Origin of the sequence: Pseudomonas sp. JY-Q (assembly GCF_001655295.1) — a bacterium.
GTDB lineage: Bacteria > Pseudomonadota > Gammaproteobacteria > Pseudomonadales > Pseudomonadaceae > Aquipseudomonas > Aquipseudomonas alloputida.
Genome location: NZ_CP011525.1, coordinates 2,159,886 through 2,217,556, shown reverse-complemented (window position 1 = coordinate 2,217,556; position 57,671 = coordinate 2,159,886). Strand labels below are relative to the sequence as shown.

46 protein-coding genes, 6 tRNA genes, 3 rRNA genes and 2 pseudogenes (2 of these 57 cut by a window edge) are annotated in these 57,671 nt (G+C 61.0%); 21 read left to right on the top strand and 36 right to left on the bottom strand.

Translation table 11 applies throughout. The annotated features are described in order from the left end of the window. The 3 genes from AA098_RS09935 to AA098_RS09925 form a co-directional block, all read left to right on the top strand. Positions 1-145, top strand: partial view of a TatD family hydrolase gene (locus AA098_RS09935; RefSeq protein ID WP_003250265.1) — the final stretch only. It extends 653 nt beyond the left edge of the window; the window shows 145 of its 798 coding nt (coding positions 654-798); the start codon falls outside the window, past its left edge; its stop codon occupies positions 143-145. A gap of 126 nt (positions 146-271) precedes the next feature. After that, entirely contained in the window at positions 272-1,750 is a 1,479-nt protein-coding gene (locus AA098_RS09930) for a methyl-accepting chemotaxis protein (protein ID WP_003250263.1), read from the top strand. 75 nt (positions 1,751-1,825) lie between these two features. Continuing rightward, positions 1,826-2,194, top strand: a complete 369-nt coding sequence (locus AA098_RS09925) for an Mpo1-like protein (RefSeq protein ID WP_003250260.1) — start codon at positions 1,826-1,828, stop codon at positions 2,192-2,194. Between the two features lie 41 nt (positions 2,195-2,235). Here the strand turns inward: AA098_RS09925 and AA098_RS09920 are convergent, their stop codons facing one another. From AA098_RS09920 to AA098_RS09910, 3 genes are all read right to left on the bottom strand, one after another. Next, positions 2,236-3,033: an acyl-CoA thioesterase II gene (locus tag AA098_RS09920; protein ID WP_054888655.1), complete on the bottom strand. Its 798-nt coding sequence runs from the start codon at positions 3,031-3,033 to the stop codon at positions 2,236-2,238. A 77-nt stretch (positions 3,034-3,110) separates the two neighbouring features. Next, positions 3,111-3,890 (bottom strand): CHAD domain-containing protein, encoded by a 780-nt coding sequence (locus AA098_RS09915; protein ID WP_003250256.1) that lies wholly within the window; start codon positions 3,888-3,890, stop codon positions 3,111-3,113. A gap of 14 nt (positions 3,891-3,904) precedes the next feature. Then, complete coding sequence (locus tag AA098_RS09910) at positions 3,905-4,183, bottom strand: lipoprotein (protein ID WP_003250254.1); 279 nt, start codon at positions 4,181-4,183, stop codon at positions 3,905-3,907. A 177-nt stretch (positions 4,184-4,360) separates the two neighbouring features. Here AA098_RS09910 and AA098_RS09905 point away from each other — a divergent pair, with 177 nt between their 5' ends. Then, positions 4,361-5,401: a patatin-like phospholipase family protein gene (locus AA098_RS09905; RefSeq protein WP_003250250.1), complete on the top strand. Its 1,041-nt coding sequence runs from the start codon at positions 4,361-4,363 to the stop codon at positions 5,399-5,401. 116 nt (positions 5,402-5,517) lie between these two features. Here the strand turns inward: AA098_RS09905 and AA098_RS09900 are convergent, their stop codons facing one another. The 11 genes from AA098_RS09900 to AA098_RS09850 form a co-directional block, all read right to left on the bottom strand. Further along, entirely contained in the window at positions 5,518-7,389 is a 1,872-nt protein-coding gene (locus AA098_RS09900) for a SurA N-terminal domain-containing protein (protein ID WP_003250248.1), read from the bottom strand. Positions 7,390-7,570: 181 nt separating this feature from the next. Further along, complete coding sequence (hupB, locus tag AA098_RS09895) at positions 7,571-7,843, bottom strand: nucleoid-associated protein HU-beta (protein WP_003250246.1); 273 nt, start codon at positions 7,841-7,843, stop codon at positions 7,571-7,573. 152 nt (positions 7,844-7,995) lie between these two features. Continuing rightward, positions 7,996-10,392, bottom strand: coding sequence for an endopeptidase La (gene lon / locus AA098_RS09890; protein ID WP_064614132.1), 2,397 nt, complete (start codon positions 10,390-10,392; stop codon positions 7,996-7,998). Between the two features lie 164 nt (positions 10,393-10,556). Beyond that, the gene (clpX, locus tag AA098_RS09885) at positions 10,557-11,840 is read right to left on the bottom strand and encodes an ATP-dependent Clp protease ATP-binding subunit ClpX (protein ID WP_003250242.1); all 1,284 of its coding nucleotides are present in this window, start codon (positions 11,838-11,840) and stop codon (positions 10,557-10,559) included. A gap of 108 nt (positions 11,841-11,948) precedes the next feature. After that, complete coding sequence (gene clpP, locus AA098_RS09880; protein WP_003250240.1) at positions 11,949-12,590, bottom strand: ATP-dependent Clp endopeptidase proteolytic subunit ClpP; 642 nt, start codon at positions 12,588-12,590, stop codon at positions 11,949-11,951. A gap of 91 nt (positions 12,591-12,681) precedes the next feature. Next, positions 12,682-13,995 (bottom strand): trigger factor, encoded by a 1,314-nt coding sequence (gene tig, locus AA098_RS09875; protein WP_003250238.1) that lies wholly within the window; start codon positions 13,993-13,995, stop codon positions 12,682-12,684. A gap of 248 nt (positions 13,996-14,243) precedes the next feature. Further along, entirely contained in the window at positions 14,244-14,543 is a 300-nt protein-coding gene (locus tag AA098_RS09870) for a DUF6388 family protein (protein WP_003250236.1), read from the bottom strand. A 188-nt stretch (positions 14,544-14,731) separates the two neighbouring features. Continuing rightward, positions 14,732-14,807 (bottom strand) — tRNA-His (locus tag AA098_RS09865). 36 nt (positions 14,808-14,843) lie between these two features. Further along, positions 14,844-14,928: transfer RNA gene (locus AA098_RS09860), tRNA-Leu, on the bottom strand. A gap of 52 nt (positions 14,929-14,980) precedes the next feature. Then, positions 14,981-15,056 (bottom strand) — tRNA-His (locus AA098_RS09855). Between the two features lie 41 nt (positions 15,057-15,097). After that, positions 15,098-15,174: transfer RNA gene (locus AA098_RS09850), tRNA-Arg, on the bottom strand. A gap of 269 nt (positions 15,175-15,443) precedes the next feature. On the opposite strand from AA098_RS09850, the gene folD reads away from it, so the two are divergent. Beyond that, positions 15,444-16,298 (top strand): bifunctional methylenetetrahydrofolate dehydrogenase/methenyltetrahydrofolate cyclohydrolase FolD, encoded by an 855-nt coding sequence (gene folD, locus AA098_RS09845; RefSeq protein ID WP_003250234.1) that lies wholly within the window; start codon positions 15,444-15,446, stop codon positions 16,296-16,298. Between the two features lie 144 nt (positions 16,299-16,442). Here folD and AA098_RS09840 read toward each other — a convergent pair whose 3' ends face one another. From AA098_RS09840 to AA098_RS09815, 6 genes are read right to left on the bottom strand one after another with little or no spacing between them, the layout of a single operon-like run. Then, positions 16,443-18,182, bottom strand: coding sequence for an ABC transporter substrate-binding protein (locus AA098_RS09840; protein ID WP_003250232.1), 1,740 nt, complete (start codon positions 18,180-18,182; stop codon positions 16,443-16,445). A gap of 39 nt (positions 18,183-18,221) precedes the next feature. Continuing rightward, complete coding sequence (locus AA098_RS09835; RefSeq protein WP_003250230.1) at positions 18,222-18,494, bottom strand: DUF2160 domain-containing protein; 273 nt, start codon at positions 18,492-18,494, stop codon at positions 18,222-18,224. A 12-nt stretch (positions 18,495-18,506) separates the two neighbouring features. Next, positions 18,507-19,307, bottom strand: a complete 801-nt coding sequence (locus AA098_RS09830) for a carbohydrate ABC transporter permease (RefSeq protein ID WP_003250228.1) — start codon at positions 19,305-19,307, stop codon at positions 18,507-18,509. 3 nt (positions 19,308-19,310) lie between these two features. Then, the gene (locus tag AA098_RS09825; protein WP_003250226.1) at positions 19,311-20,177 is read right to left on the bottom strand and encodes a carbohydrate ABC transporter permease; all 867 of its coding nucleotides are present in this window, start codon (positions 20,175-20,177) and stop codon (positions 19,311-19,313) included. Then, a complete protein-coding gene (locus AA098_RS09820) occupies positions 20,174-21,271 on the bottom strand; it encodes an ABC transporter ATP-binding protein (protein WP_003250224.1) in 1,098 nt (365 codons plus the stop codon). The genes AA098_RS09825 and AA098_RS09820 overlap by 4 nt, the downstream gene beginning before the upstream one ends. Continuing rightward, positions 21,271-22,365: an ABC transporter ATP-binding protein gene (locus AA098_RS09815; protein WP_003250223.1), complete on the bottom strand. Its 1,095-nt coding sequence runs from the start codon at positions 22,363-22,365 to the stop codon at positions 21,271-21,273. The genes AA098_RS09820 and AA098_RS09815 overlap by 1 nt, the downstream gene beginning before the upstream one ends. Before the next feature lie 223 nt (positions 22,366-22,588). Here AA098_RS09815 and AA098_RS09810 point away from each other — a divergent pair, with 223 nt between their 5' ends. Beyond that, positions 22,589-24,337 (top strand): sigma-54-dependent Fis family transcriptional regulator, encoded by a 1,749-nt coding sequence (locus AA098_RS09810; protein ID WP_004576801.1) that lies wholly within the window; start codon positions 22,589-22,591, stop codon positions 24,335-24,337. Between the two features lie 106 nt (positions 24,338-24,443). Here AA098_RS09810 and AA098_RS09805 read toward each other — a convergent pair whose 3' ends face one another. The 3 genes and pseudogenes from AA098_RS09805 to AA098_RS30165 form a co-directional block, all read right to left on the bottom strand. Further along, complete coding sequence (locus AA098_RS09805) at positions 24,444-26,132, bottom strand: bifunctional diguanylate cyclase/phosphodiesterase (protein ID WP_003250219.1); 1,689 nt, start codon at positions 26,130-26,132, stop codon at positions 24,444-24,446. A 13-nt stretch (positions 26,133-26,145) separates the two neighbouring features. Then, on the bottom strand, positions 26,146-27,222 hold the full coding sequence (locus AA098_RS09800) for a methyl-accepting chemotaxis protein (protein ID WP_370626957.1): 1,077 nt from the start codon (positions 27,220-27,222) through the stop codon (positions 26,146-26,148). 159 nt (positions 27,223-27,381) lie between these two features. Continuing rightward, positions 27,382-27,711, bottom strand: a pseudogene (locus AA098_RS30165) (PAS domain-containing protein); the annotation flags it as partial. Positions 27,712-27,977: 266 nt separating this feature from the next. On the opposite strand from AA098_RS30165, the gene AA098_RS09795 reads away from it, so the two are divergent. From AA098_RS09795 to AA098_RS09775, 5 genes are all read left to right on the top strand, one after another. After that, positions 27,978-28,292, top strand: coding sequence for a helix-turn-helix domain-containing protein (locus AA098_RS09795; RefSeq protein ID WP_003250216.1), 315 nt, complete (start codon positions 27,978-27,980; stop codon positions 28,290-28,292). 229 nt (positions 28,293-28,521) lie between these two features. After that, positions 28,522-29,832, top strand: a complete 1,311-nt coding sequence (locus AA098_RS09790) for a C4-dicarboxylate transporter DctA (protein WP_003250213.1) — start codon at positions 28,522-28,524, stop codon at positions 29,830-29,832. A gap of 43 nt (positions 29,833-29,875) precedes the next feature. After that, positions 29,876-30,574 carry a FadR/GntR family transcriptional regulator gene (locus AA098_RS09785; RefSeq protein WP_003250211.1) on the top strand — a complete coding sequence of 233 codons (699 nt, stop codon included), beginning with the start codon at positions 29,876-29,878 and terminating at the stop codon, positions 30,572-30,574. A 16-nt stretch (positions 30,575-30,590) separates the two neighbouring features. Then, positions 30,591-31,259: a GntR family transcriptional regulator gene (locus AA098_RS09780; RefSeq protein ID WP_003250210.1), complete on the top strand. Its 669-nt coding sequence runs from the start codon at positions 30,591-30,593 to the stop codon at positions 31,257-31,259. Positions 31,260-31,411: 152 nt separating this feature from the next. Continuing rightward, positions 31,412-32,464, top strand: coding sequence for a hypothetical protein (locus AA098_RS09775; protein ID WP_033726807.1), 1,053 nt, complete (start codon positions 31,412-31,414; stop codon positions 32,462-32,464). Between the two features lie 39 nt (positions 32,465-32,503). Here AA098_RS09775 and AA098_RS09770 read toward each other — a convergent pair whose 3' ends face one another. Then, positions 32,504-32,932: a PACE efflux transporter gene (locus tag AA098_RS09770; protein ID WP_003250207.1), complete on the bottom strand. Its 429-nt coding sequence runs from the start codon at positions 32,930-32,932 to the stop codon at positions 32,504-32,506. 101 nt (positions 32,933-33,033) lie between these two features. On the opposite strand from AA098_RS09770, the gene AA098_RS09765 reads away from it, so the two are divergent. From AA098_RS09765 to AA098_RS30155, 3 genes and pseudogenes are all read left to right on the top strand, one after another. Next, positions 33,034-33,912 (top strand): LysR family transcriptional regulator, encoded by an 879-nt coding sequence (locus tag AA098_RS09765; protein ID WP_003250205.1) that lies wholly within the window; start codon positions 33,034-33,036, stop codon positions 33,910-33,912. Between the two features lie 97 nt (positions 33,913-34,009). Continuing rightward, a pseudogene (mcpA, locus tag AA098_RS30160) lies at positions 34,010-35,086 on the top strand (methyl-accepting chemotaxis protein McpA); the annotation flags it as partial. A 114-nt stretch (positions 35,087-35,200) separates the two neighbouring features. Next, positions 35,201-35,941, top strand: a complete 741-nt coding sequence (locus AA098_RS30155; protein WP_370290711.1) for a methyl-accepting chemotaxis protein — start codon at positions 35,201-35,203, stop codon at positions 35,939-35,941. Between the two features lie 53 nt (positions 35,942-35,994). Here the strand turns inward: AA098_RS30155 and AA098_RS09755 are convergent, their stop codons facing one another. The 3 genes from AA098_RS09755 to AA098_RS09745 form a co-directional block, all read right to left on the bottom strand. Then, positions 35,995-37,059 carry a membrane protein gene (locus AA098_RS09755; RefSeq protein ID WP_014753855.1) on the bottom strand — a complete coding sequence of 355 codons (1,065 nt, stop codon included), beginning with the start codon at positions 37,057-37,059 and terminating at the stop codon, positions 35,995-35,997. Between the two features lie 112 nt (positions 37,060-37,171). Then, positions 37,172-37,549 (bottom strand): RidA family protein, encoded by a 378-nt coding sequence (locus tag AA098_RS09750; protein WP_003250199.1) that lies wholly within the window; start codon positions 37,547-37,549, stop codon positions 37,172-37,174. Between the two features lie 12 nt (positions 37,550-37,561). Next, positions 37,562-38,698 (bottom strand): FAD-binding oxidoreductase, encoded by a 1,137-nt coding sequence (locus AA098_RS09745; protein ID WP_003250196.1) that lies wholly within the window; start codon positions 38,696-38,698, stop codon positions 37,562-37,564. Between the two features lie 115 nt (positions 38,699-38,813). Between AA098_RS09745 and AA098_RS09740 the strand changes: the two genes are divergently transcribed. Together AA098_RS09740 and AA098_RS09735 are read left to right on the top strand one after the other, a co-directional pair. After that, a complete protein-coding gene (locus tag AA098_RS09740; protein ID WP_012053085.1) occupies positions 38,814-39,407 on the top strand; it encodes a helix-turn-helix domain-containing protein in 594 nt (197 codons plus the stop codon). Positions 39,408-39,532: 125 nt separating this feature from the next. Continuing rightward, positions 39,533-40,318 (top strand): sulfite exporter TauE/SafE family protein, encoded by a 786-nt coding sequence (locus AA098_RS09735; protein WP_003250191.1) that lies wholly within the window; start codon positions 39,533-39,535, stop codon positions 40,316-40,318. Positions 40,319-40,321: 3 nt separating this feature from the next. Here AA098_RS09735 and AA098_RS09730 read toward each other — a convergent pair whose 3' ends face one another. Further along, on the bottom strand, positions 40,322-40,861 hold the full coding sequence (locus tag AA098_RS09730) for a histidine phosphatase family protein (protein WP_003250189.1): 540 nt from the start codon (positions 40,859-40,861) through the stop codon (positions 40,322-40,324). Positions 40,862-40,987: 126 nt separating this feature from the next. Beyond that, a complete protein-coding gene (locus tag AA098_RS09725) occupies positions 40,988-43,222 on the bottom strand; it encodes a TonB-dependent siderophore receptor (protein WP_064614131.1) in 2,235 nt (744 codons plus the stop codon). Between the two features lie 431 nt (positions 43,223-43,653). Here AA098_RS09725 and AA098_RS09720 point away from each other — a divergent pair, with 431 nt between their 5' ends. Further along, positions 43,654-44,853, top strand: a complete 1,200-nt coding sequence (locus AA098_RS09720) for an MFS transporter (protein WP_003250183.1) — start codon at positions 43,654-43,656, stop codon at positions 44,851-44,853. 223 nt (positions 44,854-45,076) lie between these two features. Here the strand turns inward: AA098_RS09720 and AA098_RS09715 are convergent, their stop codons facing one another. The 6 genes from AA098_RS09715 to AA098_RS09690 form a co-directional block, all read right to left on the bottom strand. Continuing rightward, on the bottom strand, positions 45,077-46,885 hold the full coding sequence (locus AA098_RS09715; protein ID WP_064614130.1) for an ABC transporter ATP-binding protein/permease: 1,809 nt from the start codon (positions 46,883-46,885) through the stop codon (positions 45,077-45,079). Positions 46,886-47,267: 382 nt separating this feature from the next. After that, positions 47,268-47,383 (bottom strand): 5S ribosomal RNA (gene rrf / locus AA098_RS09710). Positions 47,384-47,513: 130 nt separating this feature from the next. Then, a 23S ribosomal RNA gene (locus AA098_RS09705) occupies positions 47,514-50,406 on the bottom strand. A 234-nt stretch (positions 50,407-50,640) separates the two neighbouring features. Then, positions 50,641-50,716: transfer RNA gene (locus AA098_RS09700), tRNA-Ala, on the bottom strand. A 6-nt stretch (positions 50,717-50,722) separates the two neighbouring features. Further along, positions 50,723-50,799 (bottom strand) — tRNA-Ile (locus tag AA098_RS09695). Between the two features lie 77 nt (positions 50,800-50,876). Further along, positions 50,877-52,413, bottom strand: a 16S ribosomal RNA gene (locus AA098_RS09690). The 16S, 23S and 5S rRNA genes sit together here with 2 tRNA genes alongside, the layout of an rRNA operon. A 474-nt stretch (positions 52,414-52,887) precedes the next feature. On the opposite strand from AA098_RS09690, the gene rhtA reads away from it, so the two are divergent. Further along, positions 52,888-53,775 (top strand): threonine/homoserine exporter RhtA, encoded by an 888-nt coding sequence (gene rhtA / locus AA098_RS09685; protein ID WP_003250156.1) that lies wholly within the window; start codon positions 52,888-52,890, stop codon positions 53,773-53,775. A 192-nt stretch (positions 53,776-53,967) separates the two neighbouring features. After that, positions 53,968-54,249, top strand: coding sequence for a hypothetical protein (locus AA098_RS09680; RefSeq protein WP_003250154.1), 282 nt, complete (start codon positions 53,968-53,970; stop codon positions 54,247-54,249). Between the two features lie 39 nt (positions 54,250-54,288). Here the strand turns inward: AA098_RS09680 and AA098_RS09675 are convergent, their stop codons facing one another. Then, the gene (locus AA098_RS09675; protein ID WP_003250152.1) at positions 54,289-56,097 is read right to left on the bottom strand and encodes an aminopeptidase P family protein; all 1,809 of its coding nucleotides are present in this window, start codon (positions 56,095-56,097) and stop codon (positions 54,289-54,291) included. Positions 56,098-56,317: 220 nt separating this feature from the next. On the opposite strand from AA098_RS09675, the gene AA098_RS09670 reads away from it, so the two are divergent. Together AA098_RS09670 and AA098_RS09665 are read left to right on the top strand one after the other, a co-directional pair. Beyond that, positions 56,318-57,436 carry a DUF3182 family protein gene (locus AA098_RS09670; RefSeq protein WP_064614129.1) on the top strand — a complete coding sequence of 373 codons (1,119 nt, stop codon included), beginning with the start codon at positions 56,318-56,320 and terminating at the stop codon, positions 57,434-57,436. After that, positions 57,420-57,671, top strand: the 5' portion of a protein-coding gene (locus tag AA098_RS09665; RefSeq protein WP_003250144.1) for a S9 family peptidase. It continues 519 nt past the right edge of the window; 252 of the gene's 771 nt are visible here — the first part of the coding sequence; its start codon is at positions 57,420-57,422; its stop codon lies beyond the right edge, outside the window. Before AA098_RS09670 ends, AA098_RS09665 begins: the two co-directional genes overlap by 17 nt.

Below are 57,671 nucleotides of genomic sequence, written 5' to 3'. Positions count from 1 at the left end.
GCGGCCCAAGCCCAAGAGCGGGCGCAACGAGCCGGCGTTCTTGCCGGAGGTACTGCGCGAGGTGGCCTCGCATCGCGGTGAATCAGCCGAGCACACGGCGGCGCATACCACGGCAACGGCGCGGGCTTTCTTCCAGCTCCCCTGAGTCTCGCGTGTTTCTGCGGGGCGGGTGAACACAGTTGATATGCATCAACACATGTCTAGGAGGATGAGGGCACAATGATGGCACCTTGCCAATATTGTTTCCGCTCAACTCAGAGAAGACCTGCCCATGGGTGCCTGGCTTAGCAATGTTTCCCTGAAGTACAAGTTCTGGGCCGTCAACGCAGTGGCCTTTGTCACCACCTTGCTGCTGGTGCTGTACGCCGTGCACCTGGAGCAACGCGCACGTGCCGAGGCGGCTCAGAGCCAGGCGGTCGCACAAGCCCAGTTGCTGGCCGCCTGGCCAGCCGGGCAAGCACTGCCACGCCCGGCCAACGTCATCAGTTGGTCAACCGGGCAAACGCCAACCTACGCCGGGGAGGCGCTCGATGCCCTGCGCAACGCCCAAGGCTGGGTAGCACTGCCGAGCGCCTGGGTCCTCGGCGAAAACCCACTGCGTGGCGCACAGGTGCTGCGCAGTGGCGACCAGCAGTTAGCTGTGCTGGCCCAGTCACCCAGCTTGCGCCAGGTCTTCTTCGATCGTTTCAGCAATTACGCGGTGTGTGTGCTGATCCTGATGCTGGCCATGCTCGGCGCCTCCCAACTGCTGATCCGCTTCCTGCTCAGCCAACTCAACACCCTCAAGGACGTGATGCTGCACGTGGAAAAAACCGGCGACCTGTCGGCCCGCGTACCGCTAGCCAGTGGCGACGAGGTCGGCCAGATGGCCGGGGCCTTCAACGCCATGCAGTCCACCTATCACCGCGTGGTCAGCACCGTCGCCCACAGCGCAGCACAGTTGGACTCGGGCGCTGCACGCCTGGCCGCCAGCATGAGCGACGTACGCCATGGCATGCTCGGCCAGCAGAGTGAAACCGACCAGGCCGCGACTGCCATCAACGAAATGTCGGCGACCGTGCACCACATTGCCCAGCACGCCGGTGCCACCCGCGATTTGTCACAAACCGCCGACACCTTGGCCGGCAGCGGTCAAGCGGTGGTCAGCCGAGTGCAGGATTCGATTTCCGGGCTTTCCAGCGGCGTGCAACAAACTGCCGAGATGATTCGACAGCTAGCCGAGGACAGCCAGAAGATCAACGGTGTAGTCAGTGTGATCCACAGTATTGCCGAACAGACCAACTTGCTGGCGCTTAACGCTGCCATCGAAGCCGCGCGCGCCGGTGACCTGGGCCGTGGCTTTGCCGTGGTGGCCGATGAAGTGCGCAACCTGGCCAAACGCGTACAAACCTCCACGGATGAGATCACCACCATGGTTTCGGCCCTGCAGTCGGGCACCCGCGATGCGGTGGAGTTCATGCAGGAGAGTTCGTACAAGGCCGACGACTGTGTGCGTCAGGCACAGGAAGCCGGTGAGGCGCTGGCTGAAATCACCGGTGCCGTGGCGCAGATGCGCGAAAGCAATACCCAGATCGCTGTAGCGGCCGAGCAGCAAAGCCAGGTAGCCGAAGAAATGAACCGCGCGGTGGTCAGCATCCGCGATGTCACCGAGCGGACCGTGCAGCAGACGGTCGGTTCAGCGACCACCAGCAGCGAACTGGCGACCCTGGCCGGCGAACTGAACAAGGCCATTGGCCAGCTCAAGCTATAGTCACCATAGCCAGCTTCGATTGGCCCCCGCGTGGGGGCCGCACTAAGCTTTGGGCATGACCGAGAGGAAATCCCCATGAGCAAACGCCTGCCCAATCTTCCCGCCTGGCAATGGCGCGGCTATCACCATAATCACCGCCACCCGGCCAACCTGGTGCTGCACCTCATTGCTGTGCCGTTGTTCATTCTAGGGACACTACTGGTGCTGTCCGGCCTGTTCGGTTTCGACCTCGGCCAGATCGCGGTGGGTGTGATTGCCCTGGTCGCCGCGCTGGGCCTGCAGCGCCAAGGCCACCGCCTTGAAGCCCAGCAGCCCGAGCCGTTCGCCAACCGCCAGGATGCCGTGCAGCGCTTACTGACCGAACAGTTCATCACCTTTCCGCGCTTTGTGGTGAGCGGGGCCTGGTGGAAGGCCTGGCGCGAACGGCACAAGCACCGACACTGAGCCAGCTGCCGGAGCACTGCTTGTGAGCAGCCTGGTAAGGATCAGGCGAAAACGGTGACGGTCTGCCGGCTCAAGGCCAACAACTCGCCCTGCGCCGTCCACAACGCCGCGGCAGCATGACCATAGCCATCCCGCGCATGCTCGGTCTCCACACAGTACCGGCACCAATCCAGGGTCGACAGCTTCGCCGTTGGCTGGATGAACTCGATGGTCCAGGTCAGCGTACTGCCCGCAGCGGGCTGCTTGAGAAACGGCATAAGGCTGGGCGGCCACGCATCCACCAACGCCAGCAAGTGCGCCTCGTTCACCGGCTCGTCAGCCACATCCCGCAAACGCACCCAGCCGCCCATCTTGCGCGACTGATTGCCACTGAACGGCAGCCCGCCTACTGCCCAGCGCAGGGCCACATGGCGCATGAACTCCGGGGTAACGCCTTTGATATAGGGCAACTCCGGGGCCGCCTCTTCGAGCGCAGGCATTTCAATGGCCGGTAACGCCGGCACTTCGACCACCGAAGGGCGGCCCGCACCGAAATTGCCCTGCACCAAAGTCACCACCTGGCCATCCTGAACCGCGCGGCCCAACAGCGTGCTAACCGCCTTGCCTTCGCGCAAAACCTCCACCTCGAAGCGGATGGGCACATCCGCAGCCGCTGGCGCCACGAAGCTGATGGCCAATGAGCGTACCGGGCGGCTGTCGCAGAGCCTAAGGCGCATGGTTTCATACACCATGGCCGCCATCAGGCCACCAAAGGCAGCGCGCCCCTGGGCCCAGCTGGGCGGAATGCTGACGGAATCCGGGTTGGCCCGTACGGCGTCGAGGAGTTGGTTGAAATTCATTGGCCGGCTCCTGCCTGCAAAGAAAAAGGTCCGCTCATCCTAGCCAGCAAACGCCGGGCAATCAGCCCGCATATCGGTCATTTTCCGTGATAACGCCGCGCCAGCGCCTCTTGCAGGGCATCCAGCGTCACATCTGACTGGCGCTCCGCCTCATGCAACTCCTGCTCCCAACCAGCCTTGCAGGGGAGCAGGTCGGCATGATCGCGGGCTTGCAGCAGCCATTGCAGGCGGTCGTGCCAATCCCCCAGGTTGCCCTGTGCCTTTTTCAACAGACGTTGCAGTTTCTTCCCTGCGTGATCGAGTTGTGGGTAGGCCTCATCGCCATAGCGCGCACGCTTGATCAGCAAACGCAGGCGGTGGCGATCGTGAGCCGGGTCCTGCAACGCTTTGTGCAACTTGCGCCACTGCTTGACCAGGCGCTTGTCGATACGCTTGCCCAGCGACTTGACCAGCCCCTCCCGGTCCGCCGCCCGCAGGAACAATGGAAAGGCGTCGAGAATCGCCAATACCCTGGCCAGCTGTGGGCTGGCAGCGACACTGGCGAAGGTCCTGTCACGCCCCTCCAGACGCCGCTGCCCGGCTGCCGCATGACCGCGCCCGATCAGCTCAGCCGCCAGCACCTCGCGATCACGCAGCGGCGTGGTAAGGGTACCCAGCGAACGTGCAGCATCCTCCAGTTGCTCCACACCCGGCAGCCCACGCAGCGGCCTCAGCAGACTGCGCAGGCGCCGCAAGGTGATACGCAAGTCGTGCAAGGCCTCGCTGTCGGTATTGGCAGCCAGGCGTTCACGACAGGCCAGCAAGCGCACCTGCAAGGTCAGTATCTGGGCAACGACATGGTCGAGCATGGCAGACATACGATGCTCCCTGTTCAGCGCCCGGCGCGAGATTCACGAATGTAGAACCGCGCCTTTTCGGCTTTGCGGGTACAGCTTTCGTAGCCTTCGAACTGCTGCTGGGTCTTGGCCCCGGTCAGCAGTGACAAGGCCTTGGAATAACTTACAGCACCGGCAAAGCCTTCGGCCTTGGCCAGGTCCAGCTCCTTCCAGGCGGCATCCAGCTGGGTCGCGCAGCTGTCACGGTAGGCCGTCTTGCCCGCGCAGCCAGCTAGGGCCAAGGCAATCAGTGGAAGGCAGATCCAGGCTTTCATCAGTAATACCTCTATGGAAAAACGGTGGCTGTTCGACGCTCCGACAGCTGGAAAGTGCCATGCCCAGCCGGCTTTGCCTGGCCAGTTTTATTACAGTAGCTCAGCACGATCTACATTGAAGCACAGGCAGCGATGGGTGCATTGTAGGACCATGATGGCACTGGCCGGGGAATGTTCATGAGTAAACGTGTGGCACTGGTACTGGGATCGGGCGGCGCCCGAGGGTATGCACACATCGGCGTGATCGAAGAAATCGAGCGCCGCGGCTACGACATAGCCTGCGTCGCAGGGTGTTCCATGGGCGCGGTGATTGGCGGTATCTATGCCGCCGGCAAGCTGGACGAGTATCGCAACTGGATCGAAAGCCTCGACTACCTGGATGTGCTGCGCCTGGTCGACGTCAGCTTTCGCCTCGGTGCGATTCGCGGCGACAAGGTGTTCGGGCAGATCCGCAAGATCGTCGGCGAGATAAACATCGAGCAACTGCGCATACCCTACACCGCAGTGGCCGCCGACCTTACCAACCAGCAGGAAATCTGGTTCCAGGAGGGTTGCCTGCATCAGGCCATGCGCGCCTCTGCGGCCATTCCCAGCCTGTTCACGCCAGTGATGCAAGGCAACCGCATGCTTGTCGACGGTGGCATCCTCAACCCGCTGCCAATCGTGCCGGTGGTGTCCAGCCATTGCGACCTGATCATCGCGGTCAACCTCAACGCCACCAACCAGAAGCAGTACCAGTTGCCGGTGATCGAGCGCCCGGCGGCATTCAAGATGCGCTTTGACGCCTTGTTGAGCTCGCTGGGTTCACGCTTGCCATTCCGGCGCAAACCGGCGGAAGAGCTGATCCGCATCGAAAAGGAAATCGTCGCCGAGGGGTTGGCACCGCCAAGCCCGTGGCTTGCCGACAGCGCCGACCCGGAAAACCAGCAACCGGCAGCGGCCCCGGAGCGCGAGGGCGCACCGAAGTCGGCCACCGGCTCTTTCATCATCGACAACGTGGGGCCAGCCTCGCTGCTGGATTTGATCAACCAGAGCTTCGAGGTCATGCAGACTTCGTTGGCACAGTACAAGATTGCCGGCTATCCACCGGATGTGCTGATCAACGTGCCCAAGCGGGTGTGCCGGTTTTTCGAGTTCTACAAAGCGCCGGAGCTCATCGCCCTGGGGCGAGAGATTGCACGCGATACGCTGGACAGTTATGAAGGGGTGAAGCGGTAGCACCTGGTTGGCGCCGCACCTGAAGGCGGTGTGGTGCTCGACAATGACCGTGCTCGCGGCTGGCGAAAACGAAACAGGCCGCACGAGGCGGCCTGTTTCTTCATGCAACGAACACCTTAGTAACGGGTGATGTCTGCATTGGCTTCCAGCTGCTTGCGGTAAGCCGCAAAGTCCTGCTGGCCAGCACGGGACGCGAGGTAGCGGCGAATCTGCTGCTTCTCTTCGTCGGTGGCGGTAGCGCCGTCGTTCACACCCTTGAGCTGCAACACCACCAGGCTTCCGTCACGCAGCACCACACTGCCATAAACAGGCTTGTCCTTGGCTTGCGGCTTGCCCAGACGGAACAGTGCCTGCAGTTCGGCCGGGTCAATACCGTCCTCACCACGGGTGACTGCCTCATAGGCTTTCCAGCCTTGGCCTTCGTGAACGCTGCCTGCTGCGATGGAACCGTCACGCAGGCCGGCAATCAGCTTGTCCGCCTTGGCCTTGAGTTCGGCAGTCGCCTTCTCTTTGGCCAGGTGCTCCCTGATGTTCTTGGCCACAGCGTCCAGCGGCAGTTGCTCTGGTTTGCGGTGTTCCTTGACGCGCAGCACCACGGTGGTCTCAGGGTCGAGCTCGATGGCGGTGCTATTGGCACCCTCATCCAGCACTTCTTCAGAGAACGCCGCCTGCACCACCGCACGGTTGGCGGTAATGCCTTCACCGCCCTCACGGCCGAAGGCCGCGGAGGTGTGCACCTTGAGGTTCAGGTCCTGGGCCGGCTGGGCCAGGTCGGAAGCCTCGTAGGCAGCATCCTGCAGTTGCTTGCTGGCGTCGACATAACGCTGCTCGACCAGCGGCATCTTCAGATCGCGGGTCAGTTTGTCCTTCAGGCTGGCAAAGCTCGGTACTTCTGGCGCCTGGACGCCCAGCAGCTTGATCAGATGGTAGCCAAACTCGGTGCGCACCGGAGCAGATACCTGGCCATTCTGCAGCTGGTACAGCGCCTCTTCGAAGGCCGGGTCGTATACGCCCGGGCCGGCAAAGCCGAGGTCACCACCGCTGGTGGCGGAGCCTGGGTCCTGAGAGAACTCTTTGGCCAAAGCGGCAAAGTCCTCACCCTTGGCCAGACGCTGCTCGATCTCTTCGGCGCGGGCCTTGGCCTGGGCGTCGGTGACCTTGTCGTTGACCTCGATGAGGATGTGCGCGGCATGACGCTGCTCGGCCAGGTTGGCGATTTCCTTCTCGTACTGGGCCTTGAGCTCTTCGTCGGTCACTTTGACCTGATCGAAGAACGCCGACTTCTTCAGCTCGATGTAGTCGATCACGACCTGGTCAGGCGACATGAACTCCTTGGCGTGCTGGTCGTAGTGCGCCTTGACCTCTTCGTCGCTGACCTTGACTGCGGCCGGGTCGGCCTTGAACGTCAGGGAGGCGAAGTCGCGGGTCTGCTTCTCCAGGCGAGCAAAAGCATCGACCTGTTGATCGGTGACGAAGCTGCTACCGGCCAGGCCGGTGCGCAGTTGGCCGATGAGCATTTCCTCGCCGAGCATCTCGCGGAACTGCATGCGACCGTAGCCCATCTGGCGGATCACCTGGTCGAAACGGTCAGCGCTGAACTTGCCGTCCACCTGGAACTCAGGGGTCTGCAAGATCACCTGATCCAGCGCGGCCTCGGAGAATGCGAACTTGGCATCCTCAGCACCTTGCAGCAGCAGCTTGCGGCTGATCAGCCCCTTGAGTGCCTCCTCTCGCAGCAACTTGTCATCCAACAGCGCCGGGTCGAAATCCTTGCCCAACTGTTGCATCAGTTGACGGCGCTGCATGTCGGCCGCCTGGCTCAGCTCGTTCTGGCTGATGGTCTGGCCGTTCACCTTGGCGGCGTCCTGGCTATGAGTGGCGGCCTGGAAAATGGCTTCGAAACCGGTCAATGCCATCAACACGACGATAAGGCCGATGATGGTCTTGGCAATCCAACCTTGTGAATTGTCCCTGATATTTTGCAGCATGCGTCCCCCAGAAACGGCTGTACCACTGCGTCGACAACCGCGGAGCGTGGGTAGAATCCTGATAAAAGAAAGGCGCATCCGAGGATGCGCCTTTTCTTAGCAAACGTGTCAGGCGGGAACGTTTGCGCCCCGCCATCACCGTGCTCGGACCAGGCCAGGCCGGGTCCGGCTGAAAGACGACTTAGTTGACGGCGTCTTTCAGGCCTTTGCCTGCCTTGAAACCTGGAACCTTGGCGGCTTCGATTTTGATTGCCTTGCCGGTTTGCGGGTTGCGGCCGGTACGCTCGGCGCGCTCCTTGACCGAGAAGGTACCAAAGCCAACCAGTACCACATCGTCACCTTGCTTCAGGGCGCCGGTGACGGATTCGATGACTGCGTCCAGCGCACGGCCGGCTACAGCTTTCGGGATGTCTGCAGATGCGGCGATAGCGTCAATCAGTTCCGACTTGTTCACTCTAAGTCCCCTTATTTCTCTATTGAGTTTGTTTCTAAGTATGTAATGAAAAGCTTATGAAACGTGTGCTGGGAGGCATGGCGACAATAACGTGCCGCTTTATAGCAAGGCGCCGAAAATACTGTCAAGGAAAGCCCCCCAGCCAAAAACTACTAATGCGTGCTGATTCTTTCCTTAGCATCGCCGTCGCGCTTCTCGTCTTTCGCGACAATCTCCGGAGCCACATCTGGCAAGGGCTCCGGGGCGTATTGCAGCGCAATTTGCAGGACTTCGTCAATCCATTTGACCGGTTTGATCTGAAGATCCTGTTTGATATTTTCAGGAATCTCCTTGAGATCGCGAACATTCTCCTCGGGAATGATCACCGTCTTGATCCCGCCACGGTGTGCCGCCAGCAGTTTTTCCTTCAGCCCGCCAATGGCCAATACCTGGCCACGCAAGGTGATTTCGCCGGTCATGGCCACGTCGGCACGTACCGGAATCTGCGTCAGCGCCGACACCAGTGCGGTGCACATTCCGATACCGGCACTTGGGCCGTCCTTCGGCGTGGCGCCCTCAGGCATGTGAATGTGCACGTCATGCTTCTCGTGGAAGTCGGCGGCAATCCCCAGGCTGCGGGCGCGGCTGCGTACCACGGTCTGCGCGGCGGTAATCGACTCGACCATGACATCGCCCAGCGAGCCGGTCTTGATCAACTGGCCCTTGCCGGGGATGACCACGGCCTCGATGGTCAGCAACTCGCCACCCACCTGGGTCCAGGCCAGGCCGGTTACCTGGCCGATCTGATCCTGCTGCTCGGCCAGGCCATAGCGGAACTTGCGCACGCCCAGCAGGTGCTCCAGCTGCTCGCTGGCCACCTTGACCTTGACCTGCTTCTGCCCGGTATGTTCCTTGACCACCTTGCGGCAGACCTTGGCAATTTGCCGCTCCAGGCCCCGCACACCGGCTTCACGGGTGTAGTAGCGGATGATGTCGCGAATCGCCGAGATGTCGACTTCCAGCTCTTCCTTCTTCAAGCCGTTGGCCTTGACCTGCTTGGGCACCAGGTACTTGACCGCGATGTTGATCTTTTCGTCCTCGGTATAGCCAGGCAGACGGATGACTTCCATCCGGTCCAGCAGCGCCGGCGGGATGTTCATCGAGTTCGAGGTGCACAGGAACATCACGTCCGAGAGGTCATAGTCGACCTCCAGGTAGTGGTCGTTGAAGTTGTGGTTCTGTTCAGGGTCGAGCACTTCCAGCAGTGCCGAAGCGGGGTCACCGCGCATGTCGCTGCCCATCTTGTCGATCTCGTCGAGCAGGAACAACGGGTTGCGCACGCCCACCTTGGTCATCTTCTGGATCAGGCGACCCGGCATGGAGCCGATGTAGGTACGGCGGTGGCCACGGATCTCGGCCTCGTCACGCACGCCACCCAGGGCCATGCGCACGAACTTGCGGTTGGTGGCGGCAGCGATCGACTCGGCCAGCGAGGTCTTGCCGACACCGGGTGGCCCGACCAGGCACAGCACCGGACCGCGGATCTTCTTGACGCGCTTCTGCACGGCAAGGTATTCGAGGATGCGTTCCTTGACCTCTTCCAGGCCATAGTGGTCGGCATCGAGGATTTCCTCGGCCTTGGTCAGGTCCAGACGCACCTTGCTCTGAGCCTTCCACGGCACCTGCACCAACCAGTCGAGGTACGAGCGCACCACGGTAGCTTCGGCCGACATCGGAGACATTTGCTTGAGCTTGTTCAGCTCCGCCTGAGCCTTGGTCAAGGCATCCTTAGGCAGACCTGCGGCTTCGATGCGCTTTTTCAGCTCTTCGACTTCATTGTGGCCTTCATCACCATCGCCAAGTTCTTTCTGAATGGCCTTCATCTGCTCATTCAGGTAGTACTCGCGCTGGCTGCGCTCCATCTGCTTCTTGACCCGGCCGCGAATGCGCTTTTCGACCTGCAGGAGGTCGATTTCGGCATCCAGCAGTGCCAGCACGTGCTCGACACGGGTAGTCAAGTCGACGATTTCAAGAATTTCCTGCTTCTGCTCGATCTTCAGGGCCATGTGCGCGGCCATGGTGTCGACCAGGCGCCCTGGCTCGTCGATGCTGTTCAGCGAAGACAGCACTTCGGCAGGCACCTTCTTGCCCAGCTGAACGTATTGTTCGAACTGCGACAGCAGCGTGCGCACGAACACTTCCGACTCGCGCTCGGCAGTGTCGGTTTCGTCGATCAGGGAGACTTCGGCACAGATGTGCCCTTCAACTTCGGAGAAGCGCTCGACCGCACCCCGCTGTTCGCCTTCGACCAGCACCTTGACGGTGCCATCAGGCAGCTTCAGCAGTTGCAGCACGGTGGCAACGGTACCGACGCGGTACAGGGCGTCCTCACCCGGATCGTCGTCGGCTGGATTCTTCTGGGCCAGCAGAAGGATCTGCTTTTCGCCCGTCATCGCCGCCTCGAGGGCTTCGATGGACTTTTCGCGCCCCACGAACAGCGGGATAACCATGTGCGGGTAAACAACGACATCGCGCAATGGCAAAAGAGGCAAGTCGAGGGTGGTCTTCATGATTTCGCCTCTACAGCGGCCTTATGGCCGGAAACCGGTGGAAATGATGCTTGGACCTAATGTGGGGGCAGGCTTGGGAAATTACAAGCGCTTGCACAGGAAAAGCAGAAAGGGGCCCGTAGGCCCCCTTCTTGCTTGCAACCGAGAACCGGCCATTGCCTGAATCAGGCGTCTGGCGCGGCCTTGGCTTGCGGTTCGCTGTTTTCGTAAATCATCAGCGGCTGCGAGGTGCCCTCGATGACGCTCTCGTCGATAACCACTTTGCTGACATCCTTTTTCGAAGGGATCTCATACATGGTATCGAGCAGCACGCCTTCGAGGATCGAACGCAGGCCACGAGCGCCAGTCTTGCGCTCCAGGGCCTTGCGTGCAACGGCCTTGAGCGCATCGCTGCGGAACTCGAGGTCGACGCTTTCCATCTCGAACAGCTTGGCATACTGCTTGGTCAGGGCATTCTTCGGCTCGGTGAGGATCTGCATCAACGCAGCCTCATCCAGCTCGTCAAGGGTAGCCAGTACCGGCAGACGGCCGACGAACTCCGGAATCAGGCCAAACTTGACCAGATCGTCCGGCTCGACCTCACGCAGGGACTCACCAACCTTCTTGCCCTCTTCCTTGCTGCGCACTTCGGCACCAAAACCGATGCCACCTTTGGTGGAGCGGTTCTGGATGACCTTTTCCAGGCCCGAGAACGCACCACCACAGATGAACAGGATGTTGCGGGTATCAACCTGCAGGAATTCCTGTTGCGGGTGCTTGCGGCCGCCCTGCGGCGGAACCGAGGCCACGGTGCCCTCGATCAGTTTCAGCAGTGCCTGCTGCACGCCCTCGCCCGAGACATCACGGGTAATGGACGGGTTGTCCGACTTGCGCGAAATCTTGTCGATTTCGTCGATGTAGACAATGCCCATCTGGGCCTTTTCCACGTCGTAGTCGCACTTCTGCAACAGCTTCTGGATGATGTTCTCGACGTCCTCACCCACATAACCGGCCTCGGTCAGGGTGGTGGCGTCAGCAATGGTAAACGGTACGTTCAACAGGCGTGCCAGGGTTTCGGCGAGCAGGGTCTTGCCCGAGCCAGTTGGCCCGATGAGCAGGATGTTGCTCTTGCCCAGTTCGACTTCGTCACCCTTCTTGTCACGCTGGTTCAGGCGCTTGTAGTGGTTGTACACCGCTACGGCCAGCACCTTCTTCGCGCGCTCCTGACCAATCACGTACTGGTCCAGGATGCCGCTGATTTCTTTCGGCGAAGGCAATTTGTGCGCGCTGCTCTCGGCCTGGGCTTCCTGCACCTCCTCACGGATGATGTCGTTGCACAGGTCGACGCACTCGTCGCAGATAAATACCGAGGGCCCGGCAATCAGTTTGCGCACTTCGTGCTGGCTTTTGCCGCAGAAGGAGCAATAAAGCAATTTGCCGCTGTCCTCGCCGTTACGGGTGTCAGTCATTCGATCGATCCAATCCGGTAGGCTTGCAACACAAGATGAAGGCAATTGCGGGCTTTTTCAAGTCCGCAGGTAGGCGCTTTCGACGCCCACCTGCTCTGACCCCCCGGTTCAGGAGGCCAGTTGCCGCTTGTCATAGACCGAGTCGATCAGGCCGTACTCGGCTGCGCGCGAGGCGCTCATGAAGTTGTCACGCTCGGTGTCACGCTTGATGGTCTCGAGTTCCTGGCCGGTGTGATAGGCCAGCAGCTCGTTCAGACGGGCCTTGATATTGAGGATTTCCTGGGCGTGGATCTCGATATCGGTGGCCTGACCCTGGAAGCCGCCCAGCGGCTGGTGGATCATCACGCGCGAGTTAGGCAGGCAATGACGCTTGCCCTTGGCACCTGCCGCCAGCAGGAAGGCGCCCATGCTGCAGGCCTGGCCGATGCAGATGGTCGAAACGTCCGGCTTGATGAACTGCATGGTGTCGTAGATCGACATGCCGGCGGTGACGGAGCCGCCCGGCGAGTTGATGTACAGATGGATATCCTTGTCCGGGTTTTCCGCCTCAAGGAACAGCAGTTGCGCAACGACGAGGTTGGCCATGTAGTCCTCTACCGGGCCAACCAGGAAGATCACTCGCTCCTTCAACAGACGCGAGTAGATGTCGTAAGCGCGTTCGCCACGGGCGGACTGCTCGATAACCATCGGGACCAGGCCGCCTGCGGCCTGGATGTCAGAGCTCTGCTGAATATAAGAATTGCGGGACATGTCCTGCGCTCACTCCCAAATAGTCATGGCTTGAATACGCACAAGCCAGCTCGAAGGCTGGCTTGTGGAGGTTTCCTACGAGAGAAGACCGTTACTCAGCAGCGGCAGGCGCCTCGGCTGGTTTAACGGCTTCTTCGTACGAGACCGATTTGTCGGTCACAGTCGCTTTCTGCAGAACAGTATCTACAACTTGTTCTTCCAGCACAACCGAACGCACTTCGTTCAGTTGCTGGTCGTTCTTGTAGTACCAGGCGATGACCTGCTCAGGCTCTTGGTAAGCCGAAGCCATTTCTTCGATCATCTCGCGAACCTTGGCGTCGTCCGGCTTCAGCTCGAACTGCTTGACCACTTCGGCCACGATCAGGCCCAGCACGACGCGGCGCTTGGCTTGCTCTTCGAACAGTTCGACTGGCAGCTGCTCAGGCTTGATGTTGCCACCAAACTGCTGAACTGCCTGCACGCGCAGACGGTTGACTTCGTTTTCCAGCAGGGCCTTTGGCACTTCGATCGGGTTGGCGGCCAGCAGACCGTCCATGACCTGGTTCTTGACCTTGGTCTTGATCGCCTGACGCAGCTCACGCTCCATGTTCTTGCGAACTTCGGCGCGGAAGCCTTCCAGCGTCGATTCCTTGATGCCGAACTGGGCGAAGAACGCTTCGTTCAGTTCTGGCAGTACAGGTGCCGAAACGCTGTTGACGGTGATGGTGAACTCGGCGGCTTTGCCAGCCAGGTCCAGGTTCTGGTAGTCCTCTGGGAAGGTCACGTTGACAACGCGCTCTTCGCCAGCCTTGGCGCCTACCAGACCTTCTTCGAAGCCTGGGATCATGCGGCCGGAGCCCAGCACCAGCAGGGTGCCCTTGGCCGAACCACCGGCAAACGCTTCACCGTCGACCTTGCCGACGAAGTCGATGTTGACCTGGTCGTCGTTCTGCGCAGCGCGCTCGACGGCCTCGAAGCGGGTGTTCTGCTTGCGCAGCACTTCCAGCATGTTGTCCAGGTCGCTGTCAGCCACTTCGGCGCTCAGGCGCTCGACCTTGATCGACTCGAGGCCCGCAACAGTGAACTCAGGGAAGACTTCGAAGATGGCGACGAACTCCAGATCCTTGCCCTTTTCGAAGGACTTGGGCTCTACAGCCGGGGCGCCAGCCGGGTTCAGCTTCTGCTCGACGATGGCTTCGTAGAAGGAAGCCTGGACCAGGTCACCGAAAGCCTCTTGACGGGCGTCCGCCTCGAAACGCTGACGGATCACGGTCATCGGTACTTTACCAGGACGGAAGCCCGCAATCTTGGCGCGCTTGGCAGTCTGCTGCAGACGCTTGTTGACTTCGTTCTCGACGCGCTCGGCCGGAACGGCGATGGTCATGCGGCGCTCGAGAGCGGAAGTGTTTTCAACAGAAACTTGCATGGATATTCCTCGTTGCACAGACGTTAGCCGGCGTTAGCCCGACTCCAGAATCAAGGGCAAACATTCTAGTGAGTCACGCAGCAGAAGTCACCCCACACGGGACGACTGAAAACAACGCCGGTCGATTAACTTTCAAGGCCCGCACGGCACAGCGCCAGGCCTGCTTCCAACAGGGCTGCACGGCGCCGGAGGGCGGCCTGCAGCCGAAATACTTTGTCAAACAACTACCCGCAACGCATTCGCCTCCTTTATTGAGGATCAATGTCGTTGAACTGGCAGTACTCCTCCCATTCCAGCCCCAGCGCCTCGGCCACTTCACGGTGCGTTTCCAGGCGCATGGCCTGCAACTGCTCCGGGGATTCAGCAATCAATTGCAGCGCCAGCTCCCAGGGCTCAATACCCTGCTCCTCGGCGGCATCCTCGAACGCCCACTCGATCTGCTGGGCCTGCTCACGCGCATCCAGCTCGCGGATCTCCTCGAGCAACTGCGGATTGGCTTCGGCAAAGCGCTGCAGCGCCAGGGCCTGACGGGCTTCTTTTGCAATCATCGTGATGTCCTTTGCCGGCCGAACAGGCCGGTGTTTCAACCGGCTGAAATCTAACAGCTTTTATTGGGGTGCCACCAGAGGATTACAAGCGGCAGGAGGTGTTTTGGCTGAGGCGCGGCTCATCACCGCTACGCAGACCCAAAACAAAAAGGCGCCCGATCTCACGATCAAGGCGCCTTTCAGGAATATGGGGTGGACGATGGGAATCGAACCCACGACAACTGGAATCACAATCCAGCGCTCTACCAACTGAGCTACGCCCACCATATTGCGGTCTTGCGGTACAACCTTACAGAAGCATGGTGCGGACGAAGAGACTCGAACTCTTACAGCTTGCGCCGCTGGAACCTAAATCCAGTGTGTCTACCAATTTCACCACGTCCGCGTAACGCTTAAAACAAAGGCGCCAGATGCTATCGAGGCGCCCTTGAAAAATATGGGGTGGACGATGGGAATCGAACCCACGACAACTGGAATCACAATCCAGCGCTCTACCAACTGAGCTACGCCCACCATATTGCATTACAACCTACTTGCTTGCCAAAGCTGCCTAATGGCGCACCCGGCAGGACTCGAACCTGCGACCATCCGCTTAGAAGGCGGATGCTCTATCCAGCTGAGCTACGGGCGCTTAAGCTTGAAGCCTAACCGAACGAGACGCTAACAAGGAACTGTTAAACCACTCATTCTGCCCGACTTAGCCAACCAGTGCTAGGCTGTGCCCGACAAGTGCGGCGAATCTTATAGTCGACCCCGAAAGTCGTCAACACCTTTTTCGAAAAAATTTAAATTATTTAAGGGGTTAGGGGATTTGCCCGACCACCCGCCTTTGCCCTTGGCCCATGTCGTGCGAGAATGCACGTTCTTTATTGTTCCTTCTCGATGGTTAATCACGCGTCTATGACTGCACACCTAATCGATGGCAAGGCTATCGCCGCCAGCCTGCGCCAGCAGATCGCTCAACGTGTCGTGGAGCGTCGCCAGCAAGGCCTGCGTACGCCGGGCCTGGCAGTGATCCTGGTCGGCACCGACCCCGCCTCCCAAGTCTATGTCTCGCACAAGCGCAAGGACTGCGAAGAGGTCGGCTTCATTTCGCAGGCTTTCGACCTGCCCAGCGAGACCACGCAACAGGCCCTGACCGAGCTGATCGACCGTCTCAATGACGACCCGGCCGTCGACGGCATCCTGTTGCAACTGCCGCTGCCGGCACACCTGGACGCCTCGTTGCTGCTCGAGCGCATTCGCCCGGACAAGGATGTGGACGGCTTCCATCCGTACAACATCGGCCGCCTGGCCCAGCGTATTCCACTGCTGCGCCCGTGCACACCGAAAGGCATCATGACCCTGCTGGAAAGCACCGGCCAGGACCTGTACGGCATGAACGCGGTGATCGTCGGCGCGTCCAACATCGTTGGCCGCCCGATGGCCATGGAACTGCTGCTGGCCGGCTGCACCGTGACCGTCTGCCATCGCTTCACCAAGGACCTGGCCGGCCATGTCGGGCGTGCCGACCTGGTGGTCGTGGCTGCCGGCAAGCCAGGCCTGGTCAAGGGTGAGTGGGTCAAGGAAGGTGCCATCGTCATCGACGTGGGCATCAACCGCCAGGAAGACGGCAAGCTGGTCGGCGACGTGGTCTACGAGACTGCCCTGCCCCGCGCCGGCTGGATCACACCGGTGCCGGGCGGCGTCGGGCCGATGACCCGGGCGTGCCTGCTGGAGAACACGCTGTACGCGGCAGAAGAGCTGCACAAGTAATACCGCGTAATGCGAAAACGGCACCTTTTGCAGGTGCCGTTTTTTTTGCCCGTGACAAATGACCTCTTCGCGGACGAGCCTGCTCTTGCAAGCGGTTGTCCGGCCCCCCAGGGGGCGGGGGAAGCCACCACGGTGTTCAGCCGATCACTTCCTGGCCGCCTCCCAGGACTTCAGCAGTTCGTTGTAGCTGACGGTCTCGCCCATGGGCTTTTCGTTGGCCAGCTTGGCTTTCGGCGCACCCGGCTGGTCGAACCAGTACTGGGCGTCCTTCTCCGGATTCAACTTGGGTGCACACGTCGCCTGGGCATTGGAGCGTTGCAGGCGCTCCATCATGCGGTCCTGGTCGCGGGCCAGCCCATCCAGGGCTTCCTGCGGGGTCTTTTCGCCACTGGCGACTTCGGCGATATGGCTCCACCACAATTGCGCCAACCGCGGGTAGTCCGGCACGTTGGTGCCGGTCGGCGTCCACTGCACCCGCGCCGGGCTGCGATAGAACTCCACCAGCCCACCGAGCTTGGGCGCCAACTCGGTCATGGCCTGGGAGTTGATGTCCGACTCACGAATCGGCGTCAGGCCGACGATGGTCTTTTTCAGCGATACGGTCTTTGAGGTGACGAACTGGGCGTACAGCCACGCCGCCAGGCGTTGCTTCTCGGGGGTGGACTTGAAGAAGGTCCACGAGCCGGTGTCCTGGTAGCCGAGTTTCATACCCTCTTCCCAGTATGGCCCCTTCGGTGAAGGCGCCATGCGCCACTTCGGCGTGCCGTCGGCATTCACAACCGGCAAGCCGGGCTTCGTCATGTCGGCGGTGAACGCGGTGTACCAGAATATCTGCTGGGCAATGTTGCCTTGCGCCGGCACAGGGCCGGCTTCGGAGAAGGTCATGCCCTGCGCTTCCTTGGGCGCGTAGGCACGCATCCAGTCCACGTACTTCTGCGTGGCATAGACGGCGGCCGGCCCATTGGTATCGCCGCCGCGGGTCACGCTGGAACCCACCGGATGGCAGTCCTCCACGCGAATGCCCCATTCATCGACCGGCAAACCATTGGGCAGGCCCTTGTCGCCGCCGCCGGCCATCGAGAACCAGGCATCGGTGAAGCGCCAGCCCAGTGACGGGTCTTTCTTTCCGTAGTCCATGTGCCCGTAGACACGCTTGCCGTCGATCTCCTTGACGTCTTCGGTGAAGAACTTGGCAATGTCCTCGTACGCCGACCAGTTCACTGGCACCCCCAGTTCATAGCCGTACTTCTCTTTGAACCTGGCCTTCAACTCAGGCCGTTCGAACCAGTCGGCGCGGAACCAGTACAGGTTGGCGAACTGCTGGTCGGGCAGTTGGTAAACCTTGCCATCGGGCGCGGTGGTGAAGGAAATACCGATGAAGTCCTTCAGGTCGAGGGTCGGCGAGGTGTAGGCTTTGCCCTCGTTGGCCATCAGGTCGGTGATCGATTCCACTTTGCCGTAGCGAAAGTGCGTACCGATCAGGTCGGAGTCGTTGACCCAGCCGTCATAAATGTTCTTGTCCGACTGCATCTGCGTCTGCAGTTTTTCCACCACATCGCCTTCCTGCAGCAGGTCGTGGGTCAACTGGATGCCGGTGATCTCACTGAAAGCCTTGGCCAGCACCTTGGATTCGTATTCATGGGTGGTGATGGTTTCCGACACAACGTTGATCTTCATCCCGCGAAACGGCTCGGCTGCCTTGATGAACCACTGCAATTCGGCCAACTGCTGTTCGGGGGTAAGGGTCGAAGGCTTGAACTCGCTGCCGATCCATTTCTTTGCCGCCTCTTCGTACTGGTCGGCCCAGGCTGTGCCTTGCACGCTGGCCAGTACCAGCAACGCGGCCAGGGTCAAATGTCGCCTGTTGTGTTTGTTGTCGAACATTGTGATCTCCCGTTTCAGTTATCCCACAGGGCCGCTCGCTCAGCCCCAGCGCAACACCACCGCCAGCCACGCCAGCGACAGCAGCGAGGCCACCCACAATGGCCAGTCGCTGACACCGACCACCAGCAGGTGCAGGTAGGCGCTGGCCAGCAGGCCGATGAACAAACGGTCACCACGGCTGGTGACCAGCGGCAAAAAGCCCCGTCGCTCTACGCAGGGGCGACGCAGTTCAAGCAGGGTCATGCCCAGCAGCAACAGGCCCACAGCGGCGAAGAACAGCGCTGTCGGCAGGGTCCAGGCCATCCACTCCATGCGTTGCCCTCCTCACACCCGGCCCAGGGCGAAGCCCTTGGCCACATGATTGCGCACGAACCAGATCACCAGCATGCCCGGCAAGATGGTCAGCACCCCCGCTGCCGCCAGCACACCCCAGTCGATGCCCGATGCCGACACCGTGCGGGTCATCACCGCGGCAATCGGCTTGGCATTCACCGAGGTCAGGGTGCGCGCCAGCAGCAGTTCGACCCAGGAGAACATGAAACAGAAAAACGCCGTGACGCCGATGCCCGAGCCAATCAGCGGTATGAAGATCTTCACGAAGAAGCGCGGAAAACTGTAGCCGTCAATGTAGGCGGTTTCGTCGATTTCCCTTGGCACGCCCGACATGAAACCCTCCAGGATCCACACCGCCAGCGGTACGTTGAACAGGCAATGGGCCAGCGCCACGGCAATGTGGGTATCGAACAGCCCGATCGACGAGTACAACTGGAAGAACGGCAGCAGGAACACCGCCGGTGGCGCCATGCGGTTGGTCAGCAGCCAGAAGAACAGGTGGCGGTCGCCGAGAAAGCGGTAGCGCGAGAACGCATAGGCCGCGGGCAACGCCACGAGCAGTGAAATCAGCGTGTTCAGGCACACGTAGTACAGCGAGTTGATGTAGCCGCTGTACCAGCTGGCGTCGGTGAAGATCACTCGGTAGTTGTCGAGCGTGAACGCCTGCGGCCACAGGGTCAGGCCGCCAAGGATCTCGGCGTTGCTCTTGAACGACATGTTCAGCAACCAGTAGATCGGCACCAGCAGGAAGAAGAAGTACAGCAGCAGGGCCATTGATTTGCGTGTGCTCATGGCCTAGTCCTTGTCGGCATGGGTCATGGCGGTGTAGAACAGCCACGACACCAGCAGGATGATCAGGAAGTACACCAGTGAAAACGCTGCCGCCGGCCCCAGGTCGAACTGCCCTACGGCCATACGCGTGAGGGTCTGGCTGAGGAACGTGGTCGCATTGCCTGGCCCGCCGCCGGTCAGCACGAACGGTTCGGTGTAGATCATGAAACTGTCCATGAAGCGCAGCATCAACGCGATCACCAGCACGTTCTTGAGCTTGGGCAGCTGGATATGGCGAAACACCGCCCAGCCCGAGGCCCGATCGATGCGCGCGGCCTGGTAGTACACGTCGGGGATCGCACGCAGCCCCGAATAGCACAGCAGAGCCACCAACGAAGTCCAGTGCCACACATCCATCACCAGCACGGTGAGCCAGGCGTCGAATGGGTCACCGGCATAGTTGTAGCTGACCCCGAGCTTGGCCAGGGAAGCGCCGAGCAGGCCAATGTCGGCCCGGCCGAAAATCTGCCAGATAGTGCCGACCACGTTCCACGGGATCAGCAACGGGATAGCCATGACGATCAGGCACACCGAGGCCATACGGCCTTTGGTTGGCATGGCCAGGGCGATGCCTATACCCAACGGAATTTCGATCAGCAGTACACAGGCCGAGTAAATGAACTGGCGCAGCAATGCGTCGTGCAGCGCCGGGTCGCGCAGTACCTGGCGGTACCAGTCGGCACCGACGAAGTAGCGGCTGGACTGGTCGAAGATGTCTTGCACCGAGTAGTTGACCACCGTCATCATCGGCACCACCGCGCTGAACGCGACCAGCAGGAACACCGGCAGCACCAGCCACCAGGCCTTGTTGTTCGGCACCTTGTTGTTCATGGCCCGGCCTCCAGCAGCACATCGTCGACATACAGCATCAGCCACTGCGCCGGCAGGCTGACCCAAGCCTTGTCCACAGGCAACGGGCGGTCCTCGCCCAGCCTCGCCTTGAGCGCGACACCGCCCAGTTCGAGGGTGACGATGCGATAGGTACCCAGGTCTTCGACGTCCAGCACCCGTGCCGGGTAGGCACCCTCGAACGGGCTGTCCCATAGCTGCACGAACTCCGGGCGAATGCCCAGCTGCAGCCGCCCGCCCGCCAATGCAGCCAGGCGCTCGCACAAGCCATCGGGCAGTACCAACTGGACATCGCCGAACACCACCGCGCCCGCCTCGGCACGCACGTCAATCAAGTTCATGCCCGGGCTACCGATGAAATAACCGACGAACGTATGCCGCGGTCGCTCGAACAGCTCGCGCGGCGTGCCGAACTGGACGATGCGGCCGCCGTGCATCACCGCGATCTTGTCAGCGAAGGTCGAGGCCTCCAACTGGTCGTGGGTGACGTAGATCATGGTGATGTTGAACTGCTCATGGATCTGCTTCAGCTTGCGCCGCAGCTTCCACTTCAGATGCGGGTCGATCACCGTCAGCGGCTCGTCGAACAGGATCGCCGACACGTCATCGCGCACCAGGCCACGCCCCATGGAGACTTTCTGCTTTTCATCGGCGGTGAGGTTGCGTGCTTTCTTGCGCAACACGGCAGTCAGCTCGAGCACTTCGGCAATTTCTTCCACACGGGCACGCACCCGGGCTTCATCGAGCCCCTGGTTGCGCAAGGGGAAGGCCAGGTTGTCGAACACCGTCATGGTGTCGTACACCACCGGGAACTGGAACACCTGGGCGATATTGCGCGCCTGCGGGGACAGCTGGTTGACCGGCTTGCCGTCGAACAGCACCTCGCCATGAGACGGCGTCAGCAGCCCGGAAATGATATTGAGCAAGGTCGACTTGCCGCAGCCCGACGGCCCGAGCAACGCATAGGCACCGCCCTGTTCCCACACATGTTCGAGTGCGTGCAGGGCATAGTCTGCCTCGCTGGCGGGCTGGCGGCTGTAACTGTGCGCCAGCTGGCGCAGGCGGATTTCGGCCATCACCCTCTCCTCGCCTGGCGCAGCCCCGGGGCCTGCACCAACACCCCGGCGCTGTCGAAAACGAACAGCTTGTGCGTGGGGATGAACACGCGTATCGGCGTGTCCACCTGGTATTCGTGCACCCCGGGAAGGTGCAGCACCATGCGCCAGTATTCGTTGCGCACATGCAGAAATGTTTCTGACCCACTGATCTCGGCCAACTCCACCAGCACCGCCAGCTCCAGGTCATCGTCATGGGCCGGCACCAGCGCGATATGGCTGGGGCGCACGCCGAAGCGGTAGTCACCTTCGGCCAGCGGCTCCAGGTCGGCATTGCGGGCAAAGTGCACGGTCTGGGCCAGGCTCACCTCGTTACCCGTGATACGGCCAGACACCAGGTTGATCGGCGGCTCGGAAAACAGCTCGGCAGCCAGCACGCTGCTGGGGCGCTGATAGACCTCGGCGGTGGGCCCGCTCTGCACGATACGGCCTTCGTGCACAAGCGTGGTGGTGCCGCCCAGTGCCAGCGCCTCGTTGGGCTCGGTGGTGGCGTACACAGCAATGCAATGGCGCGCCGCGAACAGCTCGCGCAGCTCCTGGCGCAGGCCTTCGCGCAACTTGTAGTCGAGGTTGACCAATGGCTCGTCGAAGAGGATCAACGAGGCATCCTTGACCAGTGCCCTGGCCATCGCCGTGCGTTGCTGCTGGCCACCGGAGAGCTCCAGTGGCAGGCGTTGCAGGTAGGTTTCGATGCGCAGCATCTCGGCAGTTTCCTGCACCCGCCGTCGGATCTGGTCCTCGGCCATGCGCGCCTGGCGCAGCGGCGAGGCGATGTTTTCGTACACGCTCAAGGTCGGGTAATTGATGAATTGCTGATACACCATCGACACATTGCGCTGACGCACCGGCACACCGGTGACGTCCTGGCCATCCATCAGCACCCGCCCCCGGTCCGGACGGTCCAGCCCGGCCATCAGGCGCATCAGGCTGGTCTTGCCGGCCAGGGTGCGACCCAGCAGCACATTGAACGAACCGGGCTCGAAACGCAGTGACGCCTCGACGATCCACGGCTGGTTGTCGACGCTACGGCTGACCTGCTCCAGCACCAGGGACATGGCGTGGCCTTTTTGTGATTGTTGTCTGCCGGCTACAGCCAGTTCCGTGCCAGTCCTTGCCCGGTGCTCTGGTTCGGGGCCTGGGTGGCAGCGCTGGCAAATCGCGGGCGCGCAGGTGAACACAATCACTGCACAACTGGACACTGGCCAGTTTGACAATGAACAGCCGTGGACAACACTGAACGGCGGTCGACCCATGACAACAATCACACAGGACAGGCCCATGGCCGCATCCGCTTCGACCCACACCCGCCTGATCCAGGCTTCCTGGGACCGCTGCCGCGACCACGGCCTGCAGCCGCAGCATGCGCCGGACTTTGACTGCCTGTCCCGCGCCGAGCTCAGCGCCCTGCTGGAGCGGCGCCAAAACCTGCTACGCCTGACCCGCGAGGAAGTGCTACCGCACTATGCGCACCTCTTGGGTAACGCCAGCTACCTGGTGATGCTGGCCGATGCCAGCGGCTGCCTGCTCGACAGCTGGGGCTCGCGGCGTTTCATCGAACCGCGCCAGCACCATGGTTTCAGCGCCGGCGCCCATTGGCACGAACGTGGCGTCGGCACCAATGCCCTGGGCACCACACTGATTTGCGCCGAAGCGATTCACGTCGGCCAGGACGAACACTTCCTGCGCCAGAACCGCTACATGTCCAGCGCCGCCGCCCCCCTGTTCGACGCCGCACGGCAGCTGGTCGGAGTGCTCGACGTAGCCAGCGACGGCTACCTGCCGGCCAGCCAGACGCTTGGGCTGGTGCGCATGATGGGCCAGAGCCTGGAAAACCGCCTGATCCTCGCCGAACATGCTGACCAGCATGCACAACTGATCTTCAACAGCGCCTCCGACAACCTCGACAGCCCTTGGGCCGGCCTGCTGGTGTTCGATGAGCGCGGACAGGTGTTGGCTGCCAATCACCGGGCCGATAGCCTGCTCGGCGTAAACCCGCTGCAGCAAAACATCGAGCAACTGTTCCAGTTACCCCTGCAACAGCTGCTCAGCCATCCCCGACAACAGCCCTTCGCTCTGCAGGCCACCGGGCGCAACCGCTTTCACTGCCAGTGGCACCCCCCACGCGAAACCATTCGACGCCCCGAAGCCGGCAACGCCGAGCCGCGCCTGGAAAAAGCCTTGAAACAAGCCGGCCTGCTATTGGAGAAGGACATCCCGGTGTTGGTGGAGGGCGAAACAGGCGTAGGCAAAGAAGTGTTCGTCGACACCCTGCACCGGGCCAGCAGCCGCGCCAGGCAGCCGCTGGTCGCCGTAAACTGTGCGGCGATCCCGGCCGAACTGGTGGAGTCGGAACTGTTCGGCTATGACAAAGGCGCGTTCACCGGCGCCCACCACAAGGGCAACCCAGGGCTGATCCGCAAGGCCGACCACGGCATCCTGTTTCTGGATGAGATTGGCGACATGCCACTGCCCACCCAGGCCCGCCTGCTGCGCGTACTGCAGTCGCGCAGCATCCAGCCGCTGGGCAGTGGCGAACCGGTGCCGGTGGATATCCGCGTGGTGTCGGCGAGCAATCGCAACCTGGCCGAAGAAGTGCGCGCCGGGCGCTTTCGCCAGGACCTGTACTACCGCATCGCCGGCCTGACACTGGTGCTGCCTCCCCTGCGCGAACGCGCTGACCGGCGCCAGCTGATTGAGCAGGTGCATGCCCGCTACCGCGAGCCCGGGCAACCTGCGCGGCTGCCCCCGGCCATAATCGACCTGTTCGATCAACACCCCTGGCCGGGCAACCTGCGCGAACTGGTGAGTGTGCTACAGGTCGCGTTGGCCCTGGCGGCCAACGGGCCGGTCGGCGTCGAGCACCTTCCAGCGGGTTTTCTGGCCGAGTCGAAAACACCGGTGCCGATAGCGACTGAAGAGACGGACCTGCAGAGCCTGGTCGAGCAAGCCAATGGCAACCTGTCGGCGGTGGCCCGCCGACTGGGTATCAGCCGCACCACACTGTACAAGCGGTTGCGTGAGCGATGAATCGATTGGCCCTGAAGCGCGCCGCACAGCAGGTTTTCGAAGCCACCCCTGATCGACAGCAGGTGGCGCCCCCGTGCAGCTCAAGACCACGGCCCGCTGATGGCCTTCAAGGGTCACGCCACTGCACTGGCTGCCGGTAGGCCTGTGCCCAGGCTTGCACGTCACTGGCGGGCATCGGCCGGGCGATGCAGTAACCCTGCGCCAGCTCGCAGCCCAGGCCCATCAGTACCCGACCGTGCTCGACACTCTCCAGCCCCTCGGCAATCACCTCGCGGCCAAACGCCCGCGCCAGGCCGATCACCGCCTCCGTCAGCGCCAGGTCGTCCTGGTCATGAAGGATGTCACGCACGAACGACTGGTCGATCTTGATCGTCTGGGTCGGCAAGCGTTTCAGGTAACTCAAGGACGAATAACCAGTGCCGAAATCGTCCAGTGAGAAACGCACACCCAGCGCACGGCAGGCATCCAGGCAGCGGCTGACATGCTGCAGGTTGTCGATGGCCACCGACTCGACGATTTCCAGGTCCAGCAGCGCCGGGTCCACCGCCGGGTACGCTGCCAGCAACTGCTGCAGGCGCTCGGCAAAGTCATTGCGCTGCAAATGCCGCGCGGCGATATTCACGCTCAGCGACCAGGGCTGCCCTTGGCGCTGCCAGGCCTGCAACTGGCTCAACGCCTGCCCGATCACCCACTCGCCGATTTCGACGATCAGGTCGGTCTGCTCTACCCAGGGCAGGAAATCGCCAGGCGGCACCACACCACGGCCTGGCCGCTGCCAGCGCAATAAACCCTCGAAGCCCAGTACCTTGCCGCTGCGCAGGTTGACCTTGGGCTGGTAGTAAAGACACAGCTCACCGTTGCGCAGCGCCCGGCGCACGCGCGCCACGGTCTGGTGGGTGGCCTTGAGCTCCTGTTCCTGCGACACGTCGAACAGATGGTAACGGTTGCGCCCGCGCTGCTTGGCCACATACATGGCCTGGTCGGCGTGGCGCACCAGGGTGTCGGCATCTTCGTCATCCTGCGGGTACAGGGTCACGCCGATACTGGCGCTGAGCGACAGTGTATGCTCACGCACCACACAGGGCGCCGCCAAGGCACGCAACACCCGCTGCAGGGCTGCATGCAGCTGGTGCTCATCATCGACATCGCGCAGGATCAGCACGAATTCGTCGCCCGACAGCCGCGCCACGGCATCCCCACCACGCAGGATACTCTTCAGGCGCTGCGCCACTTCCACCAGCAGCAGGTCACCCACGGCATGCCCGTAGCCGTCGTTGACCGCCTTGAAACCATCCAGGTCGAGCATGCACACCGCCAGCGAGATGCCTTCGCGGCGCGAGTAGGCCAGAGCCTGGTTCAGCAGGTCGGACAGGTAGGCGCGGTTGGGCAGGCCGGTGAGCACATCGTGACCCACCCGCCACTGCAAGGTATGCAGCAGCTGGCGCTTCTCCGTGACGTCAAAGCGGATCGACACATACTTGCGCACCTGGCCTGTCAGCGGATCGACCAGTGGCACCATGGTGCTGTCGACCCAGTACAACGAACCGTCCTTGGACCGGTTGCAGATTTCGCCCTTCCACACCCGCCCGGCGACCAAAGCCCGCCACATGCCGACAAAGAACGTCGGTTCATGCAGCCCGGAATTGAGGATGCGGTGGTTGGCCCCCAACAGTTCTTCACGGCTGTAGCCCGAGATGCTGCAGAACTGCTGATTGACGTAGGTGATGTTCCCACGCAGGTCGGTTTCCGAAAAGATTGCGGCCGCGTCCACGGCCGCGCGATAGTTATCATCCATAAAGCATCCTGCCTTAGCGGTTGAAGCGCTCCACCAGGGCGCGCAATCCGGCGCACACGTGTTCCAGTTCGGTACCGCGCGAGGCGGCGGCGTTGGCGCTGTGGGCGCTGTGCTGGGCAATACCGGCTACGCCGTTGATCTGCCGCGAAACATCTTCTGCCACCGCCGACTGCTGCTGCGAGGCGGTGGCCATCTGCTGGCTCATGTCGCTGATGCGCTGTACCGCGTCACGAATGCCATGCAGCGCCTGTCGGGCTTCCTGCACCTGGGCAACGCCTTGCTCGGCACCGTCGATGCCTCGGCTGGCGATCGCCACGGCTTCCTCGGCGCCACTGCGCAGGGCATCGATGATGGCCTGGATGTGCAGGGTGGACTGGCGGGTCTTGTCGGCCAATGCCCGGACCTCGTCGGCGACCACGGCAAAGCCCCGGCCCTGCTCGCCCGCACGGGCAGCCTCGATGGCGGCGTTGAGGGCCAGCAGGTTGGTTTGCTCGGCAATGCCGCGGATCATCCCGGCTGCCTCGGCGATGGCGCCGGTCTGACCCGCCAGGTGGCTGACCGCCTGGTTGATCTGCGTCACAGTGCTGGCCAGGTTACGAATGGCCGTGCCGCTGGCATCGGCCACCTGGCTACCTTGCTCGGCCAGCAGGTGCGCCGTGTGTGCCTCGGCGGCGGTCAACTGCACGTGGTTGGCGACTTCGCCAATGGAGGCGGCCATCTGGTTCATTGCAGTGGCGCTCAGGTCGGTTTCGGCACGCTGCTCCAGCAATGCCGCCTCGGTGCTGCGCGACAACTGCCCGGCATCGCGAGCGGCCACGGCCATTTGCCCGGCCAGATCGCTTAGCCGCGTCAATGCGGTTTTCAGGCGTGCCTCTTCGCTGATCAGCATCAGTTGCAACTGCCCGGCAGCACCCGACAGGTCGCTGTAGGTCAAGGCTGCAACCGGGTCGGCGAAGGCACCTTCGGCACCCTGCACAATCTGCTGCAGCTGCCGCCCGAGGGCATTGCGCGCCCATAGACCGCAGGCCACGAACAGCCCCACGGTCAGCCCCTGCCCCACCAGGCCAGGCCACAACTGATTGGCACCCACCGCCAGCAGCCCACCGGCCAGTGGCAAGGCCAAGGCCTGCGTCAGCAAGCTCAGACGGCGCGGCGCCGACAATGCCGCCTGACCGTTGCGCAGCCGCGCATAGAGGGCTTCGGCACGGGCTACTTGCTCGCGCGTGGGGCATACGCGCACCGACTCGTAACCCACTACCCGCCCACCTTCGAGGATGGGCGTGACGTAGGCATTGACCCAGTAGTAGTCGCCGTTACGGCAGCGGTTCTTGACGATACCCATCCAGCTCTTGCCGGCTTTCAGGTAGCGCCACATCAACTCGTACACCGCCGGCGGCATGTCCGGGTGGCGCACCAGGTTGTGCGGGCTGCCGATCAGTTCGGCCTCGCTGTAGCCACTGATGGCGGCAAACTCAGGGTTGCAGTAGGTGATCAGGCTGGCGGTATCGGTAGCAGAAATCAGCCGCTGATCGGGGGGGAAACGTTGCTCGACCGGGGTTACCGGCAGGTTGAGGCGCACGATGAGACTCCATTCGATGACAAGCCGGTACCCAGTACATCGACGGCCATCGGAACCGATTCATGAGGATCCGTTCCAATGGGCAAAAGCGCTTCCTGCCGTTACGGCACGAGGCCGAACGGTACAAGGAAGGTGACGATGACTGACCGGTCAAGCCATGAATTCTACGAAATTCATCACATAAATAAAACAAAGGTGATCGATCATGGCGTTGCGCCACATTGATAGATATCGTTAAGTTCTTGATTCTAAATGGGAATTAAGCGATGACGAGATCAGCTTTGGGTATCGCCCTGCGCCGCTACCGCAAGCTGGCGGGCCTGACCCAGGCACAACTGGCTGAACGAACCGGCTTCGACCCCAAGACCATCAGCCGTTTCGAAACCAGCACCTACACCCCCAGCATCGATGCAATCATGGCGTTTGCCCAGGTGCTGGGCGTCAAGCCCAAGGACTTCTTCGCTGAACCGGACGACGAAGAGGAGCAGCGCGCCTACCTGTTCGGTGTCATCCACAACGCCCCACCCAAAGATCTTGGCAAGCTGATTGCAGCGGTGGATCAGGCACTGGCCAAGCCCTGAGCTATTTTAAGCGCCCCCCTTTTACGGCACGCACCGAACTAGAGCATGGCAGGCTGGATTGCCCCACAACTGGTCAGACCGGTAAGGCCAAAAAAACCTTGCAATCAGGTATTTTTCGCGCTTTTATGGCCTCGCGCTGAACAAACCGGTAAGACCACAATAATTAAGTCCTGCGCTCTTTCGCCCCGTGCGGCTACCGAAGCAAGGACACCGATCAGAGACTCCTCCCATGCTCAAATGGTGCTCGCGTTCGATTTTCCTGCAAGTCGTACTCGGCCTTGCCCTCGGCATCGCCTGCGGTCTGAGCTTCCCCGACCTCTCCCTGCAACTCAAACCCCTCGGCGACGGCTTCATCAAGCTGATCAAGATGCTCATCGGCCTGATCGTGTTCTGCGTGGTGGTCAGCGGCATTTCGGGTGCGGGTGACCTGAAAAAGGTCGGCCGCATCGGCCTGAAGTCGGTGATCTACTTCGAAGTGCTGACGACCCTGGCGCTGGTGATCGGCCTGGTGTTCGCCTTCACCAGTGGCATTGGCAGCGGTGCCAATATTCACCTGGATCAACTGTCCGCCGCCGATGCCAACGGCTTGGCCGAGCGCGGCCAGCACATCCATGGCGCCACGGCGTTCTTCATGGACCTGATCCCCACCTCGGTGATCGGTGCCTTCGCCGACAACAACATTCTTCAGGTGCTGCTGTTCTCGGTGCTGTTCGGCAGCGCGCTGAACCTGGTGGGTGACTCGGCCGCCGGCATTTCGCGACTGATCAACGAACTGAGCCATGTGATCTTCCGCATCATGGGCATGATTGTGCGCCTGGCGCCGATCGGCGTGTTCGGCGCCATTGCCTTCACCACCAGCAAGTACGGCCTGGCGTCGCTGCAGCACCTGGGCGGGCTGGTGGCGCTGTTCTACCTGACCTGTGCCGGCTTCGTGCTGATCGTGCTGGGCACCGTCATGCGCCTGTCGGGCCTGAAGCTGCTGCCGTTGATCAAGTACCTGCGTGAAGAGCTGACCATCGTCCTGGGCACCGCCTCTTCCGACGCCGTGCTGCCACAGATCATGCGCAAGCTTGAGCACCTGGGCATCGGCAGTTCCACGGTCGGCCTGGTGATCCCTACCGGCTACTCGTTCAACCTCGATGGTTTTTCCATCTACCTCACCCTGGCGATCGTGTTCATCGCCAACGCCACCGGCACGCCACTGGAAATGACCGACCTGCTGACCGTCCTGCTGGTGTCGTTGGTGACTTCCAAGGGGGCTCACGGCATCCCAGGCTCGGCACTGGTGATTCTTGCCGCCACCCTGACTGCGGTACCGGCGATCCCTGTGGTTGGCCTGGTACTGGTGCTGGCGGTGGACTGGTTCATGGGTATCGGCCGGGCGTTGACCAACCTGATCGGCAACTGCGTGGCCACCGTGGCCATTGCCCGTTGGGAGAAGGACATTGACCTGGAGCGTGCGCAGAACGTGCTCGACGGCAAGCCTGGCTTTGCCCCCACGCCACGCAAGCAACCCAACGCCCATCAACAGGAATTCTGAGCGAACGTGGCCGGCATGACGCCGGCCCTTCCAGGAGCGAACCGTGATCAGCTCATCAACCGTCGTCAACTCAGTGGTGGAAAAACTCCGCCAGGCCCTGGCCCGCGGCCAATGGCGTACCGGCGACATGCTGCCAGGCCAGCGCGAACTGGCCGAACAACTGGGCATCAGCCGCCCCAGCCTGCGCGAAGCGGTAACCGTGCTGGAAACACTGGGCCTGGTGCGCTCGTTACCCGGCAAGGGCGTATTGGTGCTGGATGCCGATGCCCAGGCATCGGGCGTGGAAACCAGCGCAGCGGCCAGCCTGGCCGACGTGCTGGAACTGCGCTACACACTCGAACCGTTCATCGTCGGCCTGGTGGCGCAGTCGGCCAACAGCCAGGACATCGGCCAGTTGCGCCTGACCCTGATGGACATGCGCGAAGCGCTGGAGGCCGATGACAGCGAGGCCGGGGTCAAAGCCTACATTGCCTTCCATGAGGCGCTGTTCGCCCTGACCACCAACCCGATTTTCCAGAGCGTGGTGCAGCAGACCGGCAATGCCCTGAAGCAAAGCGCCGACATGCTGCGCAACTCGCCAGAGCACCTGGCCGCGCGGCTGAAGGAAAACGAAGCGGTGGTGCGCGCCATTCGCGAACGCAGCAGCGCCCAGGCCAGTGCCCAGATGCGTCAGCACATCGTGGCCGAAGGGCTGCGCATGGGCATCGCGCTGAATATCCCGGACGAACATCCACATCCATGACCTCAGGAGAGTGCCCATGAACGCCGCCCCCCACTTGCCTGCCCTGCTCGCGGCCGGCGAAACCCGCCTGTCGGCCGAGCAGATTTATCCGCGGCTGTTCGACGCCATTCTCGAACAGCGCCTGCCGCCGGGCAGTCTGTTGCCCGAACAGGCGCTGGGCCATGCCTTTGGTGTCAGCCGCACGGTGATCCGCCGCGTGCTGGGGCGCCTGTCCGACCAGCAGGTGGTGGTACAGCGCCCCAGCCACACCGCACATCTGGCTGCACCCGACCCAGACCAGGCACGTCAGGTGCTCAGTGCCCGTCGCCTGGCGGAAACCACGCTGATCACCCTGGCCGCGCAACGCGCCCGGCCGGCGCAGGTACGCCAGCTACGGCAACTGGTGGAGCGCGAGCGCCAGCACCATGAGCGTGGCGAACGCTGCGCAGCGATCCGCCTGGGCGGCGAGTTCCACCTGAAACTGGCGCAGGTGGCGGCCAATGCACCACTGGCGCGATTTCTCAATGGGCTGGTGCCGATGACCTCGCTGATCATCGCTCGCTACGAAACGCCGTGCTGCGATCACTGCGCGTGGGAAGAGCATGCGGCAATCATCGATGCCGTGGAGCAAGGTGATGCCGAAGCGGCGCTGGGGTTGATGCACAGGCACCTTGACCGTCTGGAAGAAAAGCTCGACCTGGAATAACCCGACCAAACGGACGCGATCGCTCCCACGCAGGCCGCGCTCACGCAACCACCTGCATCAGAGCGGATGCGGGCGATGGGCTGCACAGCAGCCCCAATAACCCCACCCTATACTTCGAGAACCACCCCAGCCTCTACCAGGGAGGCGGTCGCGTGAGTTCTCGAGTCCTCCTGTTGCTCTGCCTTCTGCTGGCCCTCGGCGGTTGTACCAGCAAGCGCCCCCCTGCCCCGCCGCCACCCACAATACTCACTCCCGCGGCCTGGCAACGCATCGACCAGGAACTGATAGAAGCCTCGGCCGGTGCCGCCGGCTCGGCCAACGACTATGCCCGGCGCTCTATGCGGGTGTGGAAGGAGCAGGTGCAGCAACGCACCGAAAGCGACTTCATCCCTTGGTTCACGGGTTACTGGACCCAGCAGTGGCTGACCCTCAAGGTGGCCTGGTACAAGCTCGACAGTGGCGAGGGTCGGGAACCGGCAGAAAAACGCCTGGCCCTGTACCTGCAGGAGCAGTATCACGCGCGGGTGATCGAGCCGGTAGCCGAGCAGATCAACCCCGAGGGCATCCGCGACCGCGCCTGCGAACTGTACCTGCAACTGCTCGGCCAGCAACTGCCGGCCATCATCAGCCGTTACAACGCGCCGCCCGAGCAGTTCAGCCAGCGTCTCAACCGTATCCCCGCCATCGCCCTGGGGCCACCGGATGCGCGCAATGCCAGCCTGTATCAGTTGCTGCGGGCCAAGTCACTGGACCAGCAACCGGCCTGGCAAGCCATGCGCCAGCACTTGCATCAGCAGGCCAGCAAAGGCCCCGGCAGGACCGATGTCGGGCTCAACTCGGTGGCCACCCAGGCCAGCGAAAAGCTTGGCGCCACCCTGGCCCCGCGCGGTATCGCCAGTGCCGTGGCATCGGCAGTGGGCAAGGTGGCAGGGGCGATGATTTCGATTGCTGCAGCCGGTTACGGGATGATGACCCATGACCGTGATCACCCGCAGATGGTCGAACAACTGCGGGTGATCCTGAACGTGGCGTTGAACCAGGAATGGCAGGAGTTGATGGAGAACCGCCAGAGCGGGGCCATGGCGGGGGTCTATTACCTGTCGGGGCAGGTTGAGGACAGCTTGCTGGCCAGTGCGCCGCGGCCGGTGGAGCAGCAGGTCGAGCAGCAGCAGCAGGCGCCTTTGATCATTCGCCTGCCACCTTAGAGGCGGCCTGTGCCGGCTCCTTCGCAGCGCAAGGCTGTATCAAGCTGTGGCCAGGGCAGCGCTTGGCAAGCCAAACACACGATCAAACGCCCAGTTGTAGGCAAAGGTGTAGCACGGCACCAGGATGATGAACGCCATATCCACCAGCAGCGCCTCCAGCAATGTCATGTCCAGCCACCAGGCAATCAGCGGAATCAAGTAAACCACCAGGGTCAACTGGAAGCCGATGGCATGCACCACCCGCCGCGCCACGCTGCGCCCACGCTTGGCCTGGCGGCTCTCCCAGTACTCGAACAGGGTGTTGTAGATCAGGTTCCAGAGCATGGCGATGGTGGTGATCATCACCGCCAAGGGCCCGGTATGCGACGCCTGCGTATCTGACAGGTAGGCCAGCCCGAGGGTCGACATGCACAGCCCGATCAGTTCATAGAAAGTCACGTAGACCAGCTTGCGTTTCAATCCCTGCACCCAGGTTACCTCCAAAGACAAAAAGCGACGGGGGCGATCATGCTTCAACGAACTTGACAGAAAAAGTCAGCAGCTGTCAGATAAACTGACAGGAGGCTGCCATGAACTTTTCCAGCGACAACATCCAGCTGTTTCTGGCCGTGCTCGACAACGGTTCGTTTTCTTCCGCTGCGCGCGCCCTCAAGCGCGTGCCGTCAGCCGTGAGCATGGCCATTGGCAACCTTGAAGCAGAACTTGGCTATAGCCTGTTCGAACGTGGTCCGCGTGAAGTTCGCCCAACCGCGCAGGCCTTGGCCCTTGAGCCACACGCCAGGCTGATTGCCGAACAACTCGGGCTGCTACAGGTTCATGCCCTGGAGTTGTCCCAAGGGCTGGAGAGCAGCCTGACCCTGGCGGTGGTACCCGACATCGATCACCGCCCGCTGCTGGCGGCCATCGCCAACCTCGGTGAGCGCCACCCCTTGCTGGACATTGCCCTGGTCAGCGCCCCGCAGGAAGAAGCCCTGCACTTGCTGGACAGCGGTCGTGCCGACCTCTGCGTAGCCTTTGCCGGCCTGCAGGTCGATGCCCGCCGCGGCTTCCAGCACATCGGCATGGAGTCGCTGGTAGCCACCCTGTCGCCGGCCCACCCGGCCTTGCGTGAGGGGCGTATCCACTACCTTGAGGACCTGACCCAGGTGCGTCAGATTCTGGTGCGCAGCCGCGATCTGCCTCTGGCTGACCCTCGCCCGCTGATCGGCGCCACACACTGGTCCACCGACAGCTTCGACCTGGCGCTGCAGATGGTTGAAGCTGGCTTGGGCTGGGGTGATCTGCCGTTGTCGCGGGTCGCGCCGCTGCTGGCCAGCGGGCGCCTGGTGCGCCTGGAGTTCCGCAATACACACAACGCGTTGCAACTGCCCGTGCATATCCTGTGGCGCAAACAACAGCCGCTGCAGCAAGCCGCACGCCTGCTGATCGAGCAGTTGGCTGACCCGTGACTGCCGTCCGTCGAAACGCCTGTAAGAAATTTCTCTAAGCACTTCAATCTTTTACCCCTCGAGCCGATATCTCGGTCGACAGGCCCCGCATCGCGTCATGAGCGCGCTGCGCCCTCCCCTCATTGGCTCAAGGTCTCGAAACATGAACCTGAAATTTCGCCACAAGATCCTGCTCAGCGCCTGCGGCGTCGTGGTCCTGGCATTTGCCCTGTTCACGCTCTACAACGACTACCTGCAACGCAATACCATCCGCCAGAATATCGAAGCCTCGGTGCAGCAGTCCGGTGCACTGACCGCCAGCAGTGTGCAGAACTGGATGAGCGGGCGCATTCTGGTGCTGGAGAACCTGGCCCAGGACATCGGCCAGCAAGGCGCCGGCGACACCTTGGCAGGGCTGATCGAGCAGCCGTCCTACACGCGTAATTTCCTGTTCACCTACCTGGGCCAGGCCAACGGCGAATTTACCCAGCGCCCGGATGCCCAGATGCCCGCCGGTTACGACCCGCGCCAGCGCCCTTGGTATGGCGCCGCCGCCAACGCCGGGCAGACCGTGCTGACCGCCCCGTACCAGGGGGCAGTCGGTGGCCTGATGGTGACCATCGCCACGCCGGTGAAGAGCAAGCGCAATGGCGAACTGATCGGTGTGGTCGGCGGTGACGTTACCCTCGACACCCTCGTCGAGATCATCAACTCGGTCGACTTCGGCGGCATCGGTCACGCCTTCCTGGCCGACGCCAATGGCCAGGTGATCGTCAGCCCGAACAAAGACCAGGTGATGAAAAACCTCAAGGACATCTACCCAGGCAGCAACCTGCGGGTTGCCGCCGGCATGCAGGATGTCACCCTCAACGGCCAGGACCGCATCATCTCGTTCGCCCCGGTGGCCGGCCTGCCTTCGGCGCAGTGGTACATCGGGCTGTCGATCGACAGGGACAAGGCCTATGCCGCGCTCAGCCAGTTCCGCACCTCGGCGATCATTGCCATGCTGATTGCCGTGGCCGCCATCGCCGGCCTGCTCGGCCTGCTGATTCCGGTGCTGATGAGCCCGCTGACCACCATGGGCCGCGCCATGCGCGACATCGCCGAGGGTGAAGGTGACCTTACCCGCCGCCTGGCCGTGCAGAACAAGGACGAGTTCGGCGAACTGGCTACCTCGTTCAACCGCTTTGTCGAACGTATCCATGCCTCGATCAGCGAAGTGTCCTCGGCCACCCGCCTGGTGCATGACCTTTCGGAGAAAGTGGTCAGTGCGTCCAATGCGTCGATCAGCGGTTCTGAAGAACAGAGCATGCGCACCAACAGCGTCGCTGCGGCCATCAACGAACTGGGCGCCGCCACCCAGGAAATCGCCCGCAACGCCGCAGATGCTTCGCAACATGCCAGCGGTGCCAGCGAACAGGCGCACGGTGGCCGTGAAGTGGTTGAAGAAGCCATCAGCGCCATGACTGCCCTGTCGCAACGGATCAGCGAGTCGTGCGCGCAGATCGAAACGCTCAACGCCAGCACCGACGAAATCGGCAAGATCCTCGACGTGATCAAGGGCATTTCTCAGCAGACCAACCTGCTGGCACTGAACGCCGCCATCGAAGCGGCCCGTGCCGGTGAAGCCGGCCGTGGCTTTGCCGTGGTGGCCGACGAGGTGCGCAACCTGGCGCACCGTACCCAGGAGTCGGCGGAAGAAATCCACCGCATGATCACCAGCCTGCAGGTGGGCTCGCGCGAAGCGGTGCACACCATGAACACCAGCCAGGTTTCCAGCGAGCAGACCGTGCAGGTGGCCAACCAGGCCGGCGAACGCCTGGCCAGCGTGACCCAGCGCATTGGCGAAATCGATGGCATGAACCAGTCGGTGGCGACAGCGACCGAAGAACAGACTGCCGTGGTCGAGAGCCTCAACCTGGACATCACCCAGATCAACGCCCTGAACCAGCAAGGGGTGGAGAACCTCAACGAGACCCTGCGCCATTGCGACCAACTGGCCCAGCAGGCTGGGCGTTTGAAGCAGTTGGTGGGCAGCTTCAGGATTTAAACGCCGGGTTCAGGCGGCAACGGCCTATGCCTGTTGTCGCCTGTACCAGCCCCTTATGCAGCCACCGCCTTCGCAGCCCTGCCCCGCCGTACCCAGGCCAACAATACCGCCGTCATCAGCACAAAGCCCAGGTAGCCAAACAACGGGTACACTTCGCCCACCAGGCTGATGAACCCCACCAGGCTGCAGCCGAACGCCACCACCCCGGTCACCACCGAGCCCCAGCGGAACTTCGTCGTGCCCGCCGGTAACAGCCGCGAGAGGAAGGAAAACAGCGTGCCCACCGCGGTGTTGACGATCATGCCGAAGATGATCAGGCACATCACCAGCCCCAGCAGTGGTGACACTTCGTTGGCAATCGACAGCATGGGCATCGGCTGGTCGGCCACACTATCCAGGCGCGACAGCAGCCCGGCACTCATCACCAGCATCAGGCCGCCTAGCGCTGCACCACCGAGCAGGCCTCCCCACACAGCGGCTTTCTCGCCCTTGGCCGAACCGCCCAGAATGGCCAGGATCGGCGCACCCGCGACGATGTTATACGACACATACAAGAACGCCCCCAGCAGCCAATGGCGCGTGCCGGCCTGTTGCTGGCTGGCCACCTGATCGAGCGCAGCAAAGCTCTGCTCGCGGGTGATCACGGCATACAGCGCTATTGCCGAAGCCACCAGGATCAGCAAGGGGGTGATGGCGCCAATTGCAAGTATCATCTTGCGCACGTCCAGGCACACGATACCGACTACCACCAGCGTCACCAGCACGCTGCCGGTCAGGGCCGGGATGCCGAACTGCTGCTCCAGCAAGGCACCACCACCGGCCAGCATGACCACGGTGACGGCGAACATGAAAAAGGTGATCAACCAGTCGACGAACATGCCCAGGTGACGGCCGCAGATGGCCAGGATCACATCCTTGTGCGAGGTGGCCTGCTGGCGATTGCCCAGCCCCGCCAACGCCATGCCGAGGAAGGTGAACAAGGCGGCGCTGACCAACGCGCCAGCCAACCCCCACACGCCGAAATCGACAAAGAACAACAACAGTTCCCGCCCTGAAGCGAACCCCGCCCCCACGATCACGCCGACAAATGCGCCGGCGATCTTCAGCTGCTCTTGCATGTGAACCTCTGGATTTATTGTTGTTTTGTCATCGCCGTCGCATACCGGTTGTAGGGGCGGCCTTGCAGCCCATCGCGACACAAGGCCGCCTCTACACGGGCTCTTTGCCCTGTCAGGCGTCGCCGACGAACGCCTGCACTTCTATCTCTACATCCACGCCCAGGGCCAACGCCGAAGCCACGGTGGAACGCACCGGTAGCGCCGCGCCGAAGAACGCCTTGTACACCTCGTTGAAGCCGGCGAAATGGCGCATGTCCGACAGCCAGACCGTGGCCTTCACCACCTGGTCGAGACGTGCGCCACAGGCCTCCAGGCTTTCGGCGATACGCTCGCAGGCAGCACGGGTCTGGGTCTGGATATCACCGCGCACCACTTCGCCGCCAGCGCTCATCGGCACCTGCCCGGAGAGGAACAGAAAGCCACCGGCCTTTACGGCGCGGGAAAACGGGAACGGCAAGCTGCTGGGGAAACGCTGAATGTCATTGCTCATGGGATGCTCCTTTCAGGGTTGCTGGAAACGGGCCGGGGACAGGCGCTCGGGCGCCACGCCCTGGCTGACAAGGTCGGGACACAAGGGCTGGCCCATCAGCAAGTCGGCGGCCAGGCGCGAGGCGCCCGCTGCCGACTGGATGCCATAGCCACCCTGGGCCGCCAGCCAGAAAAACGCGGGTGCATGCGCATCGAAACCGATCACCAGGTCGCCGTCGGCAACGAATGAACGCAGCCCGGCCCAGGTGTGGCTAGGGCGGCGGATCGCCAAGGTGGTCATGGCTTCAATGTTGTAAATACCCAAGGCCACGTCGAACTCCTCGGGCGCGGCATCCTGTGGCTCGACCGGGTCGGCATTGGCTGGAGACCCCAACAGTTGGCCGGCATCAGGCTTGAAGTAGAAGCTTTCATCGACGCCAATCACTGCAGGCCAGCGGGCAAAGTTTTGTTCTGCCGGGCCGGGGAAGGTGAACGCGCTACGGCGGCACGGTTGCAAGCCGATGCGCGCCACCCCGCACTGCTCGGCCACACGGTCCGCCCAGGCACCTGCAGCATTGACCAGACATCGGGCCTGCAAACGGCTGCCATCAGCCAACTCCACCTGCCACACGCCGTCCAGGTAGCAGGCCTGGATCAGCTCGGCGTTGCAGCGCAGTTCACCGCCGGCAGTGCGATAACCCCGCAAGAAGCCTTGGTGCAAGGCATGTACATCAAGGTCCATCGCACCTGGCTCAAGCACCGCGCCGGCCAGGGTTTCGCCACGCAGGCTGGGTATCAGTGCCAAGGCCGCGTCCCGGTCCAGCAGGCTGACCTCTGTGCCATTGGCCAGGTTCTGCGCGTAAGTTTGCTCAAGCAGTTCACGTTGCTCCAGGCTGGCCACATACAGACAGCCTCGCGGCTCCAGCAGCGGGTGCTCACAGAAGCCCTGCGGTGGCGCTTCGTAGAAGGCTCGGCTGGCGCGGGTCAGTGCCTGGATCTGTGGGGTGCCGTAAGCCTCCATGAACATGGCCGCCGAACGCCCGGTGGAATGGTAGCCAGGCTGCGATTCACGCTCGACCAGCAGCACACGCTGCTGGCCGGCCAGGCGGTAGCCCAGCGAGGCGCCGGCGATGCCAGCACCGATGATCAGGGTGTCGTAGGTCGGGGTCATGCACGCTCCTGCCAGGCCAATTATCATTTATGAGAATTCTAATATATGAGAATTTAGAAATGCGCAAGGGTCCAAGGTAAGATGCCCGACCAACGCCGCATGCCGAGATCCCTGAATGCCTTCAGCTCTACCCCAGCTTGACCGTGCAGTAGTGGGCCAGCGCCTGCGCCAGGTGCGCAAGGCGCGCCAGATGACCCTCAAGCAATTGTCCGAAGCCAGTGGTGTGCCGCTGTCCACGTTGTCGAAGATGGAACTGGCGCAGGTGTCGGTCAGCTATGAAAAACTGGCCGCTGCTGCGCGGGCGCTGAATGTCGATATTGCCCAGCTGTTCCGCGCCAGCGGCACGGTCAGCGCCCCGGTGCCGGTGACCGTGGTGGTTGACTCACTGCCCGCAGCGGCGGGTTATTCGACCGGCACCTACGACTATTATCCGATTGCCGGGGATTTCCCCGCGCGACGCATGACACCGGCTTATGCCCGCATCATTGCCCGGGAACGCGGCCAGTTCGACGATTTTATCCGCCACCCCGGGCAAGAGTTCGCGCTGGTGCTGAGCGGGCGTGTGCGCATCGAGTTCGAGACCGGCGAAGCGGTCAGCATCGGGCCGCAGGAGACGGCGTATTTCGACAGCCAGGTGGGGCACATCTACCTGTCGGAAAGTGATGACGGTGGTGATGCCCATGTCATGGTGGTGATGACTGATCGTTGATCGGTCACGCCCGCCCAAGGCAAACCCGGTTATAACCTAATAACGAACAAGTCTATTTGGCTATAAAAAAATCTATATGCTGACTGGCATCCGATAACGGGCAAAGTTGGGCAGTCGAGTAGCGTATGGATGTAGGTTCTTTCGGTTTCACCATTGCTGGCCTGGTCGTGGGCTTCATCGTCGGTATGACCGGCGTCGGTGGCGGCTCGCTGATGACCCCGATCCTGTTGTGGTTTGGTATCCACCCGGCGACCGCTGTCGGTACCGACCTGCTGTATGCAGCGATCACCAAGGCCAGTGGCGTCTGGGTGCATGCGCGCAACAAGAACATCGACTGGAAGATCACCGGCCTGCTCAGCCTGGGCAGCGTGCCCGCAGCGGCGCTGACCCTGTGGTTCCTCAGCACCCTGCACACCGACACCTCGGCGCTCAACGCCATCATCAAGCAAGGCCTGGCGGTGGTGCTGATCCTGACCGCGCTGGCCATCCTGTTCAAATCGCGCCTGCAGGCCTTCGCCAGCCGCCATGCCGGTGATCACTACCACCTCAGCGACCGTAGCCTGAACACCCTCACGGTGCTGACCGGCGTGGTGCTTGGAATAATGGTCACCCTCACCTCCATCGGTGCTGGCGCCCTGGGTACAGTGGCGCTGTTCCTGCTGTACCCGTTCCTGGTCACCCGTCGCCTGGTCGGTACCGAAATTGCCCACGCCGTGCCACTGACCTTGGTAGCAGGCCTGGGCCACGCGGGCATGGGCAACATGGATTGGTCGCTGCTGGGCTACCTGCTGCTGGGCTCGCTGCCAGGCATCTATCTGGGTAGCCACCTCACCGGGCGAATCTCCGACCGCGTGCTGCGCCCTTGCCTGGCAACGATGCTGCTGCTGATCGGTTACAAGCTGGCGTTCTGAGCCTTAGCCCAGGCGCAACCGCCACTGCCCGGTAAAGCTCAGTTCCAGACGTGACAGCGGCAGCACGTCAATTCGCTGCCCGGCACTCATCGGACACCCAAGCACCTGTACCAGCATGGCGCGTATGACCATCGGGTGGGTCACGGCCAGCCAGTCACCCGGCCTGTCAAAGGCCGCCAGCCAAGCGGCCAGGCGCTGGCATAGCGCAGCGAACGACTCGCCACCATGCACGGCACTGGCCGGATCCCGCAGCCATTCTGCCAACGCCTGCGGTTGCTCGGCTTGTAGCTGCTTCAACGACAAACCCTGCCAACGCCCAAGGTCGCAATCGGCCAAGCCCGGCTCGACCTGTACCGCCCCCGTTAACCACGCCGCCGTCTCGCAGGCCCGCCGCTCTGGCGCACTCAGCAGTTGCACGCCTGATCGGTCGGCGTCTGCCTGTCGGGCTAGCGGCAGGATGCCGTCATCCGTATGGTGCAGGCGCCCGTTCTTCTGGGCCTGGGTCAGGGCATGGCAAATCAGGGTCAGGCGGATGGCTTTCACCAGGCATTTCTCGCAGCGGGCTGGGGTGCATGGTTTAGCACGCTGCGAGACGTTTGGCTGCAACAATGTCGCCGGCCATTCGCGACCCGATTGACTTGCGATTGGGCCGCAGGGCGGCCCTTGGGATCAGAAGTTGATATTCAGCGCAGCAAACACCGCCCTGCCCGGCTGGTTATACGTGTTTGCCCCCGAGCTGCTGGCGTTGCCGCCGCGCAGGATCTGCTTGTCGAAGACGTTGTTCACGCCCACCCGCACGTCGTAGTTGGCATTGAACTTGTACCCGGCGCTCACGTCCACCAGGCCATAGGCCTCGACGTCCTGCTGGGCGGCCTTGTCGTAGTCCTGCTGGGTGCGGTAGTTGTAGGTCGGCGATTTTTGCTTGCCGAAGTAAGTACCCGCTACCTGGAATGACAGCTGCTCGGTCGCGCGCCAGTCGAGGCTGGTGTTGACGGTGTATTCCGGGATCACCGACAGCGGCTCGCCCGTTTCGCGATCATCGTTGTCGAGCATCCAGGTCAGGTTGGTGTTCCAGTCCAGGGTCGGGGCCAACTCGATGAAGAAGTTGCCTTCGACACCTTCCACCCGCGCCTTGCCGGCGTTGTCCCACTGAGTCACGCGGCTGCCGGTACCCATGGTGTAAAGCACATCGGTATCACCGATGATCTTGTTCTTGTAGTCGTTGCGGAAGTAGGTGGCACTGGTGCGCCAGGTACCCCGGTCGTACAGCAGGCCGATTTCCTTGTTGACGCTGATCTCGGGCTTGAGGTCGGCGTTGCCCTGCAGGTAGCAGCCACCATTGTTGGCCTGTTGCACACTGCAGCCATTACCGCGGCTGTACAGCAGGTAGTTGGGGTTGGACTGGTACAGGTTCGGAACCTTGTAGGCACGGGCGATGCCGCCTTTTACCGACAGCGCTTCGGTCAGCTTGTGCGACAGGTTCAGGCTCGGGCTGAAGTTGTCACCGAAGCTTTCGTGGTGGTCGAAACGCAGGCCCGGCGTAAGGGTGGTGTCGCCAACGATGATGTTGTCTTCGACAAACAGCGCATAGCTGCGTGCGGTCATCTTCGAGCTGCTGCGATCGAAGCCGACAAGGCCGTCATTGTGGGTGGGGTCGGAGCTTTGCGGGCGCAACGAACCTTGGTCGTTGAGGGTTTCGTACAGGTACTCGCCGCCCAAGGTAAGCACATGTTCTGTGCTGCCCATGGCGAACGGCAGGTTCACCTCACTGCTCAGGCGTGTGTTACGCAAACGGGACATGGCCCCACCTTCGTCGCTTGGGGCACCTTCGGTGCGGCCAGCCAAGCCCTCGTTAAGGCGCCAGTTGCGTACGTATTCGTAGGCCAGCGTGGTCTTGCTGGTACCCCAGGTGAAATCACCGAGGTGGGTCAGGTCATAAGTACTGCGCTGCATCACGTTGGTTTCGTGGCCGTAGAGGCTGGAGACGAAGTCGACGTCTCCGCCGCCGTTGCTGTTCATGGTGTCGCCGGCAAAAATGTTGCCCTGACGGCTGTAGCCGGCACTGGCTTCCAGGCGATGCTCGTCGTTCAGTTTCCAGCTGAGCAGGCCGTTGATGTCCTTGTTGCGAACGCCTTCTCGCCCCGCAACCAGGGCGCTGGTGGCATGCCCGGCGTTGATGTCCAGATCGTCGGCGTCAGTCTTGGCCAGGCCACCGTACAGGCGCAAACCCAGGTTATCGGTCAGGCCGCCACCGAGGTTGAAGTTGGCTCGCCGGCTGGCGCCTTCTGCGCTGTCTTCGGGCAGTTGCGTGTACAGGCTGACGCTGCCTTTCAGCTCGTCGGAAGGACGCTTGGTGATGATATTGACCACCCCGCCCATGGCGCCGGAGCCGTAGCGTGCGGCGGCCGGGCCACGCAGGATCTCGATGCGCTCGACCGCTTCGGCCGGCACCCAATTGGTTTCACCCCGAGTATCACGGTCACCGTTCCAGCCATAGCGCACAGCCTTGCGCGCGCTGGATGGCTTGCCGTCGATGAGGATCAACGTGTTCTCCGGGCCCATGCCGCGCAGGTCGATCTGCCGGTTGTTTCCGCGTGCGCCACTGGCACTGTTGCCGGTCAGGTTAACCCCGGGCTCGCGGCGGATGATGTCGGACAGGTCATTGGCCGGTGGGTGACGCTTGATGTCCTCGGCCGTGATGATCGACGTGCCCAGGGCCTGTCGCGCCTCGCGCTCGGCGGTGATCAGGGTGTCCTGGATCACCAGCGCGTTGTCGGCGACGGGCGCTTCCACTACCTCACCCGCACGCCGCTCCTCGGACTCTGCCGCAGTCGCCAGCATGGACGGCGACGCCAGCGCGACGAACGCCAGGGCCAGGCTGTTGGATGAAGTTCTGCACTGCATGGGTACATCTCCTGCGATTCATGAGCGAAAAGGCACATCCCTGTCGGAAACCGGGAGCCCTCGCCCACCGGCCCCGCACTCAGTTCGGCGGCCAACAGGGGTGGTAAATATAGAGAGTCGCAAATGCGAGTACATCTTATTTACGAAGTTTACATGTTTGTAACTGAACTTTGCTGAACCGTGATCTTTGGCACAGCGAGGCTCGCTGTGGGAGCAACGGTCTTGCTCAACATTTGATAAGCCTTCGGGCTCGCCTGTAGGAGCGGGTTTACCCGCGAACACCGGCGAAGGCACCCTATGACGGAATGACCACCCTGCATTCATGGACAGTTCAGTCATGTCCGCAGGCTGTTGCTGCCATCCACCTATCCGATTTGCATCCTGTGTGCAGGCATCTACAGTTTCGACGTACAACGCTGCGGAGCGGCCAGATGCGTGGCGATGACAACAACTGCGCAAGCACTGCCAAAAGCCAGCCGAAAATGCCCCGCAGCATCTGGGCGCTGGGCTTCGTGTCGATGTTGATGGACATTTCCTCGGAGATGATCCACGCCCTGCTGCCCCTTTACATGGTCAGTGTGCTCGGCGCTTCGGTGATCGCGGTGGGGTTCATCGAAGGAATCGCCGAGTCGACCGCATCGTTCACCAAGGTGTTCTCTGGCGCCCTCAGCGACCGACTGGGTAAACGCAAGCTGCTGACAGTGATCGGCTATGGCCTGAGTGCGCTGATGAAGCCGGTATTTCCCATGGCCTCCGGACTTGAGTGGCTGACTGCGGCACGCTTCGTCGACCGTGTCGGCAAAGGCATTCGGGGGGCACCCCGCGATGCGCTGGTGGCCGATGTTACGCCGGTCGAGCTGCGCGGCGCGGCGTTCGGCCTGCGTCAGGCGCTCGATACCGTGGGCGCTATCCTCGGGCCATTGCTGGCGATCGTGTTGATGTGGCTGACAGCGAGCCATTTCCAGACCGTGTTCTGGGTAGCTATTATCCCGGCGTTCGTGGCGGTGTATATCCTAGTTGCCTTCGTTCACGAACCTGAAGCCTCAGCTATGGGGCGTCGGGTACGCTCACCGTTGGCACTGCACGCGCTTCGGCGCCTGGGGCCGGTCTATTGGCGCCTGATCGGTCTGGCCACGTTGTTCACCCTCGCCCGTTTCAGCGAGGCGTTCTTGCTGCTGCGGGCTCAGAACATAGGCCTGACTCCGCTGTGGGCGCCGGCGGTACTGGTATTGATGGCGATGGCCTACTCACTGTCGGCCTACCCTGCCGGCGTGTTGTCGGACCGAGTGGGGCGCCGTGGCGTGCTGATGGCCGGGCTAGGCCTGCTGATCACTGCCGACCTGCTGCTGGCCCTTTTGCCAGGATGGGCCGGGCTTGCCTTTGGGGTAACGGCCTGGGGCCTGCACTTGGGCTTCAGCCAAGGCATCTTCTCTGCCATGATTGCCGACAGCGCCCCCGCCAACTTGCGCGGTACCGCCTTCGGCCTGTTCAACCTGCTGACCGGTGCGGCACTGCTGATAGCCAGCGTGGTAGCCGGATTGCTGTGGGAGAGTGCGGGGTTCCAGGCAACCTTCCTGGTTGGTGCAGGGTTTGCCGTCACCACCCTTGCAGGGCTGACGCTGCTGCGCTGAACCTGGCTAGCCTGGCGGTTCACGACTGCAGCGCACGCAGGTTGAACAGTTCCATCCTGTAACCCGAACGCTCCCGCCGCAGGGGGCGAACGCCTGGCCAGGGGCCACGGCCTGCCGGTGAAGGCGTTCGAGTGGTTCGGGTCACCAAGGATGTCGGCAATGCACGCAGTGAAGGGGCCAAGCTGATCGCGATGCTGGATGGCGATCTCCCCCTCAAGCCGAACTAGGCCAGCGCAGCCTCCTGCTCCAGCAACGACCAACCGCCATGCCCATCCACCTCAAGCCGGTGAGTATGGAACGCTGCCAGCGTGCTGCGGTGGCCGACACTGACCAGCAATGCACTCGGCATTTCCGAACGCAACAACGCATACAGGGCATGCTCGAGCCCCTCATCCATCGCCGAGGTGGACTCGTCGAGAAACACCACCTCAGGCCGGTTGAACAGTACCCGGGCGAACGCCAGACGCTGCTGCTCGCCCACCGAGAGGATGTGTGACCAGTCACAGCTGACGTCCAGACGCTCGGCCAGGTGGGCTAGGTTGACCTGGCGCAGTGCCTGCTGCATGAGCAACTCATCCTTGGTATTACTGGCTGCCGGGTAGGCAATGACGGTACGCAAGTCACCCAGCGGCAGGTACGGGCGTTGCGACAGGAACAGTGCCTGATGCCCCGTTGGCCGCCTGACCTTGCCTTCGGCATACGGCCAAAGACCCGCCAGGGCACGCAGCAGCGTGGTTTTACCACTGCCCGATGGCCCTTTGATCAACAACGCCTGGCCGGCATGCAGGCTCAGGTCCAGGTCGGCGATAAGGGCATGTCCGTCCGGGCGCAGCACCTGCAATCCCGCGATCTGCAGCGCATGCGCCTGGTCTTCGGTGGTGACGCGCGGCAACGCACTTGCCTGCTGGTTGGCATCGAGAAAGCCGGTGAGACGGTCAAGGGTCGCGCGGTACTGCGCGAACGCATCGTACGACTCACGGAAGAACGACAAAGAATCCTGCACCTGCCCAAAGGCCTGGGAAGTTTGCATGACGTCGCCCAGCTTGATCGCCCCACTGAAGAAGCGCGGCGCCTGAAGAATGAACGGAAACACAACGGCTACCTGACTGACACCCAAGTTGAAGCCACTGAACTTCAAGTTCCGGTACACCAATGCCCAGGCATTCACGATCAAGGCAGCAAAACGGCCGAGCAACGTGCCCCGCTCGACTTGCGAACCTTGGTAGAAGGCAATGTTCTCGGCGTTCTCACGCAGACGCATCAACGCGTAACGGAAGTTGGCGGTGAGTTTCTCGTTGAGGAAGTTAAGCCGGATCAGCGGGCGCCCAAGGCGGAAGGCGAACCAGGTGGCGACGATGACATACAGGTAAACGGCAAATACCATCGCCCGAGGGATCTCTACGCCGGCCACCGTCAACGGTGCCGACAGCCCCCAGAGGATACCGGTGAACGCCACGAGCGAAACCAGCGCACTGACTGCGCCCAGGGCAAGGGTGACCGAGTTGGTGACAAAAGCGTTAACGTCCAGTTCGATACGTTGGTCAGGGTTGTCCACTGGCTCGGCAAGGAACTGGCCACGGTAATAGGCATCGCCCTGCATCCAGTCGTGGGTCAGGCGCTCGGTCAGCCAGACCCGCCACTTGATACTGAATGCCTGGCTGACATAGAAGGTGAACAGCGAGCGCAACACATGGATGGTAGCCAGCACTGCGAAGACGCCGAGCAGGTACCAGAACGCCGCCTGGTCAAGGCCCTGCAAGGCGCTGTAGAAGCCGTTGTACCAGAACGAAAAAAGAACGTTTAGGCGAACCGAAAACAGCGTCAGGACCAGCAGCAGGGCAAACACCAGCAACGGCCGCCAACTGCGCCTGAAACTGAAATAGGGCCCGGCAAGCTGCCAGAACTGGCTGCCCCAGCGTGTACAACGCACGGCCAGAGTTGCGGCTGCAGTGAAGCTGACAAGGGTGATGAACGAGGCGATTGCCAGCCAGCTTAGGCTCTCTTGCAGGGCCTGATGCCAGTTCATTTCCATGGTAAGTATCCGTGCTGAGTATTTCCGCGAGCGTAGCATTACGCTGTCATTCGTCAGGTATAAATGACGCACATTTCATGATTTGTAGGAGCGGGTTTACCCGCGAATGGGCCGGGCCTGCTACCCAATTTCCACCCGCCGTTCACTGTTGCCGCTGCTACCGTATTCGCGGGTAAACCCGCTCCTACACAGTTTGGTGGTGGACACACATCGGGGGGTGGACACAGGCCGTCGTAGGAGCGGGTTTACCCGCGAACACCGGCGAAGCCGGTGCCCTCCACCGAGCTGCCTGTTCCCACAGTGATTCGAGCAGGTCCAGTTTTTTTGCCCACAAAGACAAAACCCCTACCTGCATGCGCAGATAGGGGTTTTGCGAAATGAATCTTGACGATGACCTACTCTCACATGGGGAAACCCCACACTACCATCGGCGATGCATCGTTTCACTACTGAGTTCGGGATGGGATCAGGTGGTTCCAATGCTCTATGGTCGTCAAGAAATTCTGTTGCCAGAATGTCCAGATGGACAGCCCAGCGAATTCGGATATGCGATATTTGTGGTCTTACGAATTTTCGGGTCTTTCGTCTTCACCACCACAATCTGCGTAGCAGATTGCTTGGGTGTTATATGGTCAAGCCTCACGGGCAATTAGTATTGGTTAGCTCAACGCCTCACAGCGCTTACACACCCAACCTATCAACGTCGTAGTCTTCGACGGCCCTTTAGGGGATTCAAGATCCCAGTGAGATCTCATCTTGAGGCAAGTTTCCCGCTTAGATGCTTTCAGCGGTTATCTCTTCCGAACATAGCTACCCGGCAATGCCACTGGCGTGACAACCGGAACACCAGAGGTTCGTCCACTCCGGTCCTCTCGTACTAGGAGCAGCCCCTCTCAAATCTCAAACGTCCACGGCAGATAGGGACCGAACTGTCTCACGACGTTCTAAACCCAGCTCGCGTACCACTTTAAATGGCGAACAGCCATACCCTTGGGACCGGCTTCAGCCCCAGGATGTGATGAGCCGACATCGAGGTGCCAAACACCGCCGTCGATATGAACTCTTGGGCGGTATCAGCCTGTTATCCCCGGAGTACCTTTTATCCGTTGAGCGATGGCCCTTCCATACAGAACCACCGGATCACTAAGACCTACTTTCGTACCTGCTCGACGTGTTTGTCTCGCAGTCAAGCGCGCTTTTGCCTTTATACTCTACGACCGATTTCCGACCGGTCTGAGCGCACCTTCGTACTCCTCCGTTACTCTTTGGGAGGAGACCGCCCCAGTCAAACTACCCACCATACACTGTCCTCGATCCGGATAACGGACCTGAGTTAGAACCTCAAAGTTGCCAGGGTGGTATTTCAAGGATGGCTCCATGAGAACTGGCGTCCCCACTTCAAAGCCTCCCACCTATCCTACACAAGCAAATTCAAAGTCCAGTGCAAAGCTATAGTAAAGGTTCACGGGGTCTTTCCGTCTAGCCGCGGATACACTGCATCTTCACAGCGATTTCAATTTCACTGAGTCTCGGGTGGAGACAGCGCCGCCATCGTTACGCCATTCGTGCAGGTCGGAACTTACCCGACAAGGAATTTCGCTACCTTAGGACCGTTATAGTTACGGCCGCCGTTTACCGGGGCTTCGATCAAGAGCTTCGCTTGCGCTAACCCCATCAATTAACCTTCCGGCACCGGGCAGGCGTCACACCCTATACGTCCACTTTCGTGTTTGCAGAGTGCTGTGTTTTTAATAAACAGTCGCAGCGGCCTGGTATCTTCGACCGGCATGGGCTTACGGAGCAAGTCCTTCACCCTCGCCGGCGCACCTTCTCCCGAAGTTACGGTGCCATTTTGCCTAGTTCCTTCACCCGAGTTCTCTCAAGCGCCTTGGTATTCTCTACCTAACCACCTGTGTCGGTTTGGGGTACGGTTCCCAGTTATCTGAAGCTTAGGAGCTTTTCTTGGAAGCATGGTATCAACCACTTCGTCGCCTAAAGGCAACTCGTCATCAGCTCTCGGCCTTGAAATCCCGGATTTGCCTAAGATTTCAGCCTACCACCTTAAACCTGGACAACCAACGCCAGGCTGGCCTAACCTTCTCCGTCCCTCCATCGCAATAACTGGAAGTACAGGAATATTAACCTGTTTTCCATCGACTACGCTTTTCAGCCTCGCCTTAGGGACCGACTAACCCTGCGTCGATTAACGTTGCGCAGGAAACCTTGGTCTTTCGGCGTGCGAGTTTTTCACTCGCATTGTCGTTACTCATGTCAGCATTCGCACTTCTGATACCTCCAGCAAGCTTCTCAACTCACCTTCACAGGCTTACAGAACGCTCCTCTACCGCATCATCGTAAGATGATACCCGTAGCTTCGGTGCATGGTTTGAGCCCCGTTACATCTTCCGCGCAGGCCGACTCGACTAGTGAGCTATTACGCTTTCTTTAAAGGGTGGCTGCTTCTAAGCCAACCTCCTAGCTGTCTAAGCCTTCCCACATCGTTTCCCACTTAACCATGACTTTGGGACCTTAGCTGACGGTCTGGGTTGTTTCCCTTTTCACGACGGACGTTAGCACCCGCCGTGTGTCTCCCATGCTCGGCACTTGTAGGTATTCGGAGTTTGCATCGGTTTGGTAAGTCGGGATGACCCCCTAGCCGAAACAGTGCTCTACCCCCTACAGTGATACATGAGGCGCTACCTAAATAGCTTTCGAGGAGAACCAGCTATCTCCGAGCTTGATTAGCCTTTCACTCCGATCCACAGGTCATCCGCTAACTTTTCAACGGTAGTCGGTTCGGTCCTCCAGTCAGTGTTACCTAACCTTCAACCTGCCCATGGATAGATCGCCCGGTTTCGGGTCTATACCCAGCGACTAAACGCCCTATTAAGACTCGCTTTCGCTACGCCTCCCCTATTCGGTTAAGCTCGCCACTGAATATAAGTCGCTGACCCATTATACAAAAGGTACGCAGTCACCTAACAAAGTAGGCTCCCACTGCTTGTACGCATACGGTTTCAGGTTCTATTTCACTCCCCTCTCCGGGGTTCTTTTCGCCTTTCCCTCACGGTACTGGTTCACTATCGGTCAGTCAGTAGTATTTAGCCTTGGAGGATGGTCCCCCCATATTCAGACAAAGTTTCTCGTGCTCCGTCCTACTCGATTTCATTGACAAGAGATTTTCGTGTACGGGGCTATCACCCACTATGGCCGCACTTTCCAGAGCGTTCCACTAATCTCAAACCAACTTAAGGGCTGGTCCCCGTTCGCTCGCCACTACTAAGGGAATCTCGGTTGATTTCTTTTCCTCAGGGTACTTAGATGTTTCAGTTCCCCTGGTTCGCCTCTTGCACCTATGTATTCAGTACAAGATAACCAGCTTATGCTGGCTGGGTTCCCCCATTCAGAGATCTCTGGATCACAGTCTGTTTGCCGACTCCCCAAAGCTTATCGCAGGCTACCACGTCTTTCATCGCCTCTGACTGCCAAGGCATCCACCGTATGCGCTTCTTCACTTGACCATATAACCCCAAGCAATCTGGTTATACTGTGAAGACGACATTCGCCGAAAATTCGTACGTTGCTCTTTCGAGCAGAACTCACAAATTTTACCTTAGCCTGATTCACCAGCAGTGAAACTGGTGTTCAGTCTATATCTATCACATATCCGAATTTTTAAAGAACGATCTGACAAAAGTCAGAAATCAACATTCGACGCGAATGCTCATTTCTGAGTTTGATCAAGGTACAGCAAGTGGTGGAGCCAAGCGGCATCGAACCGCTGACCTCCTGCGTGCAAGGCAGGCGCTCTCCCAGCTGAGCTATGGCCCCGCATATTGGTAGGTCTGGGCAGATTTGAACTGCCGACCTCACCCTTATCAGGGGTGCGCTCTAACCAACTGAGCTACAGACCTATATAGGGTCTTGATCGTCTTCGACAATGAATCAAGCAATTCGTGTGGGAGCTCATCAGCAGGCTGATGTCGTCGATTAAGGAGGTGATCCAGCCGCAGGTTCCCCTACGGCTACCTTGTTACGACTTCACCCCAGTCATGAATCACACCGTGGTAACCGTCCTCCCGAAGGTTAGACTAGCTACTTCTGGTGCAACCCACTCCCATGGTGTGACGGGCGGTGTGTACAAGGCCCGGGAACGTATTCACCGCGACATTCTGATTCGCGATTACTAGCGATTCCGACTTCACGCAGTCGAGTTGCAGACTGCGATCCGGACTACGATCGGTTTTGTGAGATTAGCTCCACCTCGCGGCTTGGCAACCCTCTGTACCGACCATTGTAGCACGTGTGTAGCCCAGGCCGTAAGGGCCATGATGACTTGACGTCATCCCCACCTTCCTCCGGTTTGTCACCGGCAGTCTCCTTAGAGTGCCCACCATAACGTGCTGGTAACTAAGGACAAGGGTTGCGCTCGTTACGGGACTTAACCCAACATCTCACGACACGAGCTGACGACAGCCATGCAGCACCTGTGTCAGAGTTCCCGAAGGCACCAATCCATCTCTGGAAAGTTCTCTGCATGTCAAGGCCTGGTAAGGTTCTTCGCGTTGCTTCGAATTAAACCACATGCTCCACCGCTTGTGCGGGCCCCCGTCAATTCATTTGAGTTTTAACCTTGCGGCCGTACTCCCCAGGCGGTCAACTTAATGCGTTAGCTGCGCCACTAAAATCTCAAGGATTCCAACGGCTAGTTGACATCGTTTACGGCGTGGACTACCAGGGTATCTAATCCTGTTTGCTCCCCACGCTTTCGCACCTCAGTGTCAGTATCAGTCCAGGTGGTCGCCTTCGCCACTGGTGTTCCTTCCTATATCTACGCATTTCACCGCTACACAGGAAATTCCACCACCCTCTACCGTACTCTAGCTTGCCAGTTTTGGATGCAGTTCCCAGGTTGAGCCCGGGGCTTTCACATCCAACTTAACAAACCACCTACGCGCGCTTTACGCCCAGTAATTCCGATTAACGCTTGCACCCTCTGTATTACCGCGGCTGCTGGCACAGAGTTAGCCGGTGCTTATTCTGTCGGTAACGTCAAAACAGCAAGGTATTAGCTTACTGCCCTTCCTCCCAACTTAAAGTGCTTTACAATCCGAAGACCTTCTTCACACACGCGGCATGGCTGGATCAGGCTTTCGCCCATTGTCCAATATTCCCCACTGCTGCCTCCCGTAGGAGTCTGGACCGTGTCTCAGTTCCAGTGTGACTGATCATCCTCTCAGACCAGTTACGGATCGTCGCCTTGGTGAGCCATTACCCCACCAACTAGCTAATCCGACCTAGGCTCATCTGATAGCGCAAGGCCCAAAGGTCCCCTGCTTTCTCCCGTAGGACGTATGCGGTATTAGCGTTCCTTTCGAAACGTTATCCCCCACTACCAGGCAGATTCCTAGGCATTACTCACCCGTCCGCCGCTGAATCAAGGAGCAAGCTCCCGTCATCCGCTCGACTTGCATGTGTTAGGCCTGCCGCCAGCGTTCAATCTGAGCCATGATCAAACTCTTCAGTTCAATACTGCTTGGGTTTTTAAGAAACCCTAAACTTGGCTCAGCAATCTCAAATGACTATGTGATTTCTCGCATGGCCACTTGTGATGCTGATAATCTTTTTGACTATCAGTCCGTACTCACAAGCACCCACACGAATTGCTTGATTCAATTTGTTAAAGAGCGTTTGGTTAAGAGCTTTTCGTCTCAACCGAGGCGCGCATTCTACGCTTTCCTCAGAGCCTGTCAAGCGTTTATTTTGAAGTTTTTTGCGAGAAACTCGTTTAGCTTCAAACACTTGACTCAACACAGTGGCTAGCTTTGCTTCGCTACCGCGTTGGAGTGGTGCGCATTATAGGGAGGCCATCGAGAAGGTCAACCTTTAATTTCAATGATTTGAAATATTTCTGGCAAAACCGCTTAAGGGCTACCACCCACCCCACCAATTGCGCACTATATTGCTCAACACCTCCCTCGCCAAAGGATTGCCGCACTTAAATGAACACCCAGCCCCGCAGCCTGGCCGCCACCCTCTTCCCGATCGGCCTACTGCTTATCGCCATGGCATCGATTCAGTCCGGCGCCTCTCTGGCCAAAAGCATGTTCCCCATCATCGGCGCACAAGGCACCACCACCCTGCGCCTGATCTTCGCCAGCATCATCATGCTGCTTATACTGCGCCCGTGGCGGGTACGCATGACCGCCAACACGTTGCGCAACGTGGTCATCTACGGGATGGCACTGGGCGGCATGAACTTCCTCTTCTATATGGCCCTGCAAACGGTACCCATCGGTATCGCTGTGGCCCTGGAATTCACCGGCCCGTTGGCCGTGGCAATCTTCTCCTCGCGCCGACCGATCGATTTCCTGTGGATTGCGCTCGCCATCGCTGGGCTGCTGCTGTTGCTGCCAGCAGGTCACAGTGGCCAGGCACTCGACCCAGTGGGCGCCGCCTATGCGCTGGGGGCGGGCGTGTGCTGGGCGCTGTACATCCTGTTCGGGCAACGTGCAGGAGCCGAGCACGGCATCCAGAGCGCGGCCCTGGGGGTGGTAGTCGCGGCCCTGTTCGTCGCCCCCATCGGTATCGCCCACGCCGGTAGCGCTCTGCTCACACCTGCCGTGATCCCCATGGCGTTGGCCGTTGCAATACTGTCCACCGCCCTGCCATACAGCCTGGAAATGGTTGCCCTCACGCGAATCCCGGCGCGCACGTTCGGCACCCTGATGAGCATCGAACCGGCATTTGGCGCATTGTCCGGCCTGCTTTTCCTCGGCGAGATGCTGACACTCACTCAATGGCTGGCGATTCTGGCAATCATTACCGCCTCGGTCGGCACCACCCTGTCCATGCGCAAGGCAACCAGCCCGGCCATCGCAGCAGACTGATATGAGAAATATTTTCATTTGAGAAAGGATTAGTGATTGTAGCAGCCCGTCTCGCTGATTAAGCTGTCACAGAATCATCATCTTTACGCTATCTACTGGGCCGAACACGGACGCTGGGGGAAGGTTCAGGAAGAACCGAAGCGACAACGACAGGGTCGTGACAACTGATTTGCCCTGCATTTAAGGACAGGAATGAAACGAATTTTTCTCATCCTGGCCATCTTGGCTATTGCTGGATGTGCCGCCACAGCCAAGACCGAGGTCAAAAGGGGCAAGAAGGGCCTGCATATCAATTGCTCCGGTCTTTCTTCCTCGTGGGACAATTGCTACAGCAAGGCCGCAAGCGCCTGCAGCACGCGCGGCTACCGAGTTGTTGCGCGCTCGGGCGATAGCGATGAAGAAGCCGGTGACTATTTGTTCGGCATCAACCCGGCGGGTTACACCAGCCGTAGCATGATCGTCATCTGTAAATAGAGAAAAGGGCAGCTCGCAAACTGCCCTTTTTCATTTGTGTTACAGCGGTGCAGTACGCAGCTCCAACCAGGCTAGCGCATCCCCTTGGAGCAAAGGCGCCAGGCGCTCACGTACGCTGGCGTGATAGCCGTTCAGCCACTCCACCTCTTCCTTGGCCAGCAACCCGGGCAACAGACAGCGGGTGTCGATAGGGCACAGCGTCAAGGTCTCGAATTGCAGGAAGTCACCAAAGGCACTCCTCCCCGCTTCGCGGTTGACCACCAGGTTCTCGATGCGAACGCCCCACTGCCCCGGGCGGTACGTACCCGGCTCGATCGAACTGATCATGCCCGCTTGCATGGCCGTCTGCGGTGCAGGTGCCGCCTGGTAGGCGATTACTTGAGGCCCCTCGTGAACGTTCATGAAGTAGCCCACCCCGTGGCCCGTACCATGGCCATAGTCGACCTGGTCAGCCCAGATCGGCGCCCGGGCAATGGCGTCGAGCAACGGCGACAGTACCCCTCGCGGGAACGTGGCACGCGACAGGGCAATCATGCCCTTGAGTACACGGGTGCAGTCCTGCTTCTGTGCCAGACTGGGGTTACCGACCGGCACCATGCGCGTGATGTCGGTAGTGCCGCCCAGGTATTGACCGCCCGAGTCGATCAGTAGCAAGCCATTACCCTCGATGAGCGCATGCGACTGCTCGGTGGCACGGTAGTGTGGCATCGCGCCATTGCCATTGAAGGCGGCAATGGTAGAAAAGCTCAGTGACACGAAATCAGGGCGTCGAGCACGCGCGGCACTCAATTGCTCGTCAACCGTCAGCTCCGTAATGACCTCCCGGCCGAGGTTCGCCTCGAACCAGGCGAAAAACTCGCACAAGGCTGCGCCGTCCTGCTCCATGACCTGGCGAATGTGCACCAGGTCGTCGTCACCCTTGCAGGACTTGCTCAGCGTGGTGGGGTTTAGCCCCTCGACAAGAACCACCTCTGCCGCCAGGTTGTCCAGCAGGCCGCAGGTCACCCGGGCCGGGTCCACCAGCAGCCGCGCCCCCGCAGGAACAGTGCCAAGCGCCTTGCCTGCTTCGCTGTAGTCGCGCACCTCGATGCCGTCGACCTCCAGCACATGACGCAGGTGCGCGTCCACCTTGTCCTGGCCCACGAACAGGATGGCCTGCTGCTGATTGATCAGGGCAAAGGCCAGGAAAACCGGATTGTAAGAAACATCGCTGCCGCGCAGGTTGAACAGCCAGGCAATGTCATCCAGGGTTGCGATGAAGTGCCAGTCGGCCCCCTTGGCCAGGATGCCCTGGCGCAATTGCGCGAGCTTTTCCGCCCGGCTCACCGTGGCGTGTGGCGGCAGGTGCTGGTACACCGGGTTGCCTGGCAGCGCCGGGCGCCCGTCCCAGACTTGACCCAGCAGGTCCATGTCAGTCACCAGCTGCGCTCCACGCGCCTTCAGCCGCTCGGCCAGCTGGCGCGCCGAAGCCAGGGCCATGACCGCACCATCCACTGCCACGCGACCGTTGGGCTCGACGTTTTCGCCCAACCATTCCAACGCTCCGGGTTTGCCCGGCAACAGTTTCATCAGTTCGATGCCGCTGCCCTCCAGCTCCTGAGCTGCCTGCTCCCAGTAGCGGCTGTCGACCCACAGCCCGGCAAAGCCGGGGGTGACCACCAGCGTACCAACCGAGCCCTGGAACCCCGAAAGCCACTGGCGCCCCTGCCAGTAACCGGGCAGGTATTCGGAAAGATGGGGGTCGGCCGAGGGTACCAGCAAGGCATCGATGCCCCCTGCCGCCATGGCTTGGCGCACGTGCACCAGTCGCTGCGGCACGCTTTGCTCAAGGGTGGTCTGGACGTTCATGCGCTCTCCTGCGACTTCATAACGGTTGATCCAATAGGCCGATAATGGAACAGCCACCCGGGCGCTGCAATCGCGACGACCAAGATACGGCATGCATTGCCCACCACGCCCTGTGCCAATAGGACACTTCCTACAACAGGACCAGGACCACCGATCAAGTTCCCCTGAACTTCCCCAAGACACCGGCTTCACACACAGTACACTCATTGCACACAGGCAAATGACCATGCCCAGTGCCATCGAACCGAAAGCCGGCGTGGTGTTGCTTGACACCCGCGACCACACGCCCGAACACGAGCACGGCGTTCATCTAAAGCTTGTCGAAGGCCTGGCACGTTTGCTGGGCTGCTCACCTATACAGCCCACGCAGCAGCCAGATGCCGCCGATGCCTACTATTATCTGCCAACCGAGACCCTGGTCGACCCCAGGCGATATGCCGCCTTGGGTATTTGCAGCGAACAGGACCTGTTTGGCGGCATGGTGCCGCACCCCTACATGGCAACCAAGGCGATCTCTCACCCGTTACCCGCCGAGGCCAGCTTCCCGCCGGGCTGGACCGACGACTTCGCCCGACAGGCCAGCGATGCCCTGCTGCGCGGCTACACCGTGTTCAGCAAAACCGACGCTCGCACTGCCGCACAGTTGCTGCTGCTCGACGGCCCGCTGAGGGTCAAACCGGTACTGGCTTGCGCAGGACGCGGTCAACAGGTCATCACCACGGCAGACGCCCTTGAGCCTCTGCTGGCCGGCATGGATGACCAAACGTTGGCGCTGTGGGGCCTGGTGCTCGAAGAAGACCTGAGCGAGGTGCAAACCTTCAGTGTCGGTCAGGTGCGCGTCGCCGGCTTGACCTGCAGCTACTACGGTACCCAGCAACTGACACGTGACCATCAGGGTACCGAGGTCTACGGCGGTTCTGACCTGGTGGTGGTACGTGGCGACTATCAGGCGTTGCTACAGCTCCCACTGGAAGACCACCTGCGCCTTGCCATCAACCAGGCCATGGTTTACGAACAAGCCGCCGAGCAGCACTTCCCGGGCTTTGTCGCCTCACGTCGCAACTACGACATCGCCCGCGGCATCAGCCCTTCGGGCCACCTGTGCAGCGGGGTGCTCGAACAATCCTGGCGCTTGGGTGGTGCCAGCAGTGCCGAACTGTTGGCCCTGCAGGCGTTTGCCGATGACCCTGCATTGCAACGGGTACGTGCCTCCACCCACGAAGTATTCGGCAACCCCGACCTGCCCACTGACGCCACCCTCTTTTACCAAGGAAACGACAGTGAACTCGGACAACTCAGTAAATTTGCGCGGATTCGCGAACATGGCCATTCAGAGTGAAACCGTTGAACTGCAGGTCGAGAATGACCGCATCGCCGGCACCTTGGTCAGTCCGGGCACCAAAATGCCGGGGATTCTATTCGTACACGGCTGGGGCGGCAGCCAGCAACGTGACCTGGCCCGCGCCCGGCATATCACCGGATTGGGATGCGTGTGCATGACCTTCGACCTGCGCGGTCACGAAAAGACCGAAAGCCAACGCCTCACGGTCACCCGTGAACAAAACCTGCAGGAC

Coding starts and splice junctions, on each gene's coding strand:
- AA098_RS09930 (WP_003250263.1), top strand. CDS start 272: ATGGGTGCCTGGCTTAGCAATGTTTCCCTGAAGTACAAGTTCTGGGCC.
- AA098_RS09925 (WP_003250260.1), top strand. CDS start 1,826: ATGAGCAAACGCCTGCCCAATCTTCCCGCCTGGCAATGGCGCGGCTAT.
- AA098_RS09920 (WP_054888655.1), bottom strand. CDS start 3,033: ATGAATTTCAACCAACTCCTCGACGCCGTACGGGCCAACCCGGATTCC.
- AA098_RS09915 (WP_003250256.1), bottom strand. CDS start 3,890: ATGTCTGCCATGCTCGACCATGTCGTTGCCCAGATACTGACCTTGCAG.
- AA098_RS09910 (WP_003250254.1), bottom strand. CDS start 4,183: ATGAAAGCCTGGATCTGCCTTCCACTGATTGCCTTGGCCCTAGCTGGC.
- AA098_RS09905 (WP_003250250.1), top strand. CDS start 4,361: ATGAGTAAACGTGTGGCACTGGTACTGGGATCGGGCGGCGCCCGAGGG.
- AA098_RS09900 (WP_003250248.1), bottom strand. CDS start 7,389: ATGCTGCAAAATATCAGGGACAATTCACAAGGTTGGATTGCCAAGACC.
- lon (WP_064614132.1), bottom strand. CDS start 10,392: ATGAAGACCACCCTCGACTTGCCTCTTTTGCCATTGCGCGATGTCGTT.
- clpX (WP_003250242.1), bottom strand. CDS start 11,840: ATGACTGACACCCGTAACGGCGAGGACAGCGGCAAATTGCTTTATTGC.
- clpP (WP_003250240.1), bottom strand. CDS start 12,590: ATGTCCCGCAATTCTTATATTCAGCAGAGCTCTGACATCCAGGCCGCA.
- tig (WP_003250238.1), bottom strand. CDS start 13,995: ATGCAAGTTTCTGTTGAAAACACTTCCGCTCTCGAGCGCCGCATGACC.
- AA098_RS09870 (WP_003250236.1), bottom strand. CDS start 14,543: ATGATTGCAAAAGAAGCCCGTCAGGCCCTGGCGCTGCAGCGCTTTGCC.
- folD (WP_003250234.1), top strand. CDS start 15,444: ATGACTGCACACCTAATCGATGGCAAGGCTATCGCCGCCAGCCTGCGC.
- AA098_RS09840 (WP_003250232.1), bottom strand. CDS start 18,182: ATGTTCGACAACAAACACAACAGGCGACATTTGACCCTGGCCGCGTTG.
- AA098_RS09835 (WP_003250230.1), bottom strand. CDS start 18,494: ATGGAGTGGATGGCCTGGACCCTGCCGACAGCGCTGTTCTTCGCCGCT.
- AA098_RS09830 (WP_003250228.1), bottom strand. CDS start 19,307: ATGAGCACACGCAAATCAATGGCCCTGCTGCTGTACTTCTTCTTCCTG.
- AA098_RS09825 (WP_003250226.1), bottom strand. CDS start 20,177: ATGAACAACAAGGTGCCGAACAACAAGGCCTGGTGGCTGGTGCTGCCG.
- AA098_RS09820 (WP_003250224.1), bottom strand. CDS start 21,271: ATGGCCGAAATCCGCCTGCGCCAGCTGGCGCACAGTTACAGCCGCCAG.
- AA098_RS09815 (WP_003250223.1), bottom strand. CDS start 22,365: ATGTCCCTGGTGCTGGAGCAGGTCAGCCGTAGCGTCGACAACCAGCCG.
- AA098_RS09810 (WP_004576801.1), top strand. CDS start 22,589: ATGGCCGCATCCGCTTCGACCCACACCCGCCTGATCCAGGCTTCCTGG.
- AA098_RS09805 (WP_003250219.1), bottom strand. CDS start 26,132: ATGGATGATAACTATCGCGCGGCCGTGGACGCGGCCGCAATCTTTTCG.
- AA098_RS09795 (WP_003250216.1), top strand. CDS start 27,978: ATGACGAGATCAGCTTTGGGTATCGCCCTGCGCCGCTACCGCAAGCTG.
- AA098_RS09790 (WP_003250213.1), top strand. CDS start 28,522: ATGCTCAAATGGTGCTCGCGTTCGATTTTCCTGCAAGTCGTACTCGGC.
- AA098_RS09780 (WP_003250210.1), top strand. CDS start 30,591: ATGAACGCCGCCCCCCACTTGCCTGCCCTGCTCGCGGCCGGCGAAACC.
- AA098_RS09765 (WP_003250205.1), top strand. CDS start 33,034: ATGAACTTTTCCAGCGACAACATCCAGCTGTTTCTGGCCGTGCTCGAC.
- AA098_RS30155 (WP_370290711.1), top strand. CDS start 35,201: ATGCGCACCAACAGCGTCGCTGCGGCCATCAACGAACTGGGCGCCGCC.
- AA098_RS09755 (WP_014753855.1), bottom strand. CDS start 37,059: ATGCAAGAGCAGCTGAAGATCGCCGGCGCATTTGTCGGCGTGATCGTG.
- AA098_RS09750 (WP_003250199.1), bottom strand. CDS start 37,549: ATGAGCAATGACATTCAGCGTTTCCCCAGCAGCTTGCCGTTCCCGTTT.
- AA098_RS09745 (WP_003250196.1), bottom strand. CDS start 38,698: ATGACCCCGACCTACGACACCCTGATCATCGGTGCTGGCATCGCCGGC.
- AA098_RS09740 (WP_012053085.1), top strand. CDS start 38,814: ATGCCTTCAGCTCTACCCCAGCTTGACCGTGCAGTAGTGGGCCAGCGC.
- AA098_RS09735 (WP_003250191.1), top strand. CDS start 39,533: ATGGATGTAGGTTCTTTCGGTTTCACCATTGCTGGCCTGGTCGTGGGC.
- AA098_RS09725 (WP_064614131.1), bottom strand. CDS start 43,222: ATGCAGTGCAGAACTTCATCCAACAGCCTGGCCCTGGCGTTCGTCGCG.
- AA098_RS09720 (WP_003250183.1), top strand. CDS start 43,654: ATGCGTGGCGATGACAACAACTGCGCAAGCACTGCCAAAAGCCAGCCG.
- AA098_RS09715 (WP_064614130.1), bottom strand. CDS start 46,885: ATGGAAATGAACTGGCATCAGGCCCTGCAAGAGAGCCTAAGCTGGCTG.
- rhtA (WP_003250156.1), top strand. CDS start 52,888: ATGAACACCCAGCCCCGCAGCCTGGCCGCCACCCTCTTCCCGATCGGC.
- AA098_RS09680 (WP_003250154.1), top strand. CDS start 53,968: ATGAAACGAATTTTTCTCATCCTGGCCATCTTGGCTATTGCTGGATGT.
- AA098_RS09675 (WP_003250152.1), bottom strand. CDS start 56,097: ATGAACGTCCAGACCACCCTTGAGCAAAGCGTGCCGCAGCGACTGGTG.
- AA098_RS09670 (WP_064614129.1), top strand. CDS start 56,318: ATGACCATGCCCAGTGCCATCGAACCGAAAGCCGGCGTGGTGTTGCTT.